The sequence below is a fragment of the Vibrio sp. STUT-A11 genome (assembly GCF_026000435.1).
GTDB lineage: Bacteria > Pseudomonadota > Gammaproteobacteria > Enterobacterales > Vibrionaceae > Vibrio.
Map to the genome: position 1 here is coordinate 1,151,420 of NZ_AP026763.1, position 57,671 is coordinate 1,209,090.

The following is a 57,671-nucleotide window of genomic DNA, read 5'->3' on the forward strand; positions in this document are numbered from 1 at the left end:
GCGGAAACTCGCTAATTCTTCCGTTAGAGGCTCGCCAGAGCCTATCCCCGGAATGGAGTCAAAGGTTACGCCTCCTGTCAGCAAGCTTTCAAGAGAGCCGAATTTTAACTCAAAGCCCTCGGTATTGAGTTGTAAATCTACGCCGGAATTGAGCCAAAACTTGGTGCGTGTACGGACTAAATTGTCGTAGGGCTTAAAGATAAAGAGTTGGTAAAGCGCCTGACGGGAATCAACATCAAAACTGGTTTTCTCCACGCGTCCAACGGTAAAACCTTTAAAGATAACCGGATCGCCGACGCCCAGTTTTCCCGCTTCGCGGTGAGTTAAAACAAGGCGCAAACCTTCTGCATCGGGAGCCGCAACGGGCGGCACATCAAGTACCGTAAACTTTTCTTTCTCTTCATCTGACTTCCCAGGTTGTAGCTGAATGTAAGCGCCAGAAAGTAAGGTTTCTAGTCCCGAGACGCCTTCACGGCCGATACGCGGTTTGACGACCCAAAACATGGTGTCGTCCTTAAGCATGCGCGCCGCATCTTTGTTCATCTGCGCTTTAGCGATGATGTGGTCGTAATCTTCGCTAAGTGTGACTTCAGTAATAACGCCAACTTTTACATTGAGCGCCCTTATCTCGGTCTTGCCAGCTTCAATACCTTCGGCTGTCGGTAGCTGCAATGTAATTTGTGGGCCAGTACTGTTGATGTATTGAAACAGCATCCACGCCCCCATGACTAGCGCAAGGATCGGAACCATCCAAATAGCAGAAACCTGCTTTTGCGGTTTTATTTGAGCGGTTGTGTTGTTCTCATCACTCATATTTGGCTTTCTCTTTTAATTCAGGCATTGGCTCTTGCACATCACTTTGTGGCGTGTGCCACAACAAGCGTGAGTCAAAAATCATGGCAGAGAGCATGGTGAAAATAACCACTGCAGCAAATGACAACGCAGCAGGTCCAGGATAAATCGCCATCAGGTTTTGCAACTGAACCAGAGCAACCAAAATAGCGACAACAAAAATATCAATCATTGACCAACGGCCAATAAATTCGGTTAAACGATATATCTTCAAGCGTGAAATACTTTCTTCCGGTGGAAGGTATCGCGCTCTTTGTGCTTGAGTATACAACCACGCAAGTGCGAACATTTTCGCCAGCGGAATGAAAACGCTGGCGAAGAAGATCACCATCGCAATCGGATAGGATCCTAGGTGCCAGAGCAATATCACCCCTTCCATAATGGTTGAGCCTTCTGAGTGGCCCAGGCTAACGGTATACATCATCGGGTAGAGGTTAGCCGGAATATAAAAGACGATCGACGCGAAGAGTAAAGCCCACGCTTTTTGCAAGTTGTCGGCAGGATTATATCGGTGAAGCGAGCTTTTGCAGCGAATGCAGGCTTTATCTTCGATGCGATTTATCTGATGACAAGTATGGCAGCCAATATGGTTGTGGTTATGGTGGGTATCACCTTCTGCTACTCCAGGTACCTCTACGGCAGGAATAAAGTGACCCCATAACCAGCTTCTATCGACCATCGAAATGCACTTTACGACTAAAACGGTGTAAACGCAGAAAGCCCAGAAAGAGGTTCCCATACCAATATCGGCAAGCGAAGCGATTTTGATTAAGCTAACCAACACGCCAATCAAAAATACATCGACCATCAGCCAGGGCTCGACCTTAAATAAAATGCGACACAAGACTTTTGCCATCCTCTGTTGCTTTTTAGAGGGGGAGCGTTTCAGAGTTTTCAATGCTTCAAAATGGAGAAAGAGAATTAAGCCCACATAGATGGTAGGCAGGACAACCACCGTTGCTAATAGCAGTAGACCAAGCAGGACATTTTTGAATTCGGCCAGCATTTTGGCGGCGTGCAGTAAAGTGATCTCTTGAGATAAGCCTTGCACACTAAAAGACATAAAAGGAAACGAGATGCTGAGTACCAGCATGATCAAACATGCCGATGAAATAGCAATGACACTTTGATATGGCTTCGCGTTAACTTTAGTCAGTGAATGAGAACAGCGAGGGCACTGGGCTTTCTGTCCTTGCTCTATCTCAGGAATACGGACAACGAGACCACATTCTTCACATGAAATTAACTGACTTGAATTTGGTTGAGTACTCATGGAATAGGATTGTAAATCATTTGTCCAAACAAGACTCTGTTTTACAGTAGATACTTATATAAGGCAAAGCTTTTAACACAAATTATACTTGCATTATAGCAACCAATTGGTGTAGGTGATTTTCACTCGTTTAGTTATTTTGTGTGCAAATAAATTGGACGCAAAGTAGGTGCAGAGAAGGAAATTAACCTTTCTTCAAACGAGGATTAAACTGTTGAACAATTACTCAAGTTTGTCGGTGAGAAACAGAGAATTGTTGGTGGAAGGGAGAGAATACCCGCTCCCCATAATCGGAGCAGGTATTTTACTTTATTCAACCGTACTGCTTTCAAACGCATTTGCGCCCAATTGTTTACCGTTGAGTACTTTTCCGTAGTAGCCTTGATGCTGGTGGTATTTTTCAGCGTTTTCGGCGACACTACCTTTAAAACGAGGGTCTTGAGGACGTTCGTGACTGTTAACGTAAGCCGCTACATCCCACGCTTCTTGCTCGGTTAACTGTACGCTTTTTCCGAGCGGCATGTTTTCGTAAATAAAGTAAGCTGCGGTGTTGATACGGTGCATACCCGCCCCCCAGTTATAGGTGTTTGCCCCCCAAAGTGGCGGAATGTAAGAGTGACCATCGCTGCCTTTGATGCCCGAACCATCAGCGCTATGGCAGGTTTCGCAGTTTTTTGCGTAAACCAATGCGCCTCGCTCCGGTGACGGCGCTTGTTCTGGTGCCGGTATCTTAGGGTAGCCGCGTCCGGCTAGGTTGCCACGCTCTTCCACAGGTAGTGCTTGAGCAATCGCTTCTGGCAGCGGGAAGTCTGGCGCTTTGCCGCCCGTTTGCAGCGTTTTGGCGTCTATCTCAGGAATCGGTTCATCTGTCATTCCATGTTGGTCAAGCAAACCACCCATGGCCAACCAGTACGCGTAAGAACTCAGCGCGATGATTTCTGGTGAATCGTAAGCGGGTGCTTTGCCGTTCATGGAATATTCGAAACAGCCCTGGATACGGTCGGCGTAGCTGTTAACGCGATCGTTTTTCTTACGGTAAGCAGGGTAGGCCATGTAGGCGGCCCACAACGGTGCTGCATTGGCTTTACGACCTGCTTCCATATGGCAGTTCACACAATTTTGCTCATTGCCCACGTACGTTCCGCGCATCTGTTGAGAGTTCACAAACAGCGAATAGCCACGCTTTACTTGTTCGCCAAATTCCGTATTGGCAATGGTGCTGAGATCGCGGGGCTTCAGGTACTCACTCTGGGTTTCTTTTTCAACCGCTGGCAGTTCTTTTTGGCGATCGGGTAATTCATCGTTCGCTATCGCAGCAGCAGAGACCACAGGTAACACGAATAGAGAATACAGAAGTTTCATGTCTGCTCCTAATAACGTAATGAGGCAAAGTAGTAGGAAAGGTTTTCGATCTCTTTATCGGTGAGATTCTTCGCGATGGTGCTCATCATATTGAGTGGATCACCACTACGAGTGCCATTTTTCCACGCCATCAACTGTGCTTTTAGATAGTCGGCGTGCTGGCTGGCCAGGCGAGGGAACTTGTCGACCCCCATACCGCTGGCTCCATGACAGGTTGCACAGGCGGGAATGTTGCGATCCCAATCTCCCTGGAAGATTAACTTACGATAAGGGCTGCGTATGTCGGCCTGGTCGCCGCGTTTCTCTGGGTTTGAGAACTCATAACTGGGTAAGTTTGCATAGTATTCAAGGACTTCTTTACGAACGCCAGGGTCGCTGACTTCTTGAGCCATACCTTGCATAACCGGATCTTGGCGTTCGCCACTAAGGAAGAGTTCTATTTGCGTGTTGAGATAGTTCGCGTTTAAACCGGCAATCATAGGAGCGATATTGACCTGGCCCATACCATCTTGACCATGACAGCCGCTACATACGCTGGCCTTTTCGGGAATAGACGAGGCGCTTGCGCTCATTGTGGTTGCCAGCAAACAGGCTGTGGCCACCGAAATAAATTTTGACATGCTGACTCACTTTGTCGTTTTTATAATCGTAATATTGTCTTCTTTATCAATAATTGACGGTATTGTGGATTTCCACATATTTGACGGTGAGAATGTGCGACGGCTGCCCCAAAAGGACAGCCCCAAAGGTTAAGCTTTGACTATCTTAGCTGGCAGGGATTGACGTGCCGCCGCGCCGACGACCCAATCCAGTAAAACGCCTTTCCCTTCTCGGGTGGGGTCTATCAAGCCAATGTCGTTGATGTTAACCCCATCTTGGTGGCGACTCTGCACTGGCTGTTGCTTATCGCCAATCCAGTGCGAGCGTTGTCCTAGCTCGGTATGACCAAATCCATGCTCAAATCCGAGTGTGCCCGGGCGAATCCCACTGACCACCATTGCGAGGGCTTTGGTGCTTGCCGACGGGGTTTGGATAATAAATTCATCGCCGGTTTCAAGACCTGCTCGCTCGGCATCGATAGGGTGGATATACACTGGATTCACCCCTTTGATGGAGTTCAACCTTGGCGACAAATTTGATACTGCACTGTGAATGTTGGACTTAAAATTCGTCAGGCTGAAAGGCCATTCCGAACTCGGGTATTGTTCTTCCATAGGCGTACCGTCTGCCAGTTTTTGCGGATGCCAGGTAGGACAGCCAGTATAGAAATCACCGGTCATGGTGTTTCTCGCACTGCCGACACGCTCATTCCAAATCGCAACGGGGCGTGTCCATTTGTGTTTCATCTGCTCACCTTGATACGCTTCGGTGGCATTTTCGAAACGCCCGCCGCGAGCAAAAATAAACGCCACGCGTTTCATCTCATCTGCTGTCAGCGTTTTTTGCATACTTGGCATCAAGCGTTCCAGGCCAGACCAGGCAATATCTTCAGCCGAAACTTCAGGCACACCACCTTTCACGTAGGCTAAGTTGGCTGCCGATCGTAAGTAGAAATCTTCTGCGCTATGCAGACTGTGCCAGTGACCTTGAGCGTCTTGAATTACCTTGTCACCGAATCCGCCCAGTTGCATTTTCTTAGCCACATCAATCAAAAAGTTCTCTAAGCAAATCGAGCGACCATCGGCAGTTTTAGCGGTTCTCGCTTCCACAATCGGCCAGCGAGCGGTCACAGTTTTCACGGGTACGCCATGCCAAGGTGTTGCCATACCCCAGCTTTCGTAGGTTACAGTGTCTGGCACAATATAGTCCGACAGTGCCGTGGTTTCGTTGATGAACGCATCCACGGAGACAATCAATCCAAGCTGCTTTGGATCTTTAAGCTTGTCTTCCAACAACGTTTTTAAACCGGGTACGCCATATATCGGGTTGGCCATATGATTGATCCAAGCCTTGACGCGGTATGGGTAACCATCAATAGCAGCAGACAGATGTTCCGTCAGCAGTGGTGCCGCAAACGGATACCAAGGCGCGCGAGTTGGGTAAGGGGATTCGCCAGACGATACGCGACGTTTGTATTCGCTGGTCTTGTGGTACGGAAATTTACTGCGAGAGAGAAAGACGCCTTTTGGTGCGACCTTACCGGGAAATTGGGTGAAGTCATAACGCGGCCCGTTGGCTGAGGTTGGATATCCTCCCGCTTTCGCCATTGCGCCGCCTTTCATGTTGATATTACCGATCAGCGCATTGAGCATCATGATGGTAAACGCATTGTAGAAACCATTGGTGTGCATGTTGCCACCGTGGGTATCGACGACTGCTTTTGTACCGTGACAGGTAAAACGTTTTGCTAATGCGACAATTTGTTCGACAGGGATTTCACACTGCTGACTGTAAAACTCCAAGTTGTATTTAAACGCCTCTTCTTTGAGTCTTTGCAGCGACGACTTTACCCGAACATCACCCGATGTGAGTGTCACGGTTTTATCGACAAACAGTGCTGCTTCACCCGTTTGGGTATGGACGCCAAATTCGCCGCTTTGCTCATCCACGATGACATAAGGGTCCGACTCAGACAGTGCTTCACCTTCGAAAGGCAGGCCTAGATCTGATGCACGCAAAAATGTCCCGTTTCTTGGGTGCTGCTCATCGCTGATCACCAGATGAGTGGCATTGCACCAGTGCGCGGTGCCTGCGCGTTTCATTGCGTTTGCGCCCGGCTGCGCTAAGAAGGTTTTATTGTAGCGTTGGTTTCCCAAGATCCACTGGATCATGCCAAGCACAAGGGCAGAATCGGTTCCGGGTTTAATCGGTATCCAGCGGTTGTTGTCACCCGCTGCCAAACTTGACGAGCCCGCAGGCAAGCTTGGCGTGATGATGCTGTACTCCAGTTTACCGTTGGTCCGCGTATTGGCGAGTTGCCGAGCCTGACGCTTAAATGGATTACCGGCTTGAGCGGGTGACATACCGATAAAGATGATGTATTCCGCGTTGTCAAAATCTGGTTTCAAATGCGCGTACTTATCTAAATCATTCATGAATGCGCCGCTGCCAGCACGGAAAGCGTAGCCACAGTATGAACCGTGGTGCCCAAAGTTACGCGTACCATAGCTATTGAAAGCGAAGCGTTTAAAGATGTCGTCTCGGCCTTCGTTTCCGGCATTCGTCATTAACAGTTGGTTGGCTTTCGGACCATATTCCGGGTTATCTGGATCAACAGGAGATTGTATATCGCGAATCGCGCGCAACCCGTCGACATGACCTTCGCCAAATAAGTCGCCGCCTTCTACGACTTCTTCTAATAATTGCTCGTAGCTAATCGGCATCCACTTTCCATCGCCACGTTTTCCTACGCGTTTGAGTGGCTGGGTGATGCGGTAAGGGCTGTTACGGATCTCTAACATGCCATTGCCTCGGGCACAGGCCGTTGAGCGACCTTCAAGACCTGCTTCTCCCGCCAAACCTAAATAAGCGTCTTTGACTGGGGTATCGAAAGGAATATGGTGAATTTGCGAAAGCGGGTGATACGGGTTGCCACTGATACGCAAAATTTCGTCATTGCGGTTATCAATGCGTACACGCAAGCCACACAGTGACCAACAGCCAAAACACATGGACGGTGCAACGCGCTGGTTCGGGTTGGGGATGAGGTTGCCTTTATTATTGACGGTGTATTCAGGTTCCAGAGAGTTTCCGTGGTGACTATCGCGGGTCTTTTTACCTGCAGTGCCTTCAAGTGCGCCTTCTACCATATGTTTGGTGGTCGTGGCATACCCTGCAGCGAATGCGCCAAGCCCACCCACTGCAAGGCCTGATTTCAAAAACTGACGGCGTTTGTTATCCATGATGAAACCCTCTTCAATTAGCGTTGAGTTAAGGTGGAAATTGACGTGTTTTCAGAGCTCGTTTGTGGCCTAGGTTGAACCAGTTCTGAGCCCAGTAAGGCCAGTGCTAGCCATAATCCAAACATACCAATAATGCCTATCAAGCCATTTCCATCCATGGTTAATTGGTACGGATACAGTCCAGCATCGAATTTGGCAATGGTTTGTACTTCCATGATGGTGAACCAGCGAATCAGCCATGCGCTTGCCAGTGCGGTTAATGGCATGCAAAACAACGCAAAGATGCGGCGGAAATAAAAAGGCGTGCACGTTTTGCTGTCCTGCAAGATGATGAACGCGAGTACGGCACAGCACAAAACAACAAAAGTGAGCAGGGCAATGTTGTACACCCATTGGTCACTTGAATAGAGTGAGAATGCTGAATTATTGGAAGCCCAAATTGGGAGAAGTATCAGCGTCAATGCGCTGCTGGTTATCATGGATTTTTTCAGTAAATTGATATCACCAGCAGTGAGTACTTTTGACTCGTTAGGCAGCAGTAGCCAAATAAGCAGGGAGAAGCCGACCGCACCCATAAATGATGTGACGAACCAAAGGATAGGGGAAGCAGGTTGATGCCATAGAGAGCGTGACTGAACGACGGCGATTTCAGCACCTGTGTACAGCGCGATGGTTATGCCTGATAACACGGTGATTGTCGATATCATCAGCATGGCTCTGCGGGAGATTTGCCACTCACCAAGCGACAGCTTTGATAACAGAGGGAGGACTTTCCCTGGTTGGTTGCGCAAAGCGATCAAGTCCTGGCGCAGATACAACCATGCTGTTATCACCGCTAGCCCTGAAAACACTGGCAGAAACAGTGATCCCAAAGACATCCACGACCACGGGGTGAAATGGGCGTAAAAATGCCACGCACGACCGGGTTGGTGAAGATCGCCTGTTAATGACAACGGTCCCACGATAGCGCCTATGGCCAAGGTTAGCACCAATGCAGCACGCAGCTGGTGGCTGGTGTATTGCGCAAACAGCAATGCGATCAGGAAAAGAATCGCGGCAGCATATGCGGAGCCGATATAGAAGAAATATTGCACTGCCCACGGGAGCCAAGCCATCGCATGAGGTTGGACTAACACTTCGGTGATGTTCATGCGTGTTCTCCTTGTGGGTCGTAAATCGCCGGTTGTCCGTTTATATGGTCGGTAAAGCGTTCATCCATGCCGATATAAAACACATGCGGATTGGTGCCTTCGTTAGGTTTAAGCACTTTAATCTCGTGTTGATGTTCCGCGATTAAGTTGCGAATTTCGCTGGATGGGTCATTCAAATCACCAATCACGCGAGCACCGCCAACACAGGTCTCCACACAAGCAGGCAGTAATCCTTGTTCTAAACGATGAGCGCAGAAGGTGCATTTATCTGCTGTCAGTGTGTCTTGATTAATAAAACGAGCATCATAAGGGCAAGCTTGTACACAATACGCACAGGCGACGCAGCGGCTGTTGTCCACCATAACGATTCCATCTTCGCGCTGAAAAGTCGCCTGAACGGGACAAACTGCCACGCAGGGCGGGTTGTCACAGTGGTTGCAAAGGCGAGGGAGCATAAAGGCTTTCGCTTCTCGTGTGGTTGTTGAGCCATCATTGAGGGTGACTTCGTACTGTTTGACTGTGGTACGGAACTGTCCAATAGGCGCCTGGTTTTCAATGCTGCAACCCACGGTACAAGCTTGGCAGCCGACACATTTGCGTAAATCAATCACCATGGCGTAACGTTTGCCGACGTGTCCTTTTCGGTCGGGGGAGTGGTTATTTCGAATGACATTTCCCGCCGTGGCAGTGCCAATACCTGTAATTGGGATCAGCGCGGCACCGGCTGGGACAGCGCTGAGAAAGCGTCGTTTGGTGGAATCCATAACTCACCTGCTTAGTTGAATTTGAACTGACTGATTCCATTGTGAGAAATGCTCCGCAGAGCCGATATAGTGGATTTCCACATACCCAGATCAAACTTGATCTAAAACAAATGTGGTTTAGGTAATGTAGCTGTTATTCTTGTTCCATCATTTGCTTAGGGAAGATTCGACCTCATCATGAAAAAAACATCGCTGTTGTGTCAGGTTTGGATTCTTTTCTTGGCTGTATTCTCCTCTTTGGTTCAGGCAACTTCTTCGTTACAAATTGAGCAACAAGGCGTTAAACAGCCGGAGGTGACGCAGAAGGAGTTTAAGCAGAAAGTCGAAGTCGGCGTTTTAGCGATACGCGGTCACCTCTATGCAGAGCAGAGGTGGCAACCGACGATCGATTGGCTGAATCAACAAATTCCCGATGTGCACTTTGTACTTCATCCGCTGAACCTGGATGAGATGGGGGAAGCGGTGAAGTTGCAGACCATGGACTTCATCTTAACCAACCCCGGTCAAGCGGTGCGACTAGGCAGGCAATACGCGCTTTCCTGGATGGCAACATTGACCAGCCGCGCACCGCAAAATTCCAACTACGGCATTGGCTCAGCGCTTGTGGTTCGTGCCAGTTCGACCTATAAAACACTGCAAGACGTATCGGGTTTACCAGTCGCAGCGGTGGCGGAAAAAGCCTTTGGTGGTTACTTAACTTTGCGTTACCAGATAGTTGAAATGGGGTTTGACCCAAACGATTTTTTTGCAGATGTTCGCTACCTCGGCTTCCCTATTGATGCCAATCTCTATCAATTGCGTGATGGTAATGTGGAAGCTGCCGTTGTGCCCGCCTGTCTATTGGAACAGATGCAAAATGAAGGGCTGTTGCAGCAAGGTGATTATCGAGTTTTAAATCAGCAGCCGAACGAAGGTTCACCATGTGCGGTATCGACGCCGCTTTACCCCAACTGGTCATTTGCCAAAACAGAGAAGGGTTCCTCCCAGCTGGCTAAAAGAGTCGCTCAGGAGTTACTTGCTATGCCCTCAGACCACCCTGCCAGCATTGCGGCTGGTGCGTCGGGATGGACATCACCAGTGAGTTTGCTAAGCATTGACAAACTTTATCAGGCGCTAGACCTTCACCCTCTGCAACAACCATGGTGGCATGATGCACTGCGCTGGCTGCGTAACCATCAGGAATGGGCATGGGCGCTGTTCATTTTTGTGATTGTGTTGAACGTTTACCACTTTTGGCTTGAGTATCGTTTCAGTAAAAGCAAGCAGGCATTGGAACAGACGTCGCTGAGGTTGAAAGAAAAAAGTGAGCAGTTGGAGCACTCACAGAGAGTTGCCATTGTCGGAGAAATTGGTAGCAGTCTGGCTCATGAGCTAAACCAGCCGTTGGCGGCGATTCGTAACTATAGCGAGGGTGGGCTACTTCGCTTGGCTAAGAAACGTCCCCACGAAGATATTGTCCCTGTACTTGAGAAAATACAGGGGCAAGTAGAAAGGGCCGATGCGATCATTCAGCGCTTGAGAACCTTGATCCGCAAGCGCAGCGTCGATAAAGCGCCGTGCGATATTCAAGCGCTAATCGATGACACGATTGAACTGCTTCACTTTCGACTACAAAAGCAGAATGTTTCCATTGTCACCAGCGCCGAAGGAGAGGTTCGTCCTATATTGGCGGATGCCGTTGGCGTCCAGCAAGTTTTGGTTAATGTGATCAATAACGCGATTGATGCCTGTGCTTTGTTTCAGGGAAAATATCACTCGTCCGGTTATCAGAGTAAAATTTCCCTGCACAGTGACTACCAGGCTAAGCAGCTTTCCATTCGAATATTGGATAATGGCACAGGGTTACAGCATGATAACCCTACCCAAGCGTTCGTCAGTACTAAAGAAGAAGGGATTGGGCTGGGCTTGGCGATCTGTCGTGATGTGATGGAATTACACGGCGGCGATTTTCTCATCCATTCGACTACGCCACACGGTTGTTTAGTTGAGCTTGTGTTTCCATATCAGAGCTAATCAGCATTAGGAGCAGTTAATGAGCAGCAGTGAAAAGCAGCTACCTGTCTATGTGGTCGACGATGATGAATCGGTGCGTGATTCGCTGGCATTTATGCTGGAGGAACATGATTTCAGAGTCTCAACCTTTGCAGACGGACAGTCCTTTCTTGATGAGGTCGACATTCATCAGGCGGGGTGCGTGATTCTCGATAGCCGGATGCCCAACCTTCGTGGTCAGCAAGTGCATCAAATTCTTAATCAGGCGAATAGTCCAATCTCGGTGATCTACCTGACGGGTCATGGTGATGTACCGATGGCCGTCGATGCATTGCAGGCGGGGGCGGTCAACTTCTTCCAAAAGCCTGTCAAAGGCGATGAATTGGCACAAGCGATTCTGCAAGGTCAGGTGCTATCGGCAGCCAGCCTTGATACGGCCGCTGCAAAATCGGCCTATGCGTCGCTAACGCCTCGTGAAAAGGATATTTTACGCTTAATCATCGAAGGCAAACGCAACATTCGCATCGCTGATGAGCTTTGCATCGCGATGAGAACGGTCGAGGTACATCGCGCCAGTTTAATGAAAAAGTTTTCTGCCAAAACGGTCGCCGAGTTGGCGTACATCTATGGCAAGTTAGCGCTTCAGTAAGTGGGGAGTAGGAGTAAACGGGTTCAGACTCTGGCTACATCAACAGAAACACTGAGGTTGTGTGTCTCACCACCATCAAATATCACGCCCTGCAACGGTGGAACATCGGCGTAATCGCGTCCCCAGCCAGTAACGATATGCTGATCGTGAGCGATCAAATCGTTGGTGGGATCAAACTCGACCCAGCCGAGATCAGGAACAAAAATCGCAAACCAAGCGTGAGAGGCATCGGCACCGACGAGTTTTTCCTTGCCCGGAGGCGGCAGGGTTTCTATGTAACCACTCATATAACGTGCAGCGAGGCCAACAGATCGCAAACAGCCTATCGCCAGTTGGGCATAGTCCTGACACACGCCACGTTTCTCTTTTAGAACCTGCTCGGTTGGGGTTGTTACGTCGGTTGCGGTTGGATCAAAAGTAAACTCGGTAAATATTTTATGGGTAAACGCCATGGCCGCTTTTAACACTGGCTGATTGTCACTAAACAGTTCTTGTGCATATTGTCTGAGGTTCTCTGAGCGCTTTATCTGCAATGAGTCTAAGCAGAACTCTTGCGCCAACCTAATCTCGGCACTTTCTGCGCGAGCCATAATATCTCGGAGTTCACCACAGGTGAGCGGATGGTTTTCTATGACCTCAGCCCAGTTGTGCGGTTGGACTTCCAAAAAGCTGGTGACATCGATGGTGAGTTCATTATGTGGTTCCTGAATGGAGAAGTAAAAGGTTTCGTTGCCGAAATAATCCTGCCCTTCATTCTGGTACAACGGCTTTGGCGTCACCTTAATCTTGCGGTTAAAACAGCGCTGATTTACCGTATCCCTGGGAAGCAGGTGTGCCATGTTATAACAAAGTGTCACCGGCGAACTGTAGGAGTAGGTGGTTTTATGCTGGACTTTGTATCTCATACATCCAATTTCCATTTGGGTTTAATCAGCTGTTGTGGCCCAGCTGTGTGATCAAAGTATTTATCGCTGACCAGTGAAGTAAACTGCTCCAACTGGGCGATAATCTTATTCATCAGAGCGCCAAATTCCTCTCTGGTCTGGTTGTTTGGGTTGGCCTTTGATAGCTGCTCTAAGTCAGTAAGCTGAATATCATTAAGCGTTAGTAGGATCAGCCTGTACTCGCTGGTTAATCCACCGGGAATAAAGGTATGGTTATCCGGGAGCATGTTTAGAAACTCTTTCAGCTTCTCAGTCTGGTAAACCAATGAACGCGGATTTGAAGGATCGACCATTAACAGATCCAGGCCAAAGGCGACCCGGGTTCTGGTGCGATAGCGTCTTCTGAACGAAATGAGTGCTTCCATACTAAGTAGTACTGACTCCAGTACTTGTTGCTGCGGCAAACTCTCTAGTTTGATGCTTAAGGTAGACTGGAACAGTTTTGCGGTCTGAATTGCCCTTTCGGTACGCTGACCTATCTGCTGAAATATCCAGTCTTGTCCTCTAAGCATGCTGTCGTTGCTCAACCCTGACAGTGCCAACAGCATGGTCATCAAGTTATCCAGCGATTCTTCTGGCGCTTCAGGCAAGCCGCTGACGTACGCTCTGTCCAACTCGTTGAGGTTGTCACGCAGCTTGTTAAGGACAATTCGAGTATCGGCAGACAGGCGATCCCTTACCTGATCACTGCAGGAGAGCATGGCCAGTAAGTTGGATTTAATACTGCCTATTCGGTTGCCGTTCACCACTAAGTCGGCCAGTTCCGCATCTGGGTTTTCGAGCAGATCGGAATTACCTTCAACGAACCCTGGCAGGCAGTTGGTTTGCAAAGAGATGGCCTTTAAAAGTGTATTTCTTGCCTGTGATGATAGCTCTTCAATACCATTAAGTTGTTTAAATAACACCCGCATCAGGCGAATACTTAACTCTGCACGCTCTGCATAACGTCCAAACCAGAAGAAGTTTTCAACCACCCGGCTTGGCACATTCCCATGCTGTGCAACATGAAAGCCAGGTTCGTCGAGCAGTGACTGATGCGTCAGATCCGGCTCATTGGCGGTTATCCAGGTATCCTTACTACGAGCGCCAGATAGACTGGTAACGATGTAGTCATTATCTGATTGAGTTACTCGACTTAACGCGCCTGGCATTACGCAGTATTGGTCACCATCTGCGACGGTAAAGGCTTTCAGTAGGCTATGTCGGCTCTTTATTTTAGAACCTGAACAGACAGGAACCGTAGAGCCAGGAATATAAGTTTGCGCGACATACTGTTTTGGGTTTGCCTTAATCATCTCCAGCGTTTTTATTCTCTCTTGCGCTGATAAACAGTGGCCGTAAATGGTCTGGCTGCGAGCTTTTCGATAAGAAGGCTTGATAATCAGGTTTTCGAGGTTTTGTTCAACAAACTCTATGGTTGCGTCAATACCGCACCATAGAGTATCAACGCTACGGAGCTTCAAAGGTTCACCCAGCAAGTATTCACATATCTTCGGAAGAAACGCCATCAGTACCGGAGATTCAAGAACGGCACTACCCAGCGGGTTGGCGAGTACGACATTGCCACTTCGTGCAGCTTCGAGCAGCCCTGGAATGCCAAAGAAAGAATCTGGTCGCAGTTCTGACTGGTCACAGTCGTTGTCGTCTGTACGGCGTAGAATCACATCAACTGGTGTTAAACCAGAGAGGGACTTAAGCCAAACCTTGCCACTTCTCACTGTTAAGTCCCCGGCTTGTACCAAAGGGTAGCCCAAATAGTTGGCTAGGTAGGTGTGTTCGAAATAGGTACTGCTTCCTGAGCCTGGGGTTAAAAGTACGATCCTGGGTGTGTCGGTTTTGTGCGCCGCAAGCTGACTGAGGGTGTTTTTCATGGTCTGGAAGAAGCTGGAAAGGCGTCTTACATTGCTACGACGAAACACCGATGGCAGTACTCTGGATATCACGGTGCGGTTTTCTAACGCATAACCTGCACCTGAGGGCGCTTGAGTTCTGTCGCTGATGACGATATAGGAGCCGTCAGCGTCGCGAACAAGGTCGATAGAATGGAAGATAAGATTTTTCAATCCCGGAATCTCAATCCCGTAGCACTGGCGCAAAAAGCCGGGGTGGGAATAAATAATCTCTGCGGGTATCACGCCATCTTTAATGAGCCGTTGTTCGCCGTAAATATCTTTCAGAATCAGATCAAACAAATCCGAGCGCTGGGCCAGACCTTTCTCTGTCTCTTGCCATTCACTCTGGTCGATAATATTCGGCAGCACGTCCAGAGACCAAACCGTAGGTGAAAGTGGGTCGTTTTTCAGATCATAAGTCGCACCGTCATCGCGCAAAATCCGCTGAGCGCGCTTTTGTAAATCTTCTAGATGCCCATCTTTCAGTTTATCCAGATGAGTAAAGAGAGGTTGCCAGTGTAATCTGGTTTGCTGGATGTCATCATACGCCTCATCGTAGGCCTCTTTTGCTGCCTGATAAGGACCAATTAGGGGCGTATTCTCTTCCTCCCCGGCGTAGTCTGAAACGAATTGACTCATATTATCTTTTTGCTACTACCTTGTGAGTTATTGCCTAGTATATACCACCCGGAAAGGACAACCAGCTCAGCAGTGAATATATGATTCAACTTTAGCGATGTGCTCACCCGATACGGCGACTTCGTTTGCGTAGATCCAGAGTATTTGGATATTCGTTGCATATCTCCTCTGTTGGTGGTGCCATCGGACGCGACGCCGTTTTGTTCTCATAGAAGCTGCGCAGGGCATTGAACTCTGGCGGTGGGTCAAGTGTCCCCTGAGTAAAGCCATGATCCCAAAAACGGTTTACCCGTCGAGCCTCTGCTTCGTTGCCGTTAACTGGGAAGGTTTCATAGCTTCTTCCTCCCGGGTGGCTGACATGGTAAGTGCAGCCGCCAATCGAGACGCCGTTCCAGGTGTCGATCAAATCGAACACCAACGGAGAGTCTATTCCCAGTGTCGGGTGCAGTGCTGACGGTGGCGCCCACGCTCTATAGCGTACGGCTGCCACGTATTCCCCTTGTCTGCCGGTTGGTTTCAAAGGTACACGACGGCCATTACACGTAAGTACATAGCGGCTTTCCGTCATTCCGCTCAATCGAACCTGCAGACGCTCCACCGACGAGTCGACAAAGCGACTGGTGCCAGTTTGCGTGACTTCCTCTCCGAGCACATGCCAAGGCTCGATTGCCCAGCGTAACTCAATTTCAATACCATCTATCTGTTGCCTGCCGTAATGAGGGAAGCGGAATTCTTCAAATGGCGCAAGCCACTCTAATTTAAATGGGAACCCGTGCTGTTGAAGATCGTCCACCACTTCTTTGATATCCTGCCAGACGTAATAGGGCATCATGAACTTATCGTGCAGGGTCGTTCCCCAACGTATTAAAGGCTTGTGGTAAGGATCTTTCCAAAAGCGTGCGACCAAACAGCGTAGTAATAACGTTTGTACCAATGCCATTCTGGCGTGCGGCGGCATTTCAAAACCACGGAATTCCAGTAGCCCTTGTCTGCCGCTACTGGTGCCAGCCGCATATAACTTATCGATACAGAACTCGGATCGGTGGGTGTTACCCGTCACATCTACGAGAAGGTTTCTCATCAGTCTGTCGGCCAGCCACGGCTGATCGACCAGACCATCCGGGAAGTTCTGGAAGGCGATTTCCATTTCGTACAGGGCTTCATCTCTGCCTTCATCCGGGCGCGGTGCCTGACTTGTTGGGCCAATAAACATGCCGGAGAAGAGGTAAGACAACCCAGGATGGTGTTGCCAGTAATTGACCAGACTGCGCAACAGATCCGGTTTTCTCAATAGGGGACTGTCCGCTGGGGTGAGGCCGCCAAGCGTAATGTGGTTACCACCGCCAGTACCGGTATGACGGCCATCCAGCATAAATTTCTCTGTGCCCAGACGGCACTGATGCGCCTGTTCGTAGAGTATTTCAGTGTTCTCTACCAGCTCCTTCCAGTTTTTGGAAGGGTGAATATTCACCTCGATCACGCCCGGATCGGGTGTGATAAGGAATTTCTGCAAACGGTAATCTTTCGGTGGCTCGTAACCCTCGATGACAACCGGTATGGAGAGCGCGCTTGCCGTCGCTTCTATGTGATAGATGAGTTCGACATAGTGCTCCAGATGGATTACTGGCGGTAAAAACAGATGCAATCTGCCGTCTCTCGGCTCGACACAGATTGAAGTACGGATCACATCAACCGCCTTTTTGCTACTTTCCTTGTCTTTGAGGGGAGGTTGTTGAGATTGCTGGCGTTGCGCGACATTCTCCGTTAACGAATAGACAGGCAATGCCTCTCTGGCTTCGAACGGGTCACGTTCAGGTGGAATTTCCACTTCGCTGACCTGCGGCAGAGAGTCCAGCGGTAGCCGATACCCCATCGGGCTGTCCCCGGGGATAAGCGTGATCACGTCACTTCGCATCGGCCATAGCGAGCTTTGCCAGCCTTGTTCGCCAAATGAAACCGGAAGCACGTAACCGCTGATGCTTTCTAAGCCTCGTCCAAGCAGTTTTGCCAGACGACGTCTTTCCAAATCATCGCTCAGTTTGGCTTTTTTCGGATTTGCCGACTCTGGCAAGGAACGTTCTAGCCAGAGATAGTAAAGCGAGTCTTCATAGGCTGGCTGCAGATATTGGTTTTGGATGCCCAACCGTTCACAAAGCAACTGCCCAAAACGCTCGGCATCCTCAATCGTATGTTGGTAATCTTTGTCCACCCGAGCAAGCAAAGACGGATCGTGCCACAGGGCTTCACCATCGGTACGCCAGAAACAGCCAAGTGCCCATCGAGGTAATTCTTCACCCGGATACCACTTACCTTGACCGTAGTGTAATAGTGCGTGGGTGTTGAACTTGTCCTTCAGTCCAATAAGCAGATCTTTTGCCAGTTTGAGCTTATCCGCTCCCAGAGCTTTGGTATTCCACTGCGCTGAATCCATATCATCAATCGAGACAAAGGTTGGTTCACCACCCATGGTCAGGCGTACGTCCATCTCATCCAGCTGCTCATCCACAGCGCAACCAAGCGCTTTGATGTTTTCCCACTCGTCATCCGTGTAAGGTTTGGTTACGCGCGGGTCTTCATGAATTCGAATCACTGTATTGCTGTATTCAAATTTGCATTCGCACTCATCGGTCGCACCAGTAATCGGTGCGGCTGATATAGGATCAGCGGTACAGGCAAGGGGGATGTGTCCTTCTCCGGCGAACAAGCCACTGGTCGGATCCAGCCCCACCCACCCAGCGCCAGGCAGATAAACTTCGCACCAGGCATGCAGATCAGTAAAGTCTTCTTCTGGGCCAGAAGGGCCGTCTAACGATTTAATATCCGAGGTCAACTGAACCAGATAACCAGAAGCAAAGCGTGCAGCCAGTCCAAGGCTGCGCAGGATCTGAACGAGTAGCCAAGCTGTATCGCGGCAGGAGCCTTTTTTCAGGGTTAACGTTTCCTGACAGGTCTGCACGCCCGGCTCCATACGAATGCCATATTCTATCTGCCCGGACAGTTTGCTGTTTAGCTCTACCAGAAAATCGACAATGCGCTTTTTGCTGCGATCGACATCCACCAGCCACTGATCGAGTTCTTTACTTTCCTCGGCGACAGATAGGTAAGGTGCCAGTTCCTCGCTCAAGAGCGCGTCGTACTTAAACGGATAATTCTCAGCGTACTCTTCGATAAAGAAGTCGAATGGATTAATCACCGTCATATCGGCGATGACTTCTACCTCAAACTTCAGCTCGCGCATCTTTTCCGGGAAGACCAATCTGGCCTGATAGTTACCAAACGGGTCCTGTTGCCAGTTAACAAAGTGCTCTTCCGGCTCTACTTTGAGTGAATAACCGTGAATATGAGTGCGAGAGTGAGGGGCGGGCCTCAGCCTTAAAAGGTGAGGTGATACCTTTACGTCGCGGTCGAATTTATACGAGGTTTTGTGCTGGATAGCTACACGTATGGTCATGCCGCGTCTCCGTGATTAAAGTTAAACCAGGTTTCACAAATTTCCGCCTGAAGGCTGATCAGTGCTAACTGGATATCGTTCAGGTAATTGCTGAACTCCTGACAAATACTTTCGTTGTGCTCGATGCTGTAGGTGGTATCCAGCAGCTGTTCTATGTGTAGGATGATCTCTTCGTGTCGTGGCAGATACATTGCTGCACTCTTGATCTGCTTGAGGCAAAAAGCCTGTGAACGAGGAAAATCTTCGTCGGTAAGTAAGAAGGTTGTGGTATTGACACCATCGATACCACAGCGCATGGTGCGAAGGTAATTTTGATACGCACTTTGGGATTTGAGTACCTTCGGCCAGATAATCTGTTCCAGCAGAACTTCTTCTTCCGGTAATGCTTTTATCTTCAGACTGACGGCGGAATCCAGAATACGCGTATTCATGTCCGCACGTTCGAGATAACGTCCCATAATGATAAAGCTCCAGGCCGCATCCCGGCTCATTGCATTGCTCAACAATCCGATGATTTTTCTGCATCCTTCGAGCACGGTATTTAGATACTCGTATCGATCACCGCGGCTTATGCCTTTTTGTAGGTTCTTGCGGGCATAGATATCCAGCTCATTGATGAGCTCCCACATCTCTTCAGGGACGACATCTCGGGTTGTACGGATATTTTCGCGCACCATCTTAAGGGAAGATAACATTGATCCCGGATGGTCCTCACTTGCAAGTAAAAAGCGTACAACGTTTCTTTCGCTCTTATCTTTATACTTTTTAGTGAATTCAGGCACACTGCCACTTATCTCTATCAGGTTGTACCACGAGATTCGGACATCCTTTGGTAGATCAAATAATAGCTCATCGTAAACACTGATCAGACGGACGATGTTTTCAACTCGTTCCAGGTAACGGGCGCTCCAGAACAGTCGTTCAGCAACTCTTGATAGCATCACTTATCTCCTTGTGTTTTTACGATCCAGGTATCTTTACTGCCACCACCCTGAGAGGAATTCACCACCAGCGAACCTTTTTTCATCGCGACGCGGGTAAGGCCACCCGCAGTAACATAGGTTTTTCTGCTTTGAAGGATAAATGGGCGTAGATCCAAGTGTCTCGGCTCCAGCTTTCCTTTTTCTATAAGTGTCGGCGCGGTGGATAGCTTGAGCGTCGGCTGGGCGATATAGTTGCGAGGGTTGTTCTTAATAAGTTCGGCGAACACGGCCTGTTCTTTTTTGCTGGAATGAGGACCGACTAACATGCCGTAACCGCCAGATTCGTTGGCTGGTTTTACTACCAGTTTCTCTAAGTTTTTCAGCACATATTCGCGGTCATCTTTATCTTCACACAGGAAGGTTTCCACATTAGGCAGAATTGGTTCTTCATCTAGATAGTATTTGATAAGTTGCGGCACATAGGCGTAAACCACTTTGTCATCTGCAACACCAGCGCCTGGTGCGTTAGCTAGCGCAACGTTACCTTGTTTCCATGCACGCATCAGTCCTGGAACACCAAGCATAGAGTCTGGGTCGAATACTTCAGGATCGAGAAACATATCGTCGATGCGGCGATAGATCACATCCACGCGTTCAGGACCGTAGATGGTTTTCATGTAAACGCAGTTATCTTTGCCAACGTAAAGATCCCCGCCTTCGACTAACTCTGCGCCCATTTGCTGAGCAAGGAAAGCGTGTTCAAAATAGGCGGAATTGTAGATACCTGGGGTTAAAACGACGATTTCTGGTCGTTCGATATCTCTTGGTGAAAGTGCTTGTAGCGTATCCAGAAGCTGAGACGGGTAAGAGTCCACTTTTCTGATATTGTCATTTTCAAACAGCTCCGGTAACACCCTTTTCGTTACGGCTCGGTTTTCCAGCATATAAGATACGCCAGAGGGAACGCGGAGGTTATCTTCCAGCACGTAAAACTGTCCGTCGTCGGCTCGCACCAAATCGGTGCCACAAATATGCGCCCAGACACCAAAAGGGGGCGATACGCCGACGCACTCAGGGCGAAAATTTTTTGATTCTTTAATAATATGCGCGGGAATAATGCCGTCTTTTATGCAATTTTGGTCGTGGTAAAGATCGTCGATAAAACGGTTTAATGCGGTAAGGCGCTGCTTTAATCCTTTCTCTGCAGCTTCCCAGTCTTTTGCATCTATTGTTCGGGGAATAATATCGAACGGCCATGCGCGGTCGATGTTGCCTTCTTCGGTGTAGACAGTAAAGCTGATACCCATTTCCTGAATGGTCGCTTCCGCTGCCAGCTTACGCTTATCAAGCTCTTCAGGGGGCAAACTGTCGATATAGCTTAGTAGTCTGCATGAAGAATCTCTGTAGTTGCCTTGGCTGTCGATCAGTTCATCGAAGTACTCTCCACTGTCGTACCCATCGGTTAATTTACTCATAGCGGGGGTCCATCCTCTAGCTTTTGAAACTCATTTCCCGGCCATGCTCCACTTTTACCCCTAGCAGCAACTTTTGATATTCAAAGAAAGCAAACTGGCGCGAGTTGATGTTTCTGTTTTGATTAGTTTTATTCTGTAGCTATTGCATAAGCATGCATTGAACTCAATACAATACTAAGAAGAAAAGCAAATAACAGACCGGAAATTAAAGGGTCATGGAAGATTAATATTGATAAAGTGAGTTTAGTCACTATGAATAAAGGCAGCAGAATCAACTTGCTTATCACTGACATTTTTTAGAACGTGTCACTCGCTTAAGTTTCCAATACAAACATTAAAGTATTGATTGTTTGCTGCTTATCAGTTGCAGCGATTGCCTCGAACGTTTAGATTACCCAAAAGATAATTAGAAGACGTGGTTGAGAGCAGGTTAATGTGGGACAAATTGAATTTAAGAAAGCTAATCCTGATCCTATGTGTGTTCAGTGTCGTTGTCACATTACTTAATGCTTTTTACTCAATTTATCGAGTCCAGCATAATCTGATTATCAGCAATACAATGGAGTCCAACCGTGTTTACGCTGAGAAAATGGCGGAAATGACGGATGCTTTTATTGATTCTGCGATGTCTCAGCTTGAATACAGCGCAAATATGCTCAGCACGAAAATGGATGAGCCCGATGTCTTGGCGCGAGAAGTTGATCGCTTAAAGCGCCAAACCGATTACTTTAACTCAGTTCTCGTCGTTAATTCTGAAGGGGTGATAGTCTCTGTTTCTCCAGAAACGCTGCAAGTCAAAGGCGTGCATCTAAAAAGTAAGCGTTTACTGCAATCTCTGCACGCACAAGCGCCAAAAATTACCGATCCATTTGTCTCTCCGGCAGGGAACTATTTAACCAGTCTTTCCTATCCGATTTTTTCTAAAAATGGCGAGTATCTGGGGTATGTTTCGGGCACCATTTACCTCGAACAAAAGAATATACTGAATACTTTACTGGGACAACATAGCTACAAAGATGGGTCTTATCTATATGTTGTCGACCAAAATCGCACGGTAATTTACCATCCTAACAAACACAGAATAGGGCAGAAAGTCGTCAATAATGATGCGATCAATGCCGTTATTGAAGGTAACAAAGGAAAACAGGACATTGTAAACTCTCTGGGTGTTGAGGTTCTCGCTGGATATGCACCAGTGATACAGTCTGGATGGGGGATTGTTGCCCAGAAGCCTAAAGACATTACGTTATCCGTACTCGATCAACAGATGTGGAATGTGTTTCTCGAGACACTTCCGATTGGCGCATTGACACTGTTACTGATCTGGGTTTCTTCGGTTTTTATATCCAAACCATTGTGGCAGTTGGCGAGTGCTGTAAAGAACTTCGAGAACCATTCTTCGAGTAAGAATGATCTTACACAGATTAAACCTTGGTATTTTGAAGCCAGTTATCTGAAACGTAGTTTTTTGAGTGCAATGAACATTGTTTCTAACACCATTGATCAGCTTCAACTCGACACCTTGACTGATGCGATGACCGGGTTATTAAATCGCCGGGGGTTAGATAAGGCGGTAGAAAACCTCCGTGAGCAAAATACCTCATTTTCTGTACTTGCCCTGGACATTGACTACTTCAAAAAAGTAAATGACAGCTTCGGCCATGATGCGGGAGATGCGTTATTAAAGAGTGTCGCGACTTTGATTCAAGATCAAGCGAGAAAGGGAGATGTCGTGTGTCGTTCTGGTGGAGAAGAGTTCATTGTTTTTCTGACCAAAACCGATCTGGATCAGGCATTTATGGTCGCAGAGCGAGTAAGAAAATCGATTGAGTCACAAGAGTTTGCCAGCGTAGGGCACGTAACGATTTCAGTTGGCGTGTCCCATTGGGATGGAACCAATGAGCCGATTAATGCGGTTCTTAAACATGCTGACGATGCGCTATATCAAGCAAAGCATAATGGTAGGAATCAAACCGCAGTTCAATACTGATTTAAGTCGTCACTGCTGAGTTGTCAGGCGTTATGTCTAAGAGAGTAACAACGTGGGTGCAATGTCCGCAAGGCGCGGACATTGTGTTGCATCAACACTTAGACATGTGTCAATAAGGTTTGTTTTAGTCGATTTCCACTAAGACCGCTAAGCCCAAACCATCCGGATCTGAGTTGGTATTCGCTGAGGCTGTGGTAAAAACCCCCAGACTTGCGGATTCATTAAAATACCCTGTCATACTGAACGTCCCGTCACTATCAGTGACCGAAATCATAGCCGCACCATTTGAAGCAACCGACGTATTTGCAGTCAGGCTTACCGATTCTTTACTGGACTCTAGCGGGACGCCAAAAGAAGGCAAATCGATTGTTGCGATAGCGCCATTCACGGTGGCTGAAGATTCAGAGGTAAAGTCTAACGTAGTCGTAAAGCCTGAATGTGATAGCTCAAATGCTGTATCGCTTAGCATTGCCGAGTTAGTAAAGATGAGGCGATAAGTTCTGCCAGTTAATACCGGGGTTTCTGATGGGAGTTTAACCGCTAAAGTGGTATCAATTTCCATATCTGATCCATCAAGGCCGTCGGCATGATAGAAGACTAAAAAGTTATAATCTGCGTTAACAAAACCATCAACAGAATCTCCATCGACTGAGACAATATCCCCACTGGCAACTGTCACAATACTTAGACCGGGCTCCGCGCCATACTCTTGAGTAGAATAACCGCCGGAGCGAGATACATGCTGCTGAGTTGTCGCAGCAACATCAACCGTGGCATTGCCTGAAAAAGTCAAAACGTTAGTCTCGGTCTCAACTTCAACAAAACCAGTATTGATAAAACGAGAACCGAAGTAAACCCGCCCAAAATCCCCAGTTAGGTCGGGGGACGACATATTGGTAGGTTGATCTGCCATCAGTAATAACCCTCTTCCCACCTCAGTGCCACTTTGACCGTCTGGATCCAGAGCATCGTTTGTCCCATCACCATTGGTATCAATGGTTGCGTAACGTGCACTGTTGTACGTACTCAGGCTAAACGCGACATTACTGTCTTTTACTTTTTGAAATTTTATGATTTGTGGTGGGGAACGCCAGCCCGAATCTCCATCAATTTCTTCTTCGAAATCGGCTTCGATAGTTAAAATCTTGCCAGAATCATAAGTGGCGGCGACGGTTTCATCCTCTTCAGATTCGGTATAATACACGGACTCATAGTAAGCAGATGCATCATTACCATGCACATAGCCCCAAGCCCCTTCATTATCCGTCAACTCGACCTCAACGCTTCCGTCACTCTCACCAGTAAGAGCGACTGAAGAATAAAACATGTCTAAAGCATAGGTTCCGAAGTCACCGTCATGCAAACCTATGGCCATATCTATTAGTCGGTATTCGCCCGAGATTTGAACAGCGGAAGAAGGCGTCGCATTGATAGAAGCAATTTCTTTGTCTACGAATTCTCCAACCTCGTTTTCTAAAGCAGTAAGCATACTCGACATGTCAATCCGACTCGCCAAATCAAACTCTTCGACTTGTCCCTTTAACTTAACCACTGACGAGTTAGTAAGATCGTTTAGTGAGCTACCCGATTGGATAAATTTCCGTAGTACGAACTCTGACATCGGAGATATATCGACGGACTCTTCAACCACTTGGGATCTTAAATCGATATCGTTGTCACCGGATATTCTCACGACTAAATTACCGCCAAGCGAAACGCCTGCTGGCACGGTAATGGTGTAATCGCCCGAGATGGAAGTCGTTGTGGTTGCGATTACGTCACCAACCTGATTACCGTCATTATCGATTCTGATCAGCTCAACCAATGCTCCAGTGACGGGCTGTAAGCCGGTTATGCCCGCATATACAGAAGGGAACACTCCGTTAAATACACTTTCTATAACGGATTGATGCTTAAGCATCGCAACTTCGCCACCGGGAGCGGTGACATTGCCACTTACTTCTTGCGACCTTGCACTTGTATCGCCGTCACTGCCCCCACACGCGGTTAATATTAACGTCAATAAAGCGACGCCATACCTAGACCTTACTATGTTCATAATCCATCTCCATGGTTAGGGAAACACAACAAGCACACGAATATGCAACAGTCGCGTTACAATGCATAATAGTTAAGTAGTATTTTCTATGCAAACTAATGCATTAAAAATGTTCGTATCATGTATGTGAAACGCCCTGAGCACAGGACAAAGCGAGTAGGGAAGCGCTGGGTAGGCTATTGTTTATATAACCTATTAAGTTTGTTCCTCGGTTATGCGAAACGTGCATAGTCTTGGAGAGTTTAAAGGTGGTTAACCATAGGTTTATTTGAATCGACTTTAAATCACCAATTTCTACAAGAAGAAGGATGTAAAAGTGAAAATCGCTATTTTATCAAGGAATAAGAACCTTTACTCCACGCGTAGATTAAAGGAAGCGGGCGAGGCGCGCGGCCACGAAGTAGACATCATAGACACGTTACACTGCTACATGGATATCACCAGCAGTAAACCCGCGGTAAGGTTCAAAGGTGAGCAATTACCGTATTACGACGCGATTATTCCACGAATTGGTGCGAGTATTTCGTTTTACGGCACATCGGTTGTCAGGCAGTTTGAGATGACAGGCAGCTTTAGTGTCAATGAGTCTGTCGCTATCAGCCGTTCACGCGATAAATTACGCTCAATGCAGCTGCTTTCTCGAAAAGGCATTGGGTTGCCGCGGACAGGGTTCGCTAACCGACCAGACAATGTGAAAGACTTAATCAAAAACGTTGGTGGTGCACCATGTGTGATAAAACTTTTGGAGGGCACACAAGGCATTGGGGTTGTGTTAGCGGAAACGGCAAAATCTGCTGAAGCCATCGTTGAAGCATTCATGGGGCTCAAAGCCGATATTCTGATACAAGAATTTATCAAAGAGGCGGGAGGCGCTGATATTCGTTGTTTTGTTATCGGTGAGAGGGTTGTAGCCGCAATGAAAAGGCAAGGTGCTGAGGGTGAGTTCCGTTCAAACCTACATCGAGGCGGCTCTGCCACTTTAGTAAGATTGTCCAAAGAAGAGCGCGCTACTGCTATCGCTGCAGCAAAAGTGATGGGGCTGAAAGTTTGTGGTGTCGATATTCTAAGAGCGGATCGTGGGCCGGTTGTCATGGAAGTGAACTCATCGCCAGGACTCGAAGGGATCGAAACAGCAACGAAAAAAGATGTCGCAGATATGATTTTCCAGTTTATCGAAAAAAACGCCAAACCTTACAGAACGAGAACGTTAGGCAAAGGTTAAGATTAAAAGTGAATGTCTGACTCACTTGCGCCCAGTGACTTGTAATCGAGTGATGTGCTGAAGCGAATATTAGCTCGGGTTATACAACTGCATTGTTATCGCACTCGCATAACAGCTGGAGCGACACTGTCCACAACCATTGCATCGATCCTGATTTATGTGTGGAAGTTCGTCAGGTTGAATAGATATCGCGTTCTGTGGGCAAGCCGAAGCACATTGTTGACACTCCATGCTTAGATAGTTATTACAACTTTGTGAGAATTGCGGGCGTAAGTTGATATCAACAGGAGTGGATGCGTGCAGAGCGTCAGTAGGACAGGCTGTAACGCATTCGCCACATAAGTTGCACTCATTGTAATCGAGATTAAGTTTAGCTAGTTGCGCACTTAGCTCGATAACGCTATTTGGGCACACTTTCTGGCATTCACCGCAGCCATCACAAAGACGAGCAAACAACGCCTCATCAACCGCGTGAGGCGGGCGAGCTACGGGGCGTGGTGTTATCTCTGCTTGCTGAGCCCGTTTGACTGGTTGGCTAAAACGGCTCAGAAAGCCCCGTCGACTATTATCGATGGATTCACTCATCTAGATAGATCTTCTTTTTCACTACGTCAATCTGTTGTTTTTGAACCAAAGCATCGAGCCACTTTATGATGTCTGCTGCCAATAGCTGATAAAACGGGTTTGGTGCTTTGTCTCTGAGTTGCTCAAGGTAGCTTGGGCCCCAAGGCATCAAATGTTCTCCAAGCAGTTCAAATGCAGCTTGTGTGTTGTCTTGTTCCAAAAAGTAGCCACAGGCTAACAACATTAGACCGAATTGATCTTCTGGCTCTCGTTGGCCTGAATCTAATGCAATACCATGCTGTTGTAAGAATAGACGATATTGTGTGTTCGATTCGCCGAACAGCACTTGTTCTTTATCTAAATACACCGATCCCCAGGGTGGCACTGGCATAGTGCCCATTCCTTCAAATAGCACGCTGAAATCACGCTCGAATTGTTCGTCAGTTAAAGCAGTGAGTGCATTCAAGGTTTCTGTTTGTAGAGCATTCTCTGTGACTAAAGAGCGTACCAGTTCAACCGATTCTGCCTTGCCGCGTTTGTGGTAGAACAGTGTTCCTAATATTTTAATCGTATGGATAATCATTTTCATTTCAATAAATTAGCCTAATTAAGTTTTCTCTATTCTTTCACATTTACGTCAAATTTAATCACAAAATTGACAATTTAAAATTAAATTAATATTCACTTTGATTTATATCAATAGTGGTTGTTCTCGTCATTTTAATAGCACGATATCCCCCCTAAAGTGGTATGTGCAAGCAATGTTAAGGCATCCAATTATGACGAAGAATAAACAGCAATCTGACTTGATGAACCTGACTCGTCGCGGGTTCATTAAAGCGAGTTCTGCGGTAGGTAGCGCAGCGGCGTTAGCCAGCGGTATTGCTCTACCCTTTAAAGCTACCCCAGCACGAGCTGAAGAATCAGTGACTAGTGATGAGAAGGTAGTTTGGAGTGCGTGTACGGTAAACTGTGGTTCACGTTGCCCACTGCGAATGCATGTACAAAATGGTGAGATCAAATATGTTGAAACCGACAATACAGGTAGCGATGTATTTGGTGACAGCCCTCAAGTGAGAGCTTGTCTTCGTGGCCGTTCAATGCGTCGCCGAGTCTATAACCCAGACCGATTAAAGTACCCAATGAAACGGGTTGGTAAGCGTGGCGAAGGAAAATTCAAGCGTATCAGTTGGCAAGAAGCTTACGATGAAATCGCTACGAACATGCAACGTCTAATTAAAGAATACGGTAACGACTCAATCTATTTGAACTACGGTACGGGCACGCTTGGTGGGACGGTAACTAAGTCTTGGCCGCCAGCATCAACATTGATTGCGCGGCTGATGAATTTATGCGGTGGCTATTTAAATCACTACGGTGACTACTCCACAGCGCAAATTGCAGAAGGTCTCAGCCATACTTATGGTGGCTGGGCGATGAACAACTCGTTCTCTGATTTAGCCAACGCGAAGCTCAACATTCAATTTGGTAACAACCCGGCTGAGACACGTATGTCTGGTGGTGGTTTGATCCATCACTATGTCGAGAGTAAAAACAAGTCCAACGTTAGAACCATTATTATTGACCCTCGTTACACCGATACCGCTGGCGGGCGTGAAGACCAATGGATTCCAATTCGTCCTTCTACGGATGCGGCATTGGTGGCAGGCTTAGCGCATGTGCTGATCACGGAGAACTATGTCGACCAGGCTTTCCTCGATAAATATTGTATCGGCTACGATGAGAAAACTCTGCCTGCGTCTGCACCCAAAAACAGCGACTACAAGTCATACATTTTAGGCTTGGGTGATGATGGTATAGAAAAAACACCACAATGGGCTGCTAAGATCACAGGGATTCCTGTCGACACCATTATCAAATTGGGTCGAGAAATGGGAGCCAACAAACCATGTGCGATTCACCAAGGCTGGGGTTTGCAACGCACGGCAAACGGTGAACTAGCATCACGCGCCATCGCTATGCTGTCTCTACTGACTGGTTCTGTCGGCGTGTCTGGTGGTTCAACTGGGGCGCGCGAAAGTGATATCAACATTCCATTTGTTCGTTTCCCGACGGTTCCTAACCCAGTAAAAACCTCTATCTCGATGTTCTTGTGGACGGATGCGATTTACCGTCACCATGAAATGACAGATAAAACCGATGGTGTGCGCGGTGCAGAGCGCTTAGCCAATCCGATCAAGATGATCTGGAACTACGCGGGTAACTGCTTGGTTAACCAGCATGCCGAGATCAACAAAACGCATGAAATCTTACAAGACGACAAAGCGTGTGAAATGATCGTGGTGATCGACAATCACATGACGTCTTCCGCTAAGTACGCCGATATTATCCTGCCGGATTTAACCACCTCCGAACAAGATGACTGGGCGATGGACGGTAAAGCGTCGAATGCGCCTTACTTCATCTATGCTCAGAAAGCGATTGAACCTCAGTTCGAAGCGAAAAGTATCTACGAAATGTGCTCAGAGATTGCCAAACGCATGGGAGTAGAAAAAGCGTTTACCGAAGGGCGGACGCAACAAGAGTGGGTTGAGCATTTGTACGCAGAAACGCGCAAGCAAGACCCATCTCTACCAACCTTTGAAGAGATGAAAGAGTTGGGCATTTATAAGCGTCAATATCACCGTGATTACATTGCGTATCAGGACTTCCGTAATGATCCAGAAGCCAACCCGCTTTCAACGCCTAGCGGTAAGATCGAAATCTATTCTGAGACGTTAGCCAATATAGCCAAAGAGTGGACGCTAAAAGAAGACGAAGTGATCCACCCACTGCCTGTCTATGTGGACTCATTTGAAGGTCACAATGACCCAATGACCGCTAAGTACCCACTGCAGCTTACCGGTTTCCACTTTAAAGCTCGTTGTCACTCTACTTATGGCAATGTTGCTTTGCTTAAAGCAGCTGCTCGTCAGGAAGTATGGATTAACCCGATTGATGCCGAGTCACGAGGAATCAAAAACGGTGACATGGTGAGTATCTTTAATGATCGCGGTGAAGTCCGTATACCTGCCAAAGTGACACCACGAATTTTGCCTCATGTTGTCGCGCTGGGTGAGGGTGCTTGGTACGCGCCTGATGGACAAAAAGTCGATCATGCTGGCTCGATTAATGTGTTAACGACCCAACGACCAAGTCCATTAGCGAAGGGTAACCCGCAACACTCCAATCTGGTTGATATCAAGTTGGCGAACAAAGCATAAGGTAGGTAAAGATGAAACAATACGGCTTTTACATAGATTCAAGTAAATGCACAGGTTGTAAAACTTGCCAGCTTGCTTGTAAAGATTATCGAGACTTGGACGTCAAGCGTAACTATCGCCGCGTATATGAATACGCGGGTGGTGGCTTTGTCCAGGATGGAGATACGTGGATTCAAAATGATGTGTTCTCTTACTATTTGTCGATCGCGTGTAACCATTGTTCAAATCCGGCGTGCGTGAAAGTGTGTCCGTCAGGCGCGATGCACAAACGTGAGGAAGATGGGCTGGTTGTGGTTAACGAAGAGGTTTGTATTGGTTGCCAGCACTGCGCCAACGCTTGCCCGTATGGTGCTCCACAATTTAGCCGGGATAAAGGCCATATGACTAAGTGCGATGGTTGCTACGAGCGAGTGGCTGAAGGCAAGCAACCCATGTGCGTTGAATCTTGCCCACTGCGTGCTTTGGAGTTCGGTGAGATTCATATACTGCGAGAGAAATACGGCGTAACCGCTGACGTTGCACCTCTGCCTTCGTCACATCTAACCTTGCCAAACATCGTGATTAAGTTAAACAAAAATGCCAAACCAACCGGTGATACTACAGGTTACTTGGCAAACCCTAAGGAGGTTTAAGATGATTTTCCATGAGTATTCTTTGATCTTCTTTACTGTGCTGGCGCAAACGGCAGTCGGTGGTTATTTACTCGTCAGCGCACGTACGTTAGTGATGGGCTTTGATGAAGAGAAAATTAACAGCTACAAAATACCGATGTTTGCGTTGTGGGTGATCATGGGCTTGGGCTTCCTATTTTCGATAACGCATTTAGGTTCTCCACTACGAGCATTTAACTCATTTAACCAGTTAGGTTCAGCGTGGTTGTCTAACGAAGTGTTCTTTGGCGCAGCATTCTTTGCTGTTGGTGGACTTCAGTGGCTGCTGTCGGTGTTAAAGGTCGGTGGTGGTGCTGTTCAAAAAACGCTGATGATAGGTGCAATGGTGTTGGGCTGTATTTTTATGTACTCGATGGTCAATGTGTACATGATCAATACTGTTCCAACCTGGTTTAATATGTATACACCATTAAGCTTTGTGATGACGATGGTGGTGTGTGGTTTACTGTTATCGCAATTGGTGATTGTTTCCGCAAAGGATAGCCGTTTTTCAGTCGATCGAAATATTATTATGCTCGCCGTCGTTGCAGTTGCAATTAGCCTCGTTGTGACAGTCGGGAAAATGAACCTTATTGGTGATATACAAAGTTCCGTTGTCAAAGCTTCTGAGCTGGTGGACGGACTTGGTGGCTATCTGGGTATACAGGTCGCACTGTTACTCGCTGGTTTACTTATCTGGGTATTACCCATGGTGAACAAGTCGAGTGTTAACCCGATTAACTTAACCGTAGCGCTGGTACTGATCTTAGCCTCTGAACTGGTAGGGCGTGGACTGTTTTACAGCCTACATATGACGGTTGGGTTGTAGTGAGTATCAGCCTCTATATTTAAGTCCTAAAAAGTCCCTCGAAATAAAAATCGAGGGATTTTTTTAGCTTTTGTAATCAGTGACACTTCAGACAGACATTTGGTTTGATTAAAGCTGGAAGAATAAGGGGGCGTCGTTCGCCTCATAAATCATTTTTTACTGGTTAACCTGGGTAAGACTGCTGAGATTATGGAATTGAATTCCTTAATGTCTGTCCTCTACGATGGTTTATCTGAGTTCGCATTTACCCGATAGTTAAGGGTCAAACCTTAGAATTTAAATACAGTATCAGGTCTCAGTATGAATAAACTATTTACCCCTATCCAAGTTGGTCACGCGTTATGTACGAATCGAGTCGCCATGGCTCCAATGACTAGAGCTCGTGTACACAATGCAGATGATGCCGCCGATGAAAATACTGCGATTTACTTTGCTCAGAGAGCGTCAGCCGGTTTGCTGATTACTGAAGGATCGCCGATTTCTAAGCAAGGACAAGGGTTCCTTTATATCCCGGGTATCTATAGCCAAACGCAGGTTGAAGGCTGGAAAGCGACAACAAAAGCCGTGCACGATAGAGGCGGTAAGATATTTATTCAGATCTGGCATGTTGGTCGTATGTCACATACCTCGTTGCAACCTAATGGTGGTACGCCAGTAAGCAGTGTTGATACAAAAGCGAACGGCACTTGCTTTGCTTATGATGAGAATGGTCAAGCTGGCAAAGTTGAGGTTTCTCAAGCTCGCGGCCTTACAATGGATGAAATTCAACAAGTTAAACTGGATTATGTTCAAGCGGCTGAGAATGCGATGGAAGCGGGCTTTGACGGTGTCGAGATCCATGCTGCCAACGGCTACTTGATTGAGCAATTTGTTAATGCGGGTTTGAACACGCGAGATGACCAGTACGGCGGTGAAACGATGGAAAACCGCTTGCGCTTTGCACTTGAAGTCACCGATGCGGTTTGTGATGCCATTGGCGCAGAACATACAGGAATTCGTATTTCACCTTTTGGGCGTTACGGTGATATGCCTGAGTTTAAAGGCGAAGAAGAGACTTGGCTGGAACTTGGCGCAGAGCTGGCAAAACGTGATTTAGCTTATGTGCACTTAAATGACCAAGATCTTCCTCAAGGTGGAACAACCATGCCTTCTGGATTTGTTGAAAAGTTCCGTAATACCTATTCTGGTGTACTAATGATTGCAGGTGCTTTCGACAAAAATAAAGCACAAAGCTATTTAGATAACGAGCTGGTCGACATGGTTGCATTCGGTCGACCATATATTGGTAATCCAGATCTTGTAGAACGCATGCAGAATGATTGGCCGCTAAGTGAAGCTCAACGTGAACATTTCTACGGTGGTGACGAAAAAGGCTATATTGATTACCCGACCTACCAAGAACAAGCCAATATCGCGTAACTTCTGAATGACTCGCTTGAACAATGCCGCTATAAATAGCGGCATTTTTGTAAGCAAAGTCGGCTGGTAAAGTTGAGACCGATTCGTAGACCGCTGAAGATGACCCAGTTTAACTTGAGCTTTAGCCGGACTCGGGTATTATTTTCAGCGTTTCTGTTTTCATTCCACTTTTTATGAGCTTATTGGTTTCACGACATCGCGCGCCGGATAAACAGGCGAAATGGCTCCTGGCTATCATTGGCTGGGTCATTGTCGTGTGCCAGATGCAAAACTCTGGCTTCGTATCGTCATGTTCCATGAATGGCGAACAGACTGAGAGTTCTTACGCCTCCTCAGAAAAAACGCATGATATAGAGGCTAAAAGTGCCAATAAGTGTGAATTATCTGAGAAGCTCATCCAGTTTGCTAAACATCATCTCGGGCTGTTCATTGTCGTTCTGTTTGTCGGTATTACGCTGGCGGCGGTCTGTCGACGTGGTGTATTTGCACAATTAAGGCAATGGACTGAACCAATACCCTATAAACATCGGGTTCATCTTACATTTTGTGTTTTCCGTGAGTGACAAGTGCTTTCCGACCCAAGTGGTCAGCGAACTTCTACACTTGTTTTTAATCAGGAATCACTATGAATGATATGACTAAAATGACTCAAGCGGTGTCGGTGCTCATCATGACGCTGCTGTTAAGTTTGTTTTCTTTCCAGCTTTCCGCTCAGACACCCGATACAGGCTGGTTGACCAACCCTCAACATCCACCAGTGCAAACGCGTTTTGTACTGACCGGCTTACAAGATCCGCAAGAAAAAACGGTCACTGGATATCTGGATGTAAAGCTAACGGGAGATTGGAAAACCTATTGGCGTTCACCGGGTGAAGGTGGCGTTGCCCCATCTATTGACTGGAAAGCGTCGAAAAATTTGAGCAAAGTCGATTGGCTTTGGCCCTACCCACAAAAGTTCGAACTACTGGGCATAGAGACACAGGGTTACAAGGGCGACACTTTATTTCCGATCACGCTGCACATCGAAGACATGACCAAACCCGTTGCTATTGATGCGGTATTAACTTTGTCTTCCTGTTCCACGATTTGTGTTTTGACGGACTATCCAATTCAACTGACGTTTCTGCCTTCAGATTTACAGGTTGATGAAGACGTGATGTTTCGTTATGCACAAGCAGTGAGTCATGTTCCGCAACCTTCGCCATTTATTGAAGTTACGCAGGCAGATTGGGATGCCAATCAATCGACGCTGCAGGTAAAGCTGACAAATACCCAAGGTTGGAATCATCCGCAGGTATTGGTAGATGGTGTTGATGACTCCACGCGAGATTACAGTTTCAAGTTAAAAGGAACTTATTTGGCAGGCAATGTCCTGACGGCTAGTTATAAAGTGAATACCTGGCTGGGAGAAGTTGACCTTAATAACCAGCCGCTGTTTGTTTCAATCAAGGACGATAACTTATTAGCCGAAGAGGTTAGCCAAGCGCAAGCAGCAGCGATCGTGGATGCGTTACCAGATACGTCTTTAACAAGCGTATTTGTTTTAGCTCTGCTTGGTGGTCTGGTTCTTAATATCATGCCTTGTGTTCTCCCTGTGCTTGGGATGAAGCTGAGTAGTATCGTCACTGCTCATGGGGTCGAACGTCGTCAGATTCGCGCACAATTCGTCGCTTCTTCATTCGGTATTTTGACGTCGTTCTGGATCCTGGCAGGTTTTATCACCGTGCTTAAAATGACAGGCAGTGCGATCGGCTGGGGCGTACAGTTCCAGAGTGTTTGGTTTCTTGGCTTGATGGTGCTGGTTACTGGGCTTTTTGGCGCCAATATGCTTGGGCTATTTCAGATTCGCCTTTCATCTGGCACGAATACGTGGCTGGCTTCTAAAGGCAATAACTCCCTTGTTGGGCATTATGTACAAGGTATGTTTGCGACTTTACTTGCGACACCATGTTCCGCGCCATTTCTGGGGACGGCGGTGGCTTTTGCGCTTGGGGCTGATGTGTTTACGTTGTTTGCCGTCTTTACTGCGTTGGCAATCGGTATGGCGTTGCCGTGGATTCTGGTCGCTGTCTTTCCGAGTATTGCGCTTAAATTGCCAAAGCCAGGTAAGTGGATGAATGTGGTTAAAGTTGGATTTGGTGTGATGATGCTGGCAACCAGTATTTGGTTGCTGACCTTGATTGCTAATCACTTACCGATGTTCTGGGTCATTGTTGCTGGCTTATTCGGGTTTATTTTTATCATGGTGAGGGTCAAAATCGTTTACGGCGAAAGAATGCTGGCGATAACGGGCTCCGTATCGCTATTTTTGATTGCTGGCGGGTTACTTCTTGCTAGCGTCACTGCCAGTAAATGGGCAACACCACTTCCACAAGACCTTGCATGGCAGAAGCTGTCGAATACGGCAATTGATTCGCATGTAGCAAACGGGCGGGTTGTATTTGTAGACGTCACTGCAGATTGGTGTATCACTTGTAAAGCCAACAAGATCGGGGTGATCTGGCAAGATCCAGTGTACTCGTTATTGCAAAGTCCAAGTGTCGCGACATTGAAGGGTGACTGGACTCACCCAGAGAGTTCTGTAACGGATTTCCTACGTCTATATGGACGTTACGGCGTCCCTTTTAATATCGTCTATGGTCCAGCAGCACCCCAAGGCATCCCCTTGCCTGTCATTCTTACTGAGGATGTTGTCGTCAGTGCGATCAAACAAGCGAGTGGGGGAAACAGTTAATGAGCTCTAAAAGCCGTCGTAAATCATGGCAACATTGGCTAATCCAACTGCTACAAATTGTGATCATTGTTACCGTCGTTTCAGTTGGCATGGATTGGTACCGCACCAAAGATATACCCAAACAAAACGCGCCAGCGTTGAGCGCGTTCATGAGCAGTGGTCAATATGTTGATGCCATCAAGAAAAGCCACGAAGAACCAGTGGTTGTCTATTTTTGGGCGACATGGTGTCCGGCATGCAAATTTGTTAGCCCAAGTGTGAACTGGATAAGTGGCCACTACTCGGTAATTGGTGTTTCTGGTTCTTCAGGCAATGAGGAGCGGGTGAAACAGTTTATGATGTTTAAGGATTATCGATTCAATAATATCAATGATCCTAAAAGTAAAATTATGCAAGATTGGAAAGTCGTTGTTACCCCCACCATTTATGTTCTAAGAAATGGTGAGATAACCTCTATTACAACGGGTATTTCCACGCCGATGGGAATATTAGCAAGAATTTGGTTAGCCAGTTAATTGCCTAAAATAAATCCGATATTCCAACACTGGAATATCGGATTTTTTAATACGGCGCTATTTTCTAGCACCAACAGGAATCATAATATGAGCATATGGGGTTCCTTTCCACATGACATAGGGACCACCATAATAGGGATCGAGTAGTGACTCTCTAATGCTGGGTGACGTTGTTTTGGAGCATTTCGGGGTGTTTCAATAACATGACTCGAATCCAGTGATGGACTACCCATATCACCATTGCGGTAAGTAATACTGCCACAAAAATGGAGCTGAAACGGTACAGGATGGAGAAAAAGGCGTCCTTTTGCTCTGGAACCAATGAAGTTGTTAAGGGCACTGATAGCGCCGACATGGCGGAAAACGCAATCGCTGCTTTTATTTGCCCCTTGGTCAGCCAGAGGCAGAAAGGCCCCATCGCAATGGTAAATGCCAGCCAGAAAAGTAAGCCATGGCTATACCAACTGCCCAAGGTTAATTGCACAGCCATACCTGCGATGCAGCCTAACGCTGTTCCTATTATGCGGATTTTCGCCATGCCCATTGAACCGGCTAAAGTCATTGGCGTCAGGATGATCAAAATGGATGCCTGTGCAGACAAGGAATCATATAAATCAGCAACCTGGAAAACGATAAATGCAGCCATCGCGACTACCCAACCCATGGCGACCTGGCTGATGTAATCGATATCTCTTTTCACCGGTGTAGAGATTGCGATGTTTTCGGCTTGTGAATCAGGCTCTGGAAACAGCCAATAGGCGAGTGCACAAACAAGAATATTACAGAAGGTGATGACCCACATGTTGACGTTGAACTCTTCGATATCCATAAAATCGTAGCTGGCGAAGTTCAACACGATGGAGCCAACTAACAGCCCCATGTAGCCGAACAGGAACGTTTTTGGATTCATCATCGCGATGCACTTAAACAGCATCATGATGCCGACCGCTACAGTCATCAGCACCGGATGGAATTGTAAGTACTCCAGCAGGAAAGTCGCTTGCAGAGTTGTCCAAACGGCGGAGAAAAACACCATCAGTAACGACGAGAGGTCAAAACGGTCAATTCTTCCCAGAATAAACAGCGGTACCATGATGGCAAAGAATCCATATGACCAGTTAAACAGCATGCTCAATGCCAGACCTAAAGAGCAGCCGAACCAAATTCTTAAGGTTTTCATGTTGCCGCCTAGTAGATAAAGTGGAACCAACTCGCGAGGTAAATCTGAGCGTTAGCCATCATCTGCCAGAAAACACTATTCTCCGGATATAAAACGATGGTTGCACGAGAGCCGACGAATAGGGCGTTTGGTAATGCTGCGTCGCTCGCGAGATTAACCCGTGTGCGCTGAGCATCACGTACCCAACGGTTATTCACTTCAACTTTTGTCAACGCACCATTTGGTGTTTGTTGCGCGGCGGCGACACCGTAGTCCCTGCTCGATAGATCAAAGTCGTAAACCACCCCGGGATTTGCATCGAAAGTGACTAAGGCATGATAGGTTTTGTCGACGCCAGCGACCGATTTTTCACGAAAGTCAGCAGCAACCCACATAGAACCCGTTGGTACGAACGTTAAAAGCGGCAAGTTACTATTCGCCATGGTGCCGGCTTCCAGTTGCAGGTTAGTTACCACACCATCACTTGGCGCGAGTATTTCGGTATTGGCTAAGTCTAACATCGCTTTGTCGATACCATTTTGAGCGATGCGCACTGCAGAACTTTGACCTTTTTGATCACCAAGCTGGGCTTCAATGACTTTTAAGTTCTGTTTTTCCGCTTTTAATGCGGCATTCGATACCTGGTTTTGTGCGAAAGCATCATCGAGTGCTGATTGGGAGATGACTTTCTTACTCGATAGCTTCTGTAAGCGCACGTATTCCCTATGTGCATTATCAAACGTCGCTTGTGCTCTGGCGATATTGGCAATTGCTGCCTCTCGCTGAGAATATAGGGTTGCCTCTTTTTCATATGCGGCTTGCAGTGATAACTTCGCTTGTTCAAGCGCGATTCTGTATTTGCGATCGTCAATCTTAAATAGCACTTCGCCCTTGCGGACTTCCTGGTTATTGGAAATCAGAACGTCAGTGACTTTACCAGAGACCTCTGGAGCTAATTGAACAACATACCCCTGAACCCGACCTTCGGTGGTTAATGGAGCGTGACGGTCAGCAATGACGATGTATAAGAATAGAACGATAAACAGGACAATTAATGTGCGCATCCAGTGTCTGAATTGTTGGTCAGCAGTCATTGAAAGTTCCGGAAGTATTTTAAAGAAAGCGATTATAGATAATTCACTAACAATTCAGTAGAATGATAACACCAACATAAATGACCTAAAAATAGGACAATGAACGTAAGCTTAGATGATATTTATCTGTTCACCCAGACTGTTGTTCATGGTGGGATCAGTGCAGCAGCAGAGGCGAACCAACTGCAACGCTCCAAGGTGAGCCGCAGATTACAGGAGCTTGAAAAAGCGTTGGGTGTGCAATTACTCATCCGTACAACAAGAAGTATTGAGCTAACAGCGCATGGTAAACGCCTATTTGAGTTGGTCGGACAGTCAGTCGATCATATCCAGCAAGGTTTGAGTGCCATGTATGAATATCAGCAGGAGCTCTCAGGGAAAGTGCGATTGGCAATACCCTCCGCCTTAATGAGCTCGGCTGCGTTTAGCGCGATTATTTCTGAATATACTCAACGTTACCCAGATATCTCAGTGGAGATTGAAAACCATCAAGAAAGCGTCGATCTCAAACGACAGTCGTTTGATCTTCAGCTTTTGCCTAGTGTCGTTAAAGTGACCGATGACAGCTATATTCAATTTAGTCTGTTGCCGTATACCAGTCATTTTGTTGCATCAGAAGCGTACCTTGAGGCCCATCCTCCGATAGAGTCCTTGGAGGATCTCAAGCATCATCGCTTGCTGACTAACCGATATAACGCGAACTTGCTGGATCCTGCTCTGGATGTTGCATTAAAGTCTGATGACCTTAACCTGTTACGTTCAATGGCGGTAGCAGGCAATGGTATTGCTTTTATTCCTCAGACGCATTCAAAGCCCTCACTGCAAGATGGTCTACTCGTCGAAGTGTTGCCCGAAATCGCTCATCCCAAGCAGCATTTGACCCTTATTTATCCGTCCACTCTGTTTCTGCCAAATAAAGTGGTTGCGTTAATTGAACTGTTTCGAGAAAAGTTTAAATAGCAAGAGGTATGGTGAACTCAAAATGTGTGAGCGAGCCTTCTCTTTCCGTTGTAGATTCTCCAACCTAAGCGGATATTAGGTCATTATCGATATTCAACTGGTTTATTGGCTGTCAACCACCACATAAAGGAGGTAAGTATGTTATCGAAGGACAACACTGGGTTGATTGTCGTGGATGTACAAGGAAAGCTCGCGACATTGGTGCATGAAAGTGACCAGCTGATTGAAAATGTCACCAAGTTGGTCAAAGGTGCTAAGGCACTGAATTTGCCTATTCTTTGGCTGGAACAGAACCCTGAAAGGCTAGGGCCAACCTCTGAGCCTATTCGAGTGGAGCTAGAGACAGCACATTTACCGATTACCAAGTACACATTTGATGGCAGCAAAGAAGAACGTTTTAAGCTGGCGGTAGAAAATGCCAAAGTGGGTACATGGCTGGTTTGTGGTATCGAGTCCCACATTTGTGTGTATCAAACGGCGCTTTCTTTGCGTCAATCTGGCTACCGCGTTGAACTTGTGACCGATTGTGTGTCGTCGCGTACGGCTGCGAACAAGGCGCTTGCTCTGGCGAAGTTAACCGCCAATGGTGTCGTATTAACGGGTCTGGAAATGTGTCTTTACGAAATGGTGGAAGATTGTCGAGCGCCCGAGTTTAAAGATATTCTGGCGTTGATCAAATAGGTCTTCGAGGCGCTGTCTAAGGCATCGCGTTTAGTCGAATTCTCGTTGATATCTTGGCAGCATTGATTCGTTGCCAAGTATCCCACCTTGATGAACATAGATCAGTGTCTTGTCTGGGTTCTCTGTTCGCCATGAAGCCAGACATTGCCACATATAGGGGTCGTAAAGGAGATCAAACTCCAGATCCGTTTGTTCGTACAAGCTTTTCCATGTCTCGTAATCTTCTTTATACAGGCGTCCGAAATGGTGTTTTTTCCGTACCGATAAAACCTGCGGATGACTGGTTTCACCCAACATATTGAACTGTTCAGTTAGATAGTTTTCATCTCCTACGCACGGGCAGGTTAAGATTTCTATTCCATGAGGGTTGAGATACTTGTGCAGATATAATGCGGTGGTGCCAGTACCGGAAGGAAGCGCAACCGCAAACTGTTCTTTTACTCTGAAGCGAGTCCAGTCGAGAATCTCGCGCGCGAGTTGCTTTACGCCACCTTCGGCAATTTGAGAGCGTCCGCCTTCAGGCATAAACAGCGTAGTTTCATCCAATCCACGTACATCAGTGATGTACTGGCTCGGGTGCAGTTCGCTGCCAACGTCTTTCATCGCTGTTATCTGCATCCCTAAATCGAGTGCGCCCCGATAATTACCAATAGGCGTGCTTTTTAACCACTGCGGGATATGACTGACATAAAACTCGAATGCCCACCCTTTAACTTTTGCGAGTGCAGCCAGAGAATACATCGCATTAGACTGGGCTGAGCCATAGCTAATCAGAGTAGTAACATTTGGATCTTGCTCTTCCAAAAGCATCATGAATTTACGTGCTTTGTTCCCGGAAAAGTGAGAGTGCAGTAAGTCATCGCGCTTTAGAAAGAATTTCTGACCGTTAAAGCTGTGTTGAGTGATTGGGCTTTCAGAGAGTTTCATGTGATGCCTGACGGAATAAACCGTGTCACCTGGTCATTTAATAAAGGTGGCACAGTTTACCTTTATCGCTATGAGAACAAAAGTGGCGAGACTTAAAATAACCTTTAGTTTGTGGTGGTTATTTGTCTCTATGTTCGGATGCTAAATGGATCAAAGCTTCACATCCCCCAGCAGGGTGTGTATTGACCTCAAACTGCCACCCGTATCGGCGGCACAAGTCATCCACGATCATCAGCCCTAAACCGTGTCCCTCAGAGTCTGGGACAGAGGAGAAGCCTTCTCCTTCATCTCGAACAGACAAAGTATCATCGCTCATTTCAACGTAGATTTTGCCTTTAGAAGTTGCGGCAATACTATTTCGAATCAGGTTACTCAGAACGATATTAAGCACAGCGGTTGTTGCTCTTGTATGTGGGCTGCCTGTTACCGTCACTTCAAACTCAAGAGATTTTTCATCAGCCTGGGCCTGACTAAGCAAAACAATGTGGCGTAACTCCTGCTCAGAAATTCTCCGCACAGGGCTATCATCCGAATTTCGCTCATACCGAACTAATCCCAGCAATGCGTCGACCATGGTGGACATCTGCTGCGTTGCGTCCTGGATACGATGAACTTGTCGTTCCTGAAATGGTGTGCTGGAATTTCTGGCTAATAAGCTACTAGAGCCTTTCATGACTGTCAGCGGAGTTCTTAGCTCGTGACTGGCGTAGCGTGCAAAAGCCTGTTCACGCTTGATGACCTGATTCACTTGGTTGCGATAATCGTTAAGTTGAGCGGCAAGGGCTTCGAACTCTTTTGCTGAGCCAGAAGGAACAACAAACTTCTTCGTGGTGTCACCTTGGTGCTCATCCAGTTGTATTTTCAGGGTGTTAATCGGTTCTATCAAACGTTGAGATAAGCGAAGTAACAAAATACCGAATACGAACATCAGAACGAGAACGACCACCAGTACCAAGCCGATAACATAAGAAAATTCACTCCACGTAATCTCTATTTCATCGATTAGTGAAATCAAAATGACGGGATGCTCCTCACCACCATGCATGTAGGTACTCATATAAATCATGCGAGTGTAGGGTTCTTCGCCCACTTCACCTAAAAAATGGTGTTTATCTTCTAGGAAAGGGCGGTAATAAGAAGGAACCAGATTGATGTCATTGTATGCCGTTGTCAGACGATCCAGCTTTACTTCACCCTCTGAAGAAGTGTTTTTAAAATGCTCAATGGCTTCTTTTTTGTCGATCATAATCCGGCGCTCACCAACGCGATCTTCCGACCACAATAGTGATCCACTTACCAGAGCGAAGCAGAGCAACCCGATCACAACAGAAACCAGTAAGAAAAACAGTTCAAGACGGCCGGTCATACTCTGAGTATTACCGAGCAAACGATGAATCATGCCCCTGGCTCCAAGCGGAAGCCGACTTTAGGAATGGTTTTGAGCAAATGCTGTTTAAAGGGCTTATCGAGTTGTCCGCGCAGCTGATAAATGTGGCTGCGAAGTACATCGTTATTTGGCTCGTTTTCTTGCCACAGACGAAAAGCAATCTCTTCTTTGGTCACGATGTCAGGCGCGCTTTGAACTAGCATTTCGAGAATGGTGTAAGTGGTCGGGTTGAGTGCCAACAATTTATCCTGGCGATACGCCTGATGGGTTTTTTGGTCAATCGTCACTTCACCATACTGGAGTTGGCTTGAGGTAACGGTACCACGATAGCGTTTTATCAATGCGGTCATGCGAGCTTCGAGAATATCGAGGTCAAAAGGCTTGGTCAGGTAGTCATCCGCTCCATGGGCAAAGCCTTTCAGCATATCGTCGCGACTATCTAGCGCGGTCAGCATGAGTACTGGGGTATTATTTCCTGCGTCTCTTAACTTGTTACACAGCGTTAAACCATCCATACGCGGTAACATTAAATCGAGCAAAATAATGTCGAAAGAGTGACTAAGGGCAAGCTTAAGACCAAGCTCTCCGTTGTCAGCGTAATCAAGCTGCATGCCAGCACACTCGAAATAATCGAACAGAATACCAGCGATTTCTCGATTATCTTCCACTAAAAGTACACGTTTCATTCATTCTAATCCAATCTCGGCAATGTCGGTTTGCCCTTGACGAACATTATTCACTATAAGCGTGAAAAAGTTGTCAATGTTATAAACGATTCACCAGTATAAGTGACTGATTGAAAGCGTAACACGCAAAACAAAAGGGCTCCAGAATTGCTTCTGGAGCCCTTTATTAGATTTCGTTGTTTCGATGGTTATCGACGCTTAGGTTTGCGCTGACCCGCTGGTTTACCCTGAGCTTGAGGGCGACCCTGACCTTGTGGCTTACCACCATTCGGGCGGTTTGAGTTAGAGCCTGGGCGCTGGCCGTTGTTATTGCCACGACCTTGACCACCTTGCGTTTTACCTGCGCCATTGCGGTTGCCAGAAGGCTTGCCGTCACGAGAACCACCTTCAGAGCGTTTCTCTAGGTGGCCACCAAAACCAGGCTGGTTCTTGGTGTGCTTCGTCGCAAAGCGGTTTGCACCATGGCGGCCGGATTTACGTCGCTGGGCTGGTGTTTGCGCATCAATGTCTTCAGCCGGGACCAAACAGGTGGCTTTGTCACCAATCAGATGTTTTTTGCCCATGCTGATCAGTGCTTCACGGATCATTGGCCAGTTTGCCGGATCGTGGTAACGCAGCAGAGCTTTGTGCAGACGACGCTGACGCTCACCTTTAGCGACGGGAATGTCTTCACGCTGTTTGTATTTCACGCGTTTCAGAGGGTTAGTCTCTGAGTAGTACATTGATGTTGCGTTACACATTGGCGATGGGTAGAAGTTTTGTACCTGGTCACACTCAAAGTTGTTCTTCTTCAACCAAAGAGCAAGGTTCAGCATATCTTCATCTTCAGTGCCCGGGTGTGCAGAGATAAAGTAAGGGATAAGATACTGTTTCTTACCAGCTTCAGCACTGTACTTCTCGAACATTTCTTTGAAGCGGTCGTACGTGCCCATACCTGGTTTCATCATCAGATCCAGAGGGCCTTTTTCAGTATGTTCAGGTGCAATCTTCAAGTAACCACCAACGTGGTGAGTCACCAACTCTTTCACGTATTCTGGTGACTCAATCGCAAGATCGTAACGTACGCCCGACGCTACCATTACCTTCTTCACGCCTTCAACCTTACGCGCTTCGCGGTAAAGGTCGATGGTGTGTTTGTGGTCGGTGTTCAGCTTGTTACAGATACCCGGGAACACACAAGAAGGGCGACGACAGTTCGCTTCCGCTTTCGGATCTTTACAACCCAGACGGTACATGTTCGCTGTAGGGCCACCAAGATCGGAAATCGTGCCGGTAAAGCCTGGAACTTTGTCGCGAATTTCTTCTATCTCGTTAATGATCGATTCTTTAGAACGGTTCTGGATGATGCGTCCTTCGTGCTCGGTAATCGAACAGAATGAACAACCACCAAAACAGCCGCGCATGATATTCACCGATGTTTTGATCATGTCATACGCAGGGATTTTCGCCTTACCATACATAGGGTGAGGGACACGTGCGTATGGTAAACCAAACACAAAGTCCATCTCTTCTGTGGTCAACGGGATCGGGGCTTGGTTAACCCATAGTTCACGGTCGCCATGGCGTTGAATCAACGCACGTCCAGAGTATGGGTTAGTTTCCAGGTGCATGACACGGCTTGCGTGCGCATACAGAATACGGTCGTTATTGAGTTTCTCGAAGTGAGGTAAACGTACCGCAGTGGTTTTAGCATCATGACGTGACGGACGAATAGTGATTGGTTGCGCCGCGGCAGGTTCGTCTTTCTTGGTGTCGCACTGCGTTTCTACCTCGTAAGGGTTCTTAGGTACGAACGCTTCTTTCCGTGGTTTTTCAATACGAGACGAGTCGATGATGGTATAGCTGTCTGGTGCTGCAGGCAGGTTAACCGCTGTACCACGAATGTTCGTCATGTCAGAAATATTTTCGCCGTTTGCAATACGGTGTGCCACTTCAACCAGTGCACGCTCAGCATTACCAAATAACAAAATGTCGGCTTTCGCATCAAACAAAATCGAGCGACGAACTTTATCTGACCAGTAGTCATAGTGCGCAACGCGTCGTAAGCTGGCTTCAATACCACCTAGTACGATAGGCACTTCTTTATAGGCTTCACGACAACGCTGTGAATAAACTAAGGTCGCGCGGTCAGGACGTTTACCACCTTCGTTATTCGGTGTGTACGCATCATCGTGGCGAAGTTTTTTATCTGCGGTGTAGCGGTTGATCATGGAGTCCATGTTACCCGCTGTGATCCCAAAGAACAGGTTCGGCTTGCCAAGCTGCATGAAGGCATCTTTGTTTTGCCATTCTGGTTGAGCAATGATACCGACGCGGAAGCCTTGTGCTTCTAATAGACGGCCAATGATCGCCATACCAAAGCTTGGGTGATCCACATAGGCATCCCCTGTCACGATGATAATGTCACAGCTATCCCATCCTAGGGCATCCATTTCTTTGCGGCTGGTCGGCAAGAAAGGTGCCGAACCAAAACACTCGGCCCAGTATTTTTTGTACTCATGAATAGGAGTGATGTTATTGGTCATATTTTGCTCTCTGTTCCAGGGAGCGCGAATTATAGCGATTTGATGATCAGGTATCTATACCAAACTTGTTTATTCAAGCTTAGTTCATCGAGTTTTATTTGGATTGTAAAAACTCGACGGACTTCTCAATGAATTTTTATCTACGATTACCCCAAAGCCCTTATAGTTATTAGGGTCTTGGTGTGAGGTGTCCCAATATTAATACAACCAATAAGCAACTAATCCCTTATTGTGGTTCACGTTTATAATCAGATTATACACAGCAATATTGAGAGTCAGGCAGCTACGTCAGTCGCATTTAGCCACTGCATTCGAAGTTAGGGTTTAAGAAGGAAGGGCTAGGTAATGGGTGAGTCAGCAACGGTAACACATAGAAGGGTATTGATGTGGATGAACAACGATAGCGAACAGGAGCGAGACTGGCTCTCGTTTTTGCCAACAAGAGACCAATTTGAAAACAAACTGGAACACTTTGCTAGAGAGAGTGGCCATAAAGATCTTAATATTATTATGACCTTGAGGCCTAACTTCAGTCAGCATGGCTTGTTGGAGCAGCAGCTAGGTTTTGCTGATTTTATCGTGCGAAGTCGCTATACAAAGTTGGCTGGTCAGCTAACTAGAAATGTATTTGTGGTGTGTTTGCAAACACCATATTGCCAGTGGTTGAGCACCATCAAATTGATAGAAGTGGCGATGAAGGGTTTTTTCAGCGAATTAAAAAGTGAGATGGGAACAAGGGTGCATGACACTATTGTCGAGGGACAAACAGGTGTGTCTGTTCTTGGTTATGATACGAGTAGCCCTAAAAAGGCATTGGCTATGGCTGTTCAAACCATGGTGTCGTCCAGAGTTGGTGAAAGCGGATACTTCAATTTTCACAATAGCCTGTTGCATACGGAGCTGTTAAAACGCCAGCAATTGGAAACCTTCCTGCAAAAGAAAATCGATGGTGAACTTGTGGATGTGTATTTTCAGCCGATTGTAGACACCTACACTGGTAAAGTCACGAAATTTGAAGCGCTGGCGCGGTTTCACCATAAAAACAGCAGTTACACGACTCAAGAGATGATTTCGGTCATTGAAGACCTCGAATTGATTGCAGAGTTGGATGACATGGTTTGCCGAATTGCACTCGAGCGTTGGTCTGAATTACAACGCTTCTATGGCGATGATGTAGGGATTTCGATTAATCGTTCTCTCAATACTAAGTTAGATGTATTACAAGTGTTGCAGCGTTCATTAGATTTGATTAAATCCAGCAGCGTCAATCCTGAACTGGTGACATTAGAATTAACCGAATCGGCTTATTTTGAACAAGATGAAACGCATACTCAAGCCTTGAAGCAGATCAGGCAAGAAGGGATCAAAATCGCCATTGATGATTTTGGTACCGGCTACGCTTCTTTTTCTTATCTTGGAAAAGGACAGTTTGATCTACTCAAAATTGACCGTAAGTTCGTGGCGGATATTCATGAGGGAAGCAGTCATTATTACATTGTCAAAATGATCACCGAACTTGCTCACCAATTGGGAGTAAAAGTGATTGCAGAAGGCGTCGAGCAAGTACAAGAGCGGCGTATTCTGGCCGACCTTGGGGTCGATTATCTTCAAGGGTATTTGTTTTCCCCGGCGGTGCCAGCCACGGATCTGAAGCAAGCTAAATATTGCCAGAGCTTATTTAGCTTGGGCTCGGGGTAAGGAAAGCCTCTGCCTTCTGTACGTAATCAGAAAATGCTGTAAAAGTGAGTTCGAAAGGCGAACAGAGCCGATGAATGGCCCTATAGGGTTTAGGTGGTTTGGCGATAGGTGATTTGTTATTATCGCCACCCCAAACGACTTTTGAGCTTGCTACATCATGATTCAACAATTGCTGGTTACTTTTCCTCCGATGTTATTTGGCGCACAAGCGCTACTGACTTTGCTTTTAATCAAGGGCGATATTTGTCCGGGTCAGCGGGGTCGTCTGCACAAAATGTTACCTGCAATAGGAGTAATGTGGCTGGCAGTGGCATCATTGCGCATTGAGGCGTTTATGGTGGTGTTTGCGATCTTCTATTTCTATTCTCAGGTTCAGACCAAAAAAACGCGTGAGAAAGGACCAATTTGGGCACTGCACCTAGCGAATGGTTTGGCGTTTGCCTATGTCAGCATTCAAGTATTTGAACAGGCTAACTGGCCAGCAGCGTTTGCAATGGCGCTCATGATCTTCTTTCTGGGGGCTTCATTCTCTCAACTGCTACTTACGATTGCGCGTAGCCGTTTACAAGCGTTTCATAAAATCTTACCAGTAACCGGTATTGTATCTGGTATGTTGTTGGTGATTGCGACGCTGTTTTCCTCTTATCAGTTGGATGAGGCTGCATTGAGTACCGCAACTCAACCAATACTCATTGCCTTGGCGATGTTGATCTCTTCTATTGTGGTTTGGTGTTGGCATATTTTCACCCATAAAACCCCTGAGAAAGTGCAGCTTAGTATCGCCTTCTTATTTGCAGTTGTTTCTATGACAAGCCTGCAAAGTTTATTTGCATTAGTCGCTTAACATCCTGTCAGTGAGTTCACGTTATAGAGTGGGCTCACTTTAAATTCGCCAGATTATGTCTACGCTGTATATATACCCGGTCACTTGAGGTTATTGGGGTATAAACCTTGTCGAAGAGGAGTGTCGCGATGGATTTAAGCAATGTAGGTAATCTGGATAGCATTATTCTGTTAGGTATCGTCAACGAAAAACTACGCTTAGAGTGTGACAGTTTTGACGAATTAGTCTCGACTTATGAAATGGATACAGAGTCGGTAGTAGGCAAGCTGGATATGCTTGGCTACCAGTACGACCCGCTCACCAATCAATTCAAATCGTACCAACGCTAAGACCGTACGATTTCTCCCTTTATTAAGCCATTTTGATGCCATCAAGGTGGCTTTTACATTGTTGTCTTGCGGTTGCGAAAAACGCCTGTAAATAGCGTTTGTCTTTCTCTGAGTTTCGCACAGCAGCAAACAGACGACGCCACAACCCATCGCCAAATGGCTTACTGGTAATTAATCCTTGTCGAGAAAACTCTGAAATTGCCCAGTTTGGCAGTGCAGCAACCCCTAATCCAGCCGATACCATTTGTACTAACATCAATGTGTTGTCTGCTTGCTTCCACTTAGCTGGCTCCACACCGGCTGGTTGTAAGAAGTGTTTAACCACATCAAGCCGTTGTTTTTGCACTGGATAAGAGAGCATGGTTTGATCGGCAAGATCTTGCGGATCAATAATCGCTTTATCAGCCAGTGGATGGCTGGTGGACGTGATCAGGCGCATTTCGAAATCAAACAGAGGCTCGTAATGGACCTCTGAACGTGGCTGAATATCCGAAGTAATAACCAGATCCAGTTCTCCGGCGAGTAGGGCGGGCAAAGGTTCAAACCCAAAGCCTGAAGAAAAGTCCAACGTCACGCTAGGCCACGCCAGTTGGTACTCCTTAAGTGCAGGCATCAGCCATTGAAAGCAGGAATGGCATTCGATAGCCATGTGCAATCGGCCATTAACGTCTTCTTTCAAACTTGCCAGTTCATTCTCTGCTCTAGCGAGTTTCGGTAAGATCTCTTCAGCAAGGCGCAATAGAATTTCACCTTCGGAAGTGAATTTTACCGGACGGGTTTTCCTTAGAAACAACTGCCCACCAATGCGAGACTCCAAATCCTTAATTTGGTGCGAAAGAGCGGATTGAGTCAAATGCAAAGCGGTTGCAGTTGCAGTCAGTGAACCTGTATCTCGAAGCGAGGTAATGGTACGTAAGTGTTTTAGCTCTATCATGAATCTCTTTCATCCTTTAATGCTCGCCATGAACTCTACTAACTTAACCGTAAAATATAGATATGTAAACGTCTAGACGTCCATTTGTTTGAGTTAACGGTTTGTTTCTTCGATGCATGATGAATTTTTTTAATAATCAAGTTGAATATTTGGACCTTGTTCAATTCGCGTCAGAGAGAGATAGTTTAGCCATCCAGACATCCTGAAGTTCAAGCCAGAGATGTTCTGACCCAGATAAACTGAATAATAAGGACTAGGGAAATGGCAACAACGACACACATACTTGGCTACCCACGCATTGGGGAAAAACGTGAACTGAAATTTGCACAAGAGAAATACTGGCGTGGAGAGATCGATCAAGCACAACTCAAACAGGTTGGTGCAGAGTTGCGAGCAAAAAACTGGCAAGTACAACACGATGCAGGTTTGAGCTTTGTCACTGCCGGCGACTTTGCTTGGTACGATCACGTACTGACAACCACACTGTTGCTAGGTCACGTGCCAAAACGCCATGCTGAGGGCACACCTAACCTTGATACCTTATTCAAGGTTGGCCGAGGTCAATCGCAGGCTGGTTGTGGATGTGCAGGTGCTGCTGCTTCTGATATGACTAAATGGTTCAATACTAACTACCATTACATTGTGCCGGAATTTAGCAAAGACGATACGTTTGAGGTAAGTTGGCCACAGCTATTTGAGGAAGTCAGTGAAGCCGTTAATGCAGGATACAATGTTAAGCCTGTGCTACTTGGGCCATTAAGCTACCTGTACTTGGGCAAAGAAGTTGAAGAAGGCTTTGATCGCTTATCTCTGTTACCAAGATTGCTCACAGCATACCAAGCGATTTTGGCGAAATTGGCCGATCAGGGTGTGGAGTGGGTACAAATCGATGAGCCAATTCTGTCGCTTGAGCTGGAAAGTCAATGGGCGGATGCCTTTAAACTGGCTTACCAAATCATCCGCAGCGATGTAAAAGTTCTTCTGACAACTTACTTTGATTCTGTCACTGATACACTGAACAAAATTGTTGAGCTACCTGTTGATGGTTTACATATCGACCTTTCTGCAGCTCCAGAGCAGCTGGATGATGTTGTGGAAAAACTACCCGAAGGTTGGGTGTTGTCAGTGGGGGTTGTCAACGGGCGTAACGTTTGGCGAGCAGATCTGAGTGCACAACTGGCGTGCTTACAACCGGTAAAAGAGAAGCTAGGTGATAAGCTGTGGGTTGCGAGTTCATGTTCTTTACTGCACAGCCCGGTTGATCTAGAGCTTGAAACGACGCTGAGTGAAGAAGTAAAAAGCTGGTTCGCCTTTGCTAAACAGAAAGTTACCGAGGTAGCTCTGCTAGGTAAAGCTCTGGACGGCGATCAAAATGCGATACTGGCATGCGATACTAACAGTCAGCCAATCAATGCGCGTAAAATGGCGACACACGTTAATAAACCTCAAGTGCAGGCACGTATCAATCGCATCACAGCGGATCTAACACAACGCAGTGCCCCTTATCCTGAACGTGCTGCTCATCAGGCAGAGGTTTTGGGTTTACCTTTATTGCCAACTACAACGATCGGTTCTTTCCCGCAAACCGGTGAGATCCGCGTGCAGCGTAGCGCTTATCGAACTGGTCAACTCTCTGAGTCAGACTATGTTACGGCACTGAAAGGACATATTGCTGATGCGGTGAAACGTCAGGAAGCGTTGGATCTGGATGTGTTGGTGCATGGTGAGGCTGAGCGTAACGATATGGTTGAGTACTTCGCAGAAAATCTGGCTGGTTTCCAAACGACCAAATTCGGTTGGGTGCAGAGCTACGGTTCTCGCTGCGTAAAACCTGCGATTGTCGTTGCCGATATTGAGCGAGAAAAACCAATCACGGTTGAGTGGTCTACGTATGCACAATCCCTGACCAGCAAACAAATGAAAGGGATGCTGACTGGTCCGGTTACGATTCTGTGTTGGACATTCCCACGTGAAGACATTACACGCAAGGAAATCACTCAGCAATTGGCGTTAGCGCTGAGAGATGAAGTTTCTGATTTGCAAAATGCTGGCATTAATATCATCCAGATTGACGAGCCTGCTATTCGTGAGGGGTTACCACTTAAGAAACGTGATCATAAGGCGTATCTGGAATGGGCTGTAGATGCGTTTAAGATTTCAGCAGGCAACGCGAAGCCAGAAACACAGATTCATACTCATATGTGTTACAGCGAGTTCAATGAAATCATCGATTCTGTTGCCGCGCTGGATGCGGATGTGATTACGATTGAAACGTCACGTTCGAATATGGAGTTACTGAAAGCATTTGAAGAGTTTAACTATCCAAATGAAATCGGTCCTGGTGTTTATGATATTCACTCACCAAACATTCCAAGCGAAGAGTGGATAGAAGGCTTGATCAAGAAAGCGGCAGAAAAAACCCCTGTACAACGTTTATGGGTGAATCCAGATTGCGGTCTAAAAACACGCAACTGGGCAGAGACAGAAGCTGCGTTAGCTAACTTAGTCTCAGCGGCGAAAAAGCTGCGTACTGAACTAGCATAAACAGTAATTAAAGAAAAAGCAGGGAATGAGTCCCTGCTTTTAAATATCTCTTAGCTTAACATTCAGTTGCGACAATCGGAGGTGACTAACACTGATCTAGCTTGCCAAATTACTGTGGTTTTAATTGCTACAGCGTTGTTCTGATATCAATTCGTCTGCCATCAATTGACCTCGTGTGTTACGAACTTTCACGCGATACATCAATCCCATATTAATTTGATCACGAATCTCTGGTTTATGGCAGAAAGTATAGATACTGGAGTTAAGCACCTGTGCGAGCGGTTTTGCGCCCATTGCGCCATCGTTATAGATCATCATCAGTTCAATAACATTTTTGTTGGAGGAAACCCGCATGATTTTCAATGGCCCATATTCCATAGGCAACCCCGCAGAGAGAACACCAGCACGATTCGATGCCATTAGTTCCAACTGACGCTCTTTATCAGCACTCGATGTACAACCAGTTAGCGCACTAAGCGCCAGAAAAAAACACAGCAATTTTTTCATAAATTAAAACACTTTCTTGAACGGTTTTACGATCACGTTTTCGTAAACGCCTGCCGCTACGTAAGGGTCTTTGTCTGCCCAGGCTTTTGCGTCTTCCAAACAATCAAACTCGGCTATGACGGTTGAACCAGTAAAGCCCGCTTCTCCCGGGTTATCAGAATCAATCGCTGGCATTGGGCCTGCGGTCAGAAGTCGTCCTTCATCCTGAAGTTGTTGTAAACGTTCTAGGTGTTGAGGGCGAACACTCATGCGTTTTTCTAATGAATTCTCGATATCCTGAGAAAAGATGACATACCACATAGCATAGTTCCTTAATTGGTAGATTTAAGCCATAATTTAACGACTTTTTAGTGCCTCTCACAAGTCAACATTGGAAAATATGAGGATTTTCCTGTGATTAGACTTATTTTGCGATAGGGCGAGGTTTACCTTCACTATCGATAGCAACGTAATTAAAGGTTGCGTCACAGACCATGAAGCGATCTTCAATACCGTCCACTTTCACCGGTTTCACCCACACTTCAAGATCAACACTCATTGAAGTTCGGCCAATATTTTTACACACACCATAGCAACAGACGACATCACCGACGCTGACCGGCTTTTTAAAGGTAATACTTGAAACTGAAACCGTTACTACGCGTCCCAATGAGATTTCTTTTGCTAAAATAGCGCCAGCTAAGTCAAGCTGAGACATGATCCAGCCACCAAAGATATCGCCATTCGCATTAGTATCAGCAGGCATTGCGAGGGTACGAAGCAGTAGTTGGCCTTTCGGAGAGTTAAATTCTTGGCTCATTGAGACATCCTAAATCATTAACAGCGCCTAAATGGGACCAACCCCAGTAAATAAAAGTTCCCTTGCATACTAACAAACTAGGGTGGTCAGCTATTTACTACGATTGCTACTAGGCACAAATATTAATTGGAACAGTAACAAAACAGCGACCCTAAGGTCGCTGCTAATAATAAATTTGCGCGGATTATAGCAAAGCTGAGCTGTTATTCATCAACCGAAACGTCGGAGGAGTTAGTTTTCTGCTCTTTTGGCATGTGTTTGTAGATGTAGAAGCCTGTAGCAATCATATAGCCGAACGTCGCGATCAGTAGGCCAAATACTTTAAAGTTAACCCAGACATCCAGCGGTAGTTGGTAGGCAACGTAGATATTCAAACCTGCGCAGAAAGAGAAGAAACCGACCCAAGCCCAGTTGATACGTGTCCAAATATTTTCAGGAAGGGAGATCTCTTTTCCTAGCATCCCCTTAATCGCTGATTTGCCCATCGCATGACTAACTGCAAGGCCAATAGCAAAGATCATGTACACAATGGTCACTTTCCATTTAATGAAGTTGTCATCGTGGAGAAATATGGTCATGCCACCAAAGACAGCTACCATCACGAAAGTGATTAACTGCATCTTTTCTACTTTTTTGTAAAGCGCGAACGTCAGAACGATCTGAATAGCGGTCGCGACGATAAGTGCCCCAGTCGCAACGTAAATGTCGTACATCTTGTACAAGGCAAAGAAGACAATGAGTGGAATAAAATCAAGAATTTGCTTCATGTTGCAGAAAACTACCTGGTTATTGAGTTGTTCACAGTCTAGCGGAATCTGACGCAATGTGAATAGCTCGAGACAATTGGATACAAAAATTGCCGCGACATTGGCGACAATCCCTGTCTCTAATTTATAGTTTAGGCGACATTCTGGTATTGGGGGATACGTGTTTTTACATCTTCTAAGTAACCTTCACACAAAAGATTATCTACCGTGGCGGCAAGTTCGTCGTTGGTCATGGTGAAGGAGGAAGATTGACCTGTCATCAAGTTGAGGAATTGGTGATATTCTTCTTCGGTATAGTGACCAATACGATCCATCAATAGTGCTTTAACACCATGATGAATCAAGCTGTGATAAATGCGTCTACGGGCTAACATTGCCATCTCCCTTCAAACTTTCTACCTGTTTGGTACGAGAACCGTTATTTAGGTAGTTCGATATATTTGTTTGATGACTAACAAGCACAGATTGTGCCACTTATTTACATTTAAGAGTGGTTGGCTCGACACTTTGGCTTTGAGTGAGCCACGTTTGTATCACCTCACGCAACGCATTTAAGGTTGTTGGCTTGTTCAAACGACCATCCATTAATGTAGAGATCTGCGCGAGCTCTGAGGCTCCTGACTCTCCTGATAACGCAATCACTTTAACTGAAGGGGATATCGCTTTTATGCGCTGACTTGCATCGAAACCATTCATAACAGGCATTTGCACATCCATCAGAACTAGATCGATTTTGTGAGATTTAACCATCTCGATAGCGGTTGCACCGTTATTTGCCTGTAAACTTTTGACACCTAACTGTTTTAAATACAACTGAACTAATGTGCGTTGCACCTCTTTATCATCCACAATGAGCACTGTTGGTGCATCATTGCTGCTTGGTAAGTGTTTCATTACAAGAGGCTTTAGTTCGTCTTCTGCAGTACTTCCGTTTTCGGAGCTGACTCTGAAGGTCTCGGCTTTTGGTGAGTTCGGTACGACAGGGAAGTAGAGATAGAATTCCGTGAACTCTCCTTTTACCGATTGACATTCAATTCGGCCACCAAAGGAACGCATCACACGCTGGCAGTAACTCAACCCCAGTCCACTCCCACCGCTTTTTTGGTACGAAAAGAAGTCGTCAAAAATCTTGTTCAGAATCGTGCTATCAATGCCAGGTCCGGAATCGCGAAAGATCAATCTGTTTTCATAAGGCCCTGATTGAGTACTGATTTCAATTTGGCTGAAGGGATAAGAATCAAAGTAGTAAACCGCATTGCGAATCAAGTTGAAAATTACGAAGTTAAACAGAGTTTCATTTAACATCACAACAAAATCATCTTGTTGGGGAAGCTGGATCCTTTCTATGATCTCTTCGTTCTCAAAACCATAGCGAGTTATCGCTTTATGAACAGCCTTATGAATCGAGCTCGCCACCTGAGGCTCTTGTTCCGGTGATGTGTCGCTGACTTCTCTTAGTATTATATCGATGACCTGCTGCCCACGTTGAATTGCTGCTTGACCTTTATCGATGTCGCGTTTCAGTGTCTCTGATGACAACTGAGAATCAATATGTTGCGCTAGGATTTCAAATTGCAATTGCACTTGCGTAAGAGGATTACGCATTTCATGAGCGATGGAGTGGGCGAGGGCACGACTTTGACGGACGTTTCTATCCGCTTCAATTGTGCTTTGCACACGAGTCAGTAGCGTTTGTAACGCGGAAATTTCTTCGTTAGAAAATAGCTTTTGGTTTCTTTTATGGGAAGAAACCAAAAGGTGAGAGACCGTACGGCTATGGCCATACAGCGGCATGACAAGCGCGGTTTCACTAGAGCGCATTCTATTATAGAGTTTTCTCAATGCGTTTCCGTTTGCTGAGGTGTACTTTATCTCTTCAGACAGTTCATCAAGTAGCAAGACCGATTTATCAGAATGCAGATAGTCTTCATAAAAGGTTTCCGAGTAGTGACTATTAACCAACTGCAGCTTGTCTTTGGGAATATCGAGTAATACCCCAAGTTTTTCCATCGCATCATCAATGGAATGTTTAAATTCATCCTCCAGAGCGAGAATTTGTTGAACCGGAGTCTGCTTTTTAAAATAGACAAAATACGACACCAAGCGGCTCACCCGACGATAAAGCCAGTGCCAGGTAATACCCACTAGCGCGCAGATCGGAATAGAGATGAGCCATTGGTTACCCTCGGTGATTGGAATCAATACCGCACCTAAAGGGAATACAAAAATACCGCACACCAGTAACGTGCTGGTGGCTATGTAGGCGAGATATTTTGCACTATAGAAGCGTGAGGTGAGTAGAGCATAGCCAAAAAACAGCATTTCACTGATGGAGAGTGCTGGTGGTAACCAAGTCAGTGAAAAGTCTCCGAGAAAATAGGTCATTCCAAGATGGATGGCGGTAGTCGACAGCATGAATACCAAGATCCCTGCAATCATGTAGTTGCTTTTAGCCAGCACCAGTTTGCTACTGTTGATCCTCATACGGGCAAGGTTGAGCAACGTAAGAACAATCAACGCCAGAATGGAGGTGAAGAAATACGCGGTGTGAGATCCGAATTCAATCGCAAACGCACTAGGCCCTTGAATAGAGACATTGGCTACCGTTAGATCCGGACGCAAGTTTATAAAAAGTGAATACCCTGAAAGCAGGAAAAACATCAGCTGCTGCCAACTTTTTATTTTCGTCTGTTTCTGCTCGGCGAGTAACTGACAGGAAAAGTAGTAAGCAAAAGCAAAGGAGAAAAAGGAAGCAAGATTAGCCAACTTCGCCATGAAGATGCCGCCCTCGGAGCCAAATTTCACCAACAGCTCAGTATGAAAATAGGCATTACTGCCGATCCAGATAATAATGCAGGCAGAGTATGCAATGTAGGGCGCATGGTGGGTGCCCAGAACGCGCTCCTTCCTATTTTTCAGGCGATAGCAATAGTATATTAGCCATAGGAGAACGGCGGCGACAGTGACATATAACGTAATGGCTTTTGGATAAAGCAGACCTGTCAAACCAAAATCAAACATTCTGGTTCACCTGTAGACGACGTCTGTTTTGTCGATCACAGTATTTTCCACTGAACAATACGCAGGAAGTTTGCGATTTGGTGCGCCACGCATTGATAACAATACGGGTAAAGCCAGTCACGCTACTGCTGAGAAAATATAAGTACAGTAGCAAGTAGTAGAGGGTTGTACGATGAAAGGCTTCATGTGCAACGCTCTGATTTTTATGGATAGACCAATCTGTATGGGAGATCAGGTCTAAAGACAACTTTAGACTCATGAGACAACCTAGCACTGACATTTTTTATATTTTATAGGTGCGTTATATCACGTTACATAATTTATGCCACCAGTTTCTGTTTGTATGGTTACCTAATGCAAAAGTTGGACAAAAAAAAGCCGCTCGTTTAGAGCG

General features: G+C 46.6%; 44 protein-coding genes and 1 pseudogene (1 of these 45 cut by a window edge). 17 read left to right on the plus strand and 28 right to left on the minus strand.

Annotated features, from left to right (window positions below):
- From pqiB to dsrO, 7 genes are all read right to left on the minus strand, one after another.
- Positions 1-813: the 5' portion of an intermembrane transport protein PqiB gene (pqiB, locus tag OO774_RS05440; protein ID WP_264905358.1), read on the minus strand. 834 nt of this gene lie to the left of the window's left edge; 813 of the gene's 1,647 nt are visible here — the first part of the coding sequence; its start codon is at positions 811-813; its stop codon lies beyond the left edge, outside the window.
- The gene (locus OO774_RS05445; protein ID WP_264905360.1) at positions 806-2,125 is read right to left on the minus strand and encodes a paraquat-inducible protein A; all 1,320 of its coding nucleotides are present in this window, start codon (positions 2,123-2,125) and stop codon (positions 806-808) included. Before OO774_RS05445 ends, pqiB begins: the two co-directional genes overlap by 8 nt.
- A 309-nt stretch (positions 2,126-2,434) precedes the next feature.
- Complete coding sequence (locus tag OO774_RS05450; protein WP_264905361.1) at positions 2,435-3,487, minus strand: c-type cytochrome; 1,053 nt, start codon at positions 3,485-3,487, stop codon at positions 2,435-2,437.
- An 8-nt stretch (positions 3,488-3,495) separates the two neighbouring features.
- Entirely contained in the window at positions 3,496-4,107 is a 612-nt protein-coding gene (locus OO774_RS05455) for a c-type cytochrome (protein WP_264905363.1), read from the minus strand.
- A gap of 129 nt (positions 4,108-4,236) precedes the next feature.
- On the minus strand, positions 4,237-7,329 hold the full coding sequence (locus OO774_RS05460; RefSeq protein WP_264905365.1) for a tetrathionate reductase subunit A: 3,093 nt from the start codon (positions 7,327-7,329) through the stop codon (positions 4,237-4,239).
- Positions 7,330-7,346: 17 nt separating this feature from the next.
- Positions 7,347-8,480 carry an NrfD/PsrC family molybdoenzyme membrane anchor subunit gene (gene nrfD, locus OO774_RS05465; RefSeq protein ID WP_264905367.1) on the minus strand — a complete coding sequence of 378 codons (1,134 nt, stop codon included), beginning with the start codon at positions 8,478-8,480 and terminating at the stop codon, positions 7,347-7,349.
- Entirely contained in the window at positions 8,477-9,244 is a 768-nt protein-coding gene (gene dsrO / locus OO774_RS05470; protein ID WP_264905369.1) for a sulfate reduction electron transfer complex DsrMKJOP subunit DsrO, read from the minus strand. The genes nrfD and dsrO overlap by 4 nt, the downstream gene beginning before the upstream one ends.
- Before the next feature lie 177 nt (positions 9,245-9,421).
- Here dsrO and OO774_RS05475 point away from each other — a divergent pair, with 177 nt between their 5' ends.
- Both OO774_RS05475 and OO774_RS05480 read left to right on the plus strand, forming a co-directional pair.
- Positions 9,422-11,257, plus strand: a complete 1,836-nt coding sequence (locus tag OO774_RS05475) for a sensor histidine kinase (protein ID WP_264905371.1) — start codon at positions 9,422-9,424, stop codon at positions 11,255-11,257.
- 19 nt (positions 11,258-11,276) lie between these two features.
- Entirely contained in the window at positions 11,277-11,885 is a 609-nt protein-coding gene (locus tag OO774_RS05480; protein ID WP_264905373.1) for a response regulator, read from the plus strand.
- Between the two features lie 23 nt (positions 11,886-11,908).
- Here OO774_RS05480 and OO774_RS05485 read toward each other — a convergent pair whose 3' ends face one another.
- The 5 genes from OO774_RS05485 to OO774_RS05505 all read right to left on the minus strand — a co-directional run bounded on the left by OO774_RS05485 (position 11,909) and on the right by OO774_RS05505 (position 21,209).
- Complete coding sequence (locus OO774_RS05485; protein WP_264905375.1) at positions 11,909-12,790, minus strand: transglutaminase family protein; 882 nt, start codon at positions 12,788-12,790, stop codon at positions 11,909-11,911.
- A complete protein-coding gene (locus OO774_RS05490; RefSeq protein WP_264905377.1) occupies positions 12,787-15,360 on the minus strand; it encodes a circularly permuted type 2 ATP-grasp protein in 2,574 nt (857 codons plus the stop codon). Before OO774_RS05490 ends, OO774_RS05485 begins: the two co-directional genes overlap by 4 nt.
- A 103-nt stretch (positions 15,361-15,463) precedes the next feature.
- The gene (locus OO774_RS05495; RefSeq protein WP_264905379.1) at positions 15,464-18,811 is read right to left on the minus strand and encodes a transglutaminase family protein; all 3,348 of its coding nucleotides are present in this window, start codon (positions 18,809-18,811) and stop codon (positions 15,464-15,466) included.
- On the minus strand, positions 18,808-19,752 hold the full coding sequence (locus OO774_RS05500) for an alpha-E domain-containing protein (protein WP_264905381.1): 945 nt from the start codon (positions 19,750-19,752) through the stop codon (positions 18,808-18,810). Before OO774_RS05500 ends, OO774_RS05495 begins: the two co-directional genes overlap by 4 nt.
- On the minus strand, positions 19,752-21,209 hold the full coding sequence (locus tag OO774_RS05505) for a circularly permuted type 2 ATP-grasp protein (protein WP_264905383.1): 1,458 nt from the start codon (positions 21,207-21,209) through the stop codon (positions 19,752-19,754). Before OO774_RS05505 ends, OO774_RS05500 begins: the two co-directional genes overlap by 1 nt.
- A gap of 433 nt (positions 21,210-21,642) precedes the next feature.
- Here OO774_RS05505 and OO774_RS05510 point away from each other — a divergent pair, with 433 nt between their 5' ends.
- On the plus strand, positions 21,643-23,199 hold the full coding sequence (locus OO774_RS05510) for a sensor domain-containing diguanylate cyclase (RefSeq protein ID WP_264905385.1): 1,557 nt from the start codon (positions 21,643-21,645) through the stop codon (positions 23,197-23,199).
- 124 nt (positions 23,200-23,323) lie between these two features.
- Here OO774_RS05510 and OO774_RS05515 read toward each other — a convergent pair whose 3' ends face one another.
- A complete protein-coding gene (locus tag OO774_RS05515; RefSeq protein ID WP_264905386.1) occupies positions 23,324-25,258 on the minus strand; it encodes a hypothetical protein in 1,935 nt (644 codons plus the stop codon).
- Positions 25,259-25,574: 316 nt separating this feature from the next.
- Between OO774_RS05515 and rimK the strand changes: the two genes are divergently transcribed.
- Positions 25,575-26,480: a 30S ribosomal protein S6--L-glutamate ligase gene (gene rimK / locus OO774_RS05520; RefSeq protein WP_264905388.1), complete on the plus strand. Its 906-nt coding sequence runs from the start codon at positions 25,575-25,577 to the stop codon at positions 26,478-26,480.
- A 69-nt stretch (positions 26,481-26,549) separates the two neighbouring features.
- Here the strand turns inward: rimK and napF are convergent, their stop codons facing one another.
- A complete protein-coding gene (napF, locus tag OO774_RS05525; protein WP_264905390.1) occupies positions 26,550-27,065 on the minus strand; it encodes a ferredoxin-type protein NapF in 516 nt (171 codons plus the stop codon).
- On the minus strand, positions 27,058-27,627 hold the full coding sequence (locus tag OO774_RS05530; protein WP_264905392.1) for a molecular chaperone: 570 nt from the start codon (positions 27,625-27,627) through the stop codon (positions 27,058-27,060). The genes napF and OO774_RS05530 overlap by 8 nt, the downstream gene beginning before the upstream one ends.
- A gap of 196 nt (positions 27,628-27,823) precedes the next feature.
- On the opposite strand from OO774_RS05530, the gene OO774_RS05535 reads away from it, so the two are divergent.
- The 7 genes from OO774_RS05535 (at position 27,824) to OO774_RS05565 (ending at position 36,415) form a co-directional block, all read left to right on the plus strand.
- Positions 27,824-30,268, plus strand: a complete 2,445-nt coding sequence (locus OO774_RS05535; RefSeq protein ID WP_264905393.1) for a DmsA/YnfE/YnfF family dimethyl sulfoxide reductase — start codon at positions 27,824-27,826, stop codon at positions 30,266-30,268.
- Positions 30,269-30,279: 11 nt separating this feature from the next.
- On the plus strand, positions 30,280-30,900 hold the full coding sequence (locus OO774_RS05540; protein WP_264905395.1) for a DMSO/selenate family reductase complex B subunit: 621 nt from the start codon (positions 30,280-30,282) through the stop codon (positions 30,898-30,900).
- A 1-nt stretch (position 30,901) separates the two neighbouring features.
- Positions 30,902-31,747, plus strand: a complete 846-nt coding sequence (locus OO774_RS05545) for a DmsC/YnfH family molybdoenzyme membrane anchor subunit (RefSeq protein WP_264905397.1) — start codon at positions 30,902-30,904, stop codon at positions 31,745-31,747.
- A gap of 300 nt (positions 31,748-32,047) precedes the next feature.
- Positions 32,048-33,166 (plus strand): alkene reductase, encoded by a 1,119-nt coding sequence (locus OO774_RS05550; RefSeq protein ID WP_264905399.1) that lies wholly within the window; start codon positions 32,048-32,050, stop codon positions 33,164-33,166.
- A 173-nt stretch (positions 33,167-33,339) separates the two neighbouring features.
- The gene (locus OO774_RS05555; protein WP_264905400.1) at positions 33,340-33,729 is read left to right on the plus strand and encodes a hypothetical protein; all 390 of its coding nucleotides are present in this window, start codon (positions 33,340-33,342) and stop codon (positions 33,727-33,729) included.
- A 62-nt stretch (positions 33,730-33,791) separates the two neighbouring features.
- The gene (locus tag OO774_RS05560; protein ID WP_264905401.1) at positions 33,792-35,900 is read left to right on the plus strand and encodes a protein-disulfide reductase DsbD domain-containing protein; all 2,109 of its coding nucleotides are present in this window, start codon (positions 33,792-33,794) and stop codon (positions 35,898-35,900) included.
- On the plus strand, positions 35,900-36,415 hold the full coding sequence (locus OO774_RS05565; protein ID WP_264905402.1) for a protein disulfide oxidoreductase: 516 nt from the start codon (positions 35,900-35,902) through the stop codon (positions 36,413-36,415). The genes OO774_RS05560 and OO774_RS05565 overlap by 1 nt, the downstream gene beginning before the upstream one ends.
- Before the next feature lie 154 nt (positions 36,416-36,569).
- On the opposite strand, the gene OO774_RS05570 is transcribed toward OO774_RS05565, so the two are convergent.
- A complete protein-coding gene (locus OO774_RS05570; RefSeq protein ID WP_264905403.1) occupies positions 36,570-37,595 on the minus strand; it encodes a DUF2955 domain-containing protein in 1,026 nt (341 codons plus the stop codon).
- 8 nt (positions 37,596-37,603) lie between these two features.
- A complete protein-coding gene (locus OO774_RS05575; protein WP_264905404.1) occupies positions 37,604-38,668 on the minus strand; it encodes an HlyD family secretion protein in 1,065 nt (354 codons plus the stop codon).
- A gap of 99 nt (positions 38,669-38,767) precedes the next feature.
- On the opposite strand from OO774_RS05575, the gene OO774_RS05580 reads away from it, so the two are divergent.
- Positions 38,768-39,628, plus strand: coding sequence for a LysR family transcriptional regulator (locus tag OO774_RS05580; protein ID WP_264905405.1), 861 nt, complete (start codon positions 38,768-38,770; stop codon positions 39,626-39,628).
- A gap of 138 nt (positions 39,629-39,766) precedes the next feature.
- Entirely contained in the window at positions 39,767-40,309 is a 543-nt protein-coding gene (locus tag OO774_RS05585; protein ID WP_264905407.1) for an isochorismatase family protein, read from the plus strand.
- 30 nt (positions 40,310-40,339) lie between these two features.
- Here OO774_RS05585 and OO774_RS05590 read toward each other — a convergent pair whose 3' ends face one another.
- The 4 genes from OO774_RS05590 to OO774_RS05605 all read right to left on the minus strand — a co-directional run bounded on the left by OO774_RS05590 (position 40,340) and on the right by OO774_RS05605 (position 45,834).
- Positions 40,340-41,236, minus strand: coding sequence for a 1-aminocyclopropane-1-carboxylate deaminase/D-cysteine desulfhydrase (locus OO774_RS05590; protein ID WP_264905409.1), 897 nt, complete (start codon positions 41,234-41,236; stop codon positions 40,340-40,342).
- Between the two features lie 118 nt (positions 41,237-41,354).
- Positions 41,355-42,635, minus strand: coding sequence for a HAMP domain-containing sensor histidine kinase (locus OO774_RS05595; protein WP_264905411.1), 1,281 nt, complete (start codon positions 42,633-42,635; stop codon positions 41,355-41,357).
- Positions 42,632-43,309 (minus strand): response regulator transcription factor, encoded by a 678-nt coding sequence (locus OO774_RS05600; protein WP_264905413.1) that lies wholly within the window; start codon positions 43,307-43,309, stop codon positions 42,632-42,634. Before OO774_RS05600 ends, OO774_RS05595 begins: the two co-directional genes overlap by 4 nt.
- 188 nt (positions 43,310-43,497) lie before the next feature.
- Positions 43,498-45,834, minus strand: a complete 2,337-nt coding sequence (locus OO774_RS05605) for a YgiQ family radical SAM protein (RefSeq protein ID WP_264905415.1) — start codon at positions 45,832-45,834, stop codon at positions 43,498-43,500.
- A 381-nt stretch (positions 45,835-46,215) separates the two neighbouring features.
- Here OO774_RS05605 and OO774_RS05610 point away from each other — a divergent pair.
- The 3 genes and pseudogenes from OO774_RS05610 to OO774_RS05620 all read left to right on the plus strand — a co-directional run.
- Positions 46,216-47,532: pseudogene (locus OO774_RS05610) on the plus strand (EAL domain-containing protein); the annotation flags it as partial.
- 157 nt (positions 47,533-47,689) lie between these two features.
- Entirely contained in the window at positions 47,690-48,376 is a 687-nt protein-coding gene (locus tag OO774_RS05615) for a hypothetical protein (RefSeq protein ID WP_264905417.1), read from the plus strand.
- A gap of 128 nt (positions 48,377-48,504) precedes the next feature.
- Positions 48,505-48,705, plus strand: coding sequence for a DUF4250 domain-containing protein (locus OO774_RS05620; protein ID WP_264905418.1), 201 nt, complete (start codon positions 48,505-48,507; stop codon positions 48,703-48,705).
- Positions 48,706-48,727: 22 nt separating this feature from the next.
- Here the strand turns inward: OO774_RS05620 and metR are convergent, their stop codons facing one another.
- Positions 48,728-49,639 (minus strand): HTH-type transcriptional regulator MetR, encoded by a 912-nt coding sequence (metR, locus tag OO774_RS05625; protein WP_264905420.1) that lies wholly within the window; start codon positions 49,637-49,639, stop codon positions 48,728-48,730.
- A 261-nt stretch (positions 49,640-49,900) separates the two neighbouring features.
- On the opposite strand from metR, the gene metE reads away from it, so the two are divergent.
- Positions 49,901-52,183 (plus strand): 5-methyltetrahydropteroyltriglutamate--homocysteine S-methyltransferase, encoded by a 2,283-nt coding sequence (metE, locus tag OO774_RS05630; RefSeq protein WP_264905422.1) that lies wholly within the window; start codon positions 49,901-49,903, stop codon positions 52,181-52,183.
- A 120-nt stretch (positions 52,184-52,303) separates the two neighbouring features.
- On the opposite strand, the gene OO774_RS05635 is transcribed toward metE, so the two are convergent.
- The 6 genes from OO774_RS05635 to OO774_RS05660 all read right to left on the minus strand — a co-directional run bounded on the left by OO774_RS05635 (position 52,304) and on the right by OO774_RS05660 (position 57,277).
- A complete protein-coding gene (locus OO774_RS05635; protein WP_264905423.1) occupies positions 52,304-52,690 on the minus strand; it encodes a GspS/AspS pilotin family protein in 387 nt (128 codons plus the stop codon).
- A gap of 3 nt (positions 52,691-52,693) precedes the next feature.
- Entirely contained in the window at positions 52,694-52,990 is a 297-nt protein-coding gene (locus tag OO774_RS05640; RefSeq protein WP_264905425.1) for a YciI family protein, read from the minus strand.
- A 103-nt stretch (positions 52,991-53,093) separates the two neighbouring features.
- On the minus strand, positions 53,094-53,489 hold the full coding sequence (gene yciA, locus OO774_RS05645; protein WP_264905427.1) for an acyl-CoA thioester hydrolase YciA: 396 nt from the start codon (positions 53,487-53,489) through the stop codon (positions 53,094-53,096).
- Positions 53,490-53,692: 203 nt separating this feature from the next.
- Positions 53,693-54,256, minus strand: coding sequence for a septation protein A (locus tag OO774_RS05650; RefSeq protein ID WP_264905429.1), 564 nt, complete (start codon positions 54,254-54,256; stop codon positions 53,693-53,695).
- 131 nt (positions 54,257-54,387) lie between these two features.
- Positions 54,388-54,636 carry a hypothetical protein gene (locus OO774_RS05655; RefSeq protein ID WP_264905430.1) on the minus strand — a complete coding sequence of 83 codons (249 nt, stop codon included), beginning with the start codon at positions 54,634-54,636 and terminating at the stop codon, positions 54,388-54,390.
- 94 nt (positions 54,637-54,730) lie between these two features.
- On the minus strand, positions 54,731-57,277 hold the full coding sequence (locus tag OO774_RS05660; RefSeq protein ID WP_264905432.1) for a hybrid sensor histidine kinase/response regulator: 2,547 nt from the start codon (positions 57,275-57,277) through the stop codon (positions 54,731-54,733).
- Positions 57,278-57,671: the final 394 nt, after the last annotated feature.

Coding starts and splice junctions, on each gene's coding strand:
- OO774_RS05640 (WP_264905425.1), bottom strand. CDS start 52,990: ATGTGGTATGTCATCTTTTCTCAGGATATCGAGAATTCATTAGAAAAA.
- OO774_RS05590 (WP_264905409.1), bottom strand. CDS start 41,236: ATGAAACTCTCTGAAAGCCCAATCACTCAACACAGCTTTAACGGTCAG.
- OO774_RS05650 (WP_264905429.1), bottom strand. CDS start 54,256: ATGAAGCAAATTCTTGATTTTATTCCACTCATTGTCTTCTTTGCCTTG.
- OO774_RS05660 (WP_264905432.1), bottom strand. CDS start 57,277: ATGTTTGATTTTGGTTTGACAGGTCTGCTTTATCCAAAAGCCATTACG.
- OO774_RS05600 (WP_264905413.1), bottom strand. CDS start 43,309: ATGAAACGTGTACTTTTAGTGGAAGATAATCGAGAAATCGCTGGTATT.
- OO774_RS05565 (WP_264905402.1), top strand. CDS start 35,900: ATGAGCTCTAAAAGCCGTCGTAAATCATGGCAACATTGGCTAATCCAA.
- OO774_RS05490 (WP_264905377.1), bottom strand. CDS start 15,360: ATGAGTCAATTCGTTTCAGACTACGCCGGGGAGGAAGAGAATACGCCC.
- OO774_RS05495 (WP_264905379.1), bottom strand. CDS start 18,811: ATGACCATACGTGTAGCTATCCAGCACAAAACCTCGTATAAATTCGAC.
- OO774_RS05585 (WP_264905407.1), top strand. CDS start 39,767: ATGTTATCGAAGGACAACACTGGGTTGATTGTCGTGGATGTACAAGGA.
- OO774_RS05510 (WP_264905385.1), top strand. CDS start 21,643: ATGTGGGACAAATTGAATTTAAGAAAGCTAATCCTGATCCTATGTGTG.
- OO774_RS05620 (WP_264905418.1), top strand. CDS start 48,505: ATGGATTTAAGCAATGTAGGTAATCTGGATAGCATTATTCTGTTAGGT.
- OO774_RS05445 (WP_264905360.1), bottom strand. CDS start 2,125: ATGAGTACTCAACCAAATTCAAGTCAGTTAATTTCATGTGAAGAATGT.
- OO774_RS05460 (WP_264905365.1), bottom strand. CDS start 7,329: ATGGATAACAAACGCCGTCAGTTTTTGAAATCAGGCCTTGCAGTGGGT.
- OO774_RS05500 (WP_264905381.1), bottom strand. CDS start 19,752: ATGCTATCAAGAGTTGCTGAACGACTGTTCTGGAGCGCCCGTTACCTG.
- yciA (WP_264905427.1), bottom strand. CDS start 53,489: ATGAGCCAAGAATTTAACTCTCCGAAAGGCCAACTACTGCTTCGTACC.
- OO774_RS05575 (WP_264905404.1), bottom strand. CDS start 38,668: ATGACTGCTGACCAACAATTCAGACACTGGATGCGCACATTAATTGTC.
- OO774_RS05605 (WP_264905415.1), bottom strand. CDS start 45,834: ATGACCAATAACATCACTCCTATTCATGAGTACAAAAAATACTGGGCC.
- OO774_RS05480 (WP_264905373.1), top strand. CDS start 11,277: ATGAGCAGCAGTGAAAAGCAGCTACCTGTCTATGTGGTCGACGATGAT.
- OO774_RS05595 (WP_264905411.1), bottom strand. CDS start 42,635: ATGATTCATCGTTTGCTCGGTAATACTCAGAGTATGACCGGCCGTCTT.
- OO774_RS05555 (WP_264905400.1), top strand. CDS start 33,340: ATGAGCTTATTGGTTTCACGACATCGCGCGCCGGATAAACAGGCGAAA.
- OO774_RS05635 (WP_264905423.1), bottom strand. CDS start 52,690: ATGAAAAAATTGCTGTGTTTTTTTCTGGCGCTTAGTGCGCTAACTGGT.
- OO774_RS05615 (WP_264905417.1), top strand. CDS start 47,690: ATGATTCAACAATTGCTGGTTACTTTTCCTCCGATGTTATTTGGCGCA.
- OO774_RS05485 (WP_264905375.1), bottom strand. CDS start 12,790: ATGAGATACAAAGTCCAGCATAAAACCACCTACTCCTACAGTTCGCCG.
- nrfD (WP_264905367.1), bottom strand. CDS start 8,480: ATGAACATCACCGAAGTGTTAGTCCAACCTCATGCGATGGCTTGGCTC.
- OO774_RS05455 (WP_264905363.1), bottom strand. CDS start 4,107: ATGTCAAAATTTATTTCGGTGGCCACAGCCTGTTTGCTGGCAACCACA.
- OO774_RS05515 (WP_264905386.1), bottom strand. CDS start 25,258: ATGAACATAGTAAGGTCTAGGTATGGCGTCGCTTTATTGACGTTAATA.
- OO774_RS05505 (WP_264905383.1), bottom strand. CDS start 21,209: ATGAGTAAATTAACCGATGGGTACGACAGTGGAGAGTACTTCGATGAA.
- dsrO (WP_264905369.1), bottom strand. CDS start 9,244: ATGGATTCCACCAAACGACGCTTTCTCAGCGCTGTCCCAGCCGGTGCC.
- OO774_RS05655 (WP_264905430.1), bottom strand. CDS start 54,636: ATGGCAATGTTAGCCCGTAGACGCATTTATCACAGCTTGATTCATCAT.
- OO774_RS05530 (WP_264905392.1), bottom strand. CDS start 27,627: ATGATTATCCATACGATTAAAATATTAGGAACACTGTTCTACCACAAA.
- metE (WP_264905422.1), top strand. CDS start 49,901: ATGGCAACAACGACACACATACTTGGCTACCCACGCATTGGGGAAAAA.
- OO774_RS05545 (WP_264905397.1), top strand. CDS start 30,902: ATGATTTTCCATGAGTATTCTTTGATCTTCTTTACTGTGCTGGCGCAA.
- OO774_RS05475 (WP_264905371.1), top strand. CDS start 9,422: ATGAAAAAAACATCGCTGTTGTGTCAGGTTTGGATTCTTTTCTTGGCT.
- OO774_RS05540 (WP_264905395.1), top strand. CDS start 30,280: ATGAAACAATACGGCTTTTACATAGATTCAAGTAAATGCACAGGTTGT.
- OO774_RS05535 (WP_264905393.1), top strand. CDS start 27,824: ATGACGAAGAATAAACAGCAATCTGACTTGATGAACCTGACTCGTCGC.
- OO774_RS05560 (WP_264905401.1), top strand. CDS start 33,792: ATGAATGATATGACTAAAATGACTCAAGCGGTGTCGGTGCTCATCATG.
- OO774_RS05550 (WP_264905399.1), top strand. CDS start 32,048: ATGAATAAACTATTTACCCCTATCCAAGTTGGTCACGCGTTATGTACG.
- OO774_RS05570 (WP_264905403.1), bottom strand. CDS start 37,595: ATGAAAACCTTAAGAATTTGGTTCGGCTGCTCTTTAGGTCTGGCATTG.
- napF (WP_264905390.1), bottom strand. CDS start 27,065: ATGAGTGAATCCATCGATAATAGTCGACGGGGCTTTCTGAGCCGTTTT.
- metR (WP_264905420.1), bottom strand. CDS start 49,639: ATGATAGAGCTAAAACACTTACGTACCATTACCTCGCTTCGAGATACA.
- OO774_RS05450 (WP_264905361.1), bottom strand. CDS start 3,487: ATGAAACTTCTGTATTCTCTATTCGTGTTACCTGTGGTCTCTGCTGCT.
- OO774_RS05580 (WP_264905405.1), top strand. CDS start 38,768: ATGAACGTAAGCTTAGATGATATTTATCTGTTCACCCAGACTGTTGTT.